Source organism: Psychrobacter sp. UBA2514 (assembly GCF_002341255.1).
GTDB classification, from domain to species: domain Bacteria; phylum Pseudomonadota; class Gammaproteobacteria; order Pseudomonadales; family Moraxellaceae; genus Psychrobacter; species Psychrobacter pacificensis.
Genome location: NZ_DDNS01000006.1, coordinates 1 through 57,671, shown reverse-complemented (window position 1 = coordinate 57,671; position 57,671 = coordinate 1). Strand labels below are relative to the sequence as shown.

Here is a 57,671-nt window from a genome sequence, read left to right as displayed (position 1 = left end):
CGGCATGATACTTTGCTTGGCTCGACGCTTCAAAGTCTCAAAGTTGGTGGGACGTACACTCATAAATCTATCCTGTTGCTTTTATTGATTTTTCAGTGATATGGGTAGCGCTGTTTCTTAGTGCTTGCTATTAAACGATAAACGACAAAGACATTTATCATAGTTAAAAATGACTGCGCCCGCTAGTTTTAAAGCGTAACTAAGCATAGTCTTCATAGTTATCGCAAAGCAATATTTAATATAACTATCTTTAGTATTTAGTTATATGATAAAAAATGTTCAGATGTCAGTTATTCTTAAGAAAATTGGCCTTTAATTTAATTTTATGTCCAAATTAGCGCTGTCTATTCCCAATAGTTTCTTATTAAGTTTATTATTGTATCCAATGAAAACTTTAATTTATTTTTATAACGATATATGTAGTCTTGTTAATTCACCTTAAATTCGCATTTCCTTATGCCTTAACATACAATGGTTTTCCGCTTATCATGACCGATTGGTCATTTAGCTAACGCCAAACCAAAAAAGTATTCAATCAAAACCTAATCGACACAAGGAAATGTGATGAGTAACATTCAGGCCTCATCTTCAGGGTCTAATACGCCGCGACCAAACCCAGCCAATCAAGACAGCGAACTGCAAGGCAGTTATATAGATTTGCATAAGCCAAGCTCAAGCTTCGACAGTCGAGATGCCTATCTTAACCACGAATTGCAAATCATGCAGCCAAAACGCTGGCGTCCCAATTTACCATTTCGTGATTATCGTTTTGAGTATGAAGATACTATCCCAGCGATGGCAGCGACCATCGGTAAAGTGGTCATGGTGGGCGCTATTGCAGCAACCTTTGCAGGACCACTCGGCTTAGGTGATGCGTTTGTTTTAGAAAACGTTCGTTATGAGCTGTTGATTGTCTCGTTCTTTATTATCTTATTTTCTGGATTTCTGCTACCGACAGCCAACCTCGCTGGTACTCATGGGCCACTTATTCCATTGATTCCCATTGTCGTTGCTGCAGGTGGGCATCCAATGGCTTTTGGCCTACTCATTGGGGCTTTTGGCCTGCTGCTTGCTATTAGTAAAGGAGGAAGCTTACTGGCCAATTTAACCAGTAAAGGCGTATGCGGTGGCCTCTTAATTTACTTAGGGTTTATCGGTACGACGTCACAGGTTAAGAACCTTTTTGCTTGGGCAGAAGGGATTGGCATGTCGCACATTGCTTTCTTTATTATTCTAGCGACTATCCTGCTATATGCATTGCTTGAGCATTGGCAAAAACGCTGGCTTGCGGTTCCGCTCAGTTGCGTGTTAGGTGGCGGTCTTGCTTTTACACTAGGCGCACCTTTTGCGTTCAAAACGGCACCAGGTCTACCGCATATGAACCCAATGTATTGGTGGGGTGAGAATACAGGTTGGATGTTAGGGCTACCGACGATTGAAAGCTTCATTGTGGTATTGCCGTTTGCTATCTTGGCAGTTGCTATGTGGTCACCAGATTTCTTGGGTCATCAGGTATTCCAAAAAATCAGCTACCCTAAGCGTACTGAAAAAGTGCTCATGGACATCGATGACACGATGACCAGCGCTTCATTTCGTCAGGTAGTGGGCTCTGTGCTAGGCGGTGCCAACTTTGCGTCATCTTGGGGCACCTACATTGTCCCTGCGGCGATTGCTAGGCGTCCGATTCCTGCTGGTGCGCTATTGACGGCCTTGTTCTGTATTATCGCAGGTGTTTGGGGCTATCCAATGGATTTGGCCATCTGGCAACCCGTGATGTGTGTGGCATTGATCGTTGGGGTTTTCATCCCACTCTTAGAGGCTGGCATGGAGATGACGCGCGAAGGTAAAACCACGCAGTCTGCTGCTATTGTGGTGTTTGCTTCTGCCTTAGTGAACCCAGCCTTTGGTTGGTCACTCACGCTATTGCTTGATAATTTGGGCTTGATTGGCTCAAAAGAGCGCAGTGCTAATTTGACTAAAATGAGCCGATGGATCATACCAGGTATTATGTTTGTGGTACTGACTGGCGTGATGGCTATCGTCGGTATGTTGCCAGGTATTCCAGCATTAATGGCAAACTTCCGTCATTAGACCATTGATAATTAGCATATAACCGAACAAACGAAGCCAGCATAAAGCTGGCTTTTTTGTGCGTGCTATCGAAGCAATAATCAGCTTGCAAAACCACGATTCCTGCCCCATAACTAGCAGTATTACTAAGATTTTTAAGAGCAATACATTCTATGGTTACTGTCTCAGAATCGAGTCCTGTCGATGACAAAAAAGCCCGTCTTAAGCATCTGATCAAGAACTTGCCTAATTTGCCAGGGGTATATAAGATGCTGGGCAAAAACGGCGATATTTTATACGTTGGTAAAGCCAAGTCGCTAAAAAGCCGTGTGAATAGTTACTTTGCCAAAACGATTGATCATCCAAAAACGCGGGCACTGGTGGCACGGATTCATAATATTGAGACCATTATCACGCGTAGTGAGACCGAGGCGTTGTTGCTCGAGCAGAACTTAATTAAAGAGTATCGCCCGCCTTATAACGTCTTGCTACGTGATGATAAGTCGTATCTATACGTGTTTATCTCAGCGGATAAGCCTTATCCACGTTTGGCGTATGGACGCGGTAAAGGCAATCATCAAAAAGGTCGTTTCTTTGGCCCATTTCCCTCTGCCCATGCAGCAAAAGAAACGCTGGTGTTGATGCAAAAAATGTTTCAAATGCGCCAATGTACCAACACCTTTTTTAAGCAGCGCCAGCGCCCTTGTCTGGAGTATCAGATTAAGCGTTGCCGCGCGCCCTGCGTTGGACTGGTATCGCCGGAAGAGTATGCAGAAGATGTGAATAACACCATTCGCTTTTTGAAGGGTGACTCTAGTGATATTCATAGTACGCTGATCGAGAAAATGGAAGGCGCTGCCGAAACGTTAGATTTTGAAAAGGCGGTATTGTACCGTGATCAATTGTCGATGCTACGCGAAGTACAGGCAAGGCAAGCTGTCTATACGGTGCAAGGTGAGGCAGATGTGATTGCCATTGCCAGTCAGGCGGGCATGACTTGCGTCAACGTGCTGACCGTGCGCGGTGGTCGCGTGTTAGGCGGTAAAAACTATTTCCCTGATGTGGACAGTAGCGAGCCGCTAGCAGATAACCTATCAGATTTTATTACCTCGTTTTATTTTCAGGTGACGGACGATCTGCCAGCAGAGATTATATTGAGTCATGAGATTCCTGATCAGGTAGCGGTAAGCGAAGCACTAGCAACGCATTTTGGCAGCAAAGTAGTCATCAAAACCAATGTGCGTGAGCATCGCTCAGAGTGGCTAGATTTGGCAACACTCAATACCAGTAATGCGCTAAAGACTAAGCTTGGTGATTATTTAGAATTGCACGCACGCTTTGGCGCACTAAAAGACGTACTGGCTGAGGTGACTGATCGCACCATTGATCGCATTGAATGTTTTGATATCTCGCATACCATGGGCGAGGCGACCATTGGTAGCTGCGTCGTATTTGATCAAGGCGGTGCGCGCAGGCGTGATTACCGTCAATATGCCATTCATGATATCCAAGGCGGCGATGACTATGCAGCCATGAAGCAAGTGCTGACAAGGCGGTATAAAAAGCAGCCGTTGCCTGATTTGTTGCTTATCGATGGTGGTAAGGGTCAGCTGAGTATGGCGAAAGAAGTGCTGGTTGAATTGGGCATTCTTGGTGATACCTTGCTCATTGGTGTTGCCAAAGGGGAAGGGCGTAAGGCGGGACTTGAAGTCTTGCACTTTTTGGATCATGAGCCATTAGATTTGCCCATGGATAGCAAAGCATTACATTTACTGATGCATATTCGCGATGAGGCGCATCGTTTTGCGATCACCGCGCACCGCAAAAAACGCGATAAGCGCCGCTCCTCATCGGTACTTGAGGTCATTCCAGGTCTGGGTGAAAAGCGCCGCCGCGATTTACTCAATCACTTTGGTGGTATGCAGCAACTGCTTGGCGCGTCACAGCAAGAGTTGGCAGGTGTACAAGGGATTGGCCCTGTACTGGCAAAGACGGTTTATAAAGTATTACACGAGTAGATTTGTAACGCTAAAACGATAGTAAATAAAAAAGGGTCAGCTTTGATAAATATACATATCTGAAGCTGACCTTTTTTTTGAGTCAATCAAATACTATTGGTCAGTCTTTTCTACTTTATAGGTCGTAAATTTGAAGCTCAAATTACTTTTTTCATCGTGCATTTGCTCAGATTCTTCTGCTACTTTGAAGCGATCTGGTAGCTCAGGATAGAACGCATCGCCATCCGTAATATCAGTATCTACGTGGGTCAGCTCAATGCGGTCGGTATACATCAGTGCTTCGCTAAAGACGCGCTCACCGCCAATCACCCAGATCGTCTCCAGATGTAGCCCATGTGCCAAACTTGCGGCATGAGTAAGGGCATCATCTAAATTATGCACCACATGCGCGTATTCATGTCCGACCAGTCCTTGCTGTTCTGCATAGTCCATTTGAGTAGAGATGATAAAGCACACACGCTTTGGTAAAGGCTTGCTACCCATGGATTCAAACGTCTTGCGACCCATAATGACGATGCCCTGAATATCGCTACTAGAGGCCGTATTTTGCGAGTCACGTGTGGTCATTTTTTTGAAGTGCTGCAGGTCTTGTGAGATATGCCACGGCAGCTCGTTGTTTTTACCGATACAGCGATTGCTACTTATGGCGGCGATTTGGGCAACTTCAGTGTGGGCATAGCTCATAATGGGTCCTTTCTATTATATTTTTAAACGTCTGTATTTTAACTCACCGTCTTATTTATTGTCGTGCATGAGACGTATTTTAAACGGCAACTTTGGCTTTGATGGTCGGATGAGACTCATAGTTATTGACGCTAATATCGTCGTATTTAAAGGCAAAAATATCTTTCACCTCTGGGTTTAGGGTCAATGTTGGCGGTGTATATAGCGAACGTGTCAGTTGTAGCTCAGCCTGCTCGCGGTGGTTTTGGTAAATGTGGCAATCACCACCTGTCCAAACAAATTCACCAACTTCTAGGCCGCAAACCTGCGCGACCATATGCGTCAATAACGCATAACTGGCAATGTTAAAGGGCACACCTAGGAAAAGATCAGCCGAACGTTGATACAGCTGGCAAGAGAGCTTACCATCCGCCACAAAAAACTGAAACAGTGTATGACACGGGGGTAGTGCCACTTGCTCTGCCTCTCCTGGATTCCAGCCAGAAACAATCAAGCGGCGCGAGTTGGGGTTGGTCTTGATTTGCTCAACGACCTGTGCGATTTGATCGACACCATCATCGTTGTAGCTGCCGTCCGCGTCTTTACTTGCACCATAGTTACGCCATTGATGACCGTAGACAGGGCCCAGCTCACCTTCAGGACGATTGAAACGTGCGGTTTGCTCCGCTGTCGCCCACTCATTCCAGATACGCACGCCATGGTCCTGCAAATATTGAACATGGGTGCTGCCACTCAAAAACCATAGTAGCTCATAAGCAATGGACTTAAAGTGGACTTTTTTGGTCGTCAATAATGGAAAACCTGCCACTAAGTCAAAACGCAGCTGCGCGCCAAAATGACTCAGCGTACCCGTACCCGTGCGATCGCCTTTTTCAGTACCGTTGTCTAAGACGTGGCGCAGCAAATCAAGATACGCTTGCTCGTTGTTGCTATTCATCATATTTTTTAACTTCAATAATATTTAAAAGGTTTTAACGTTCAGTTAGATAGGCTTTTATGACCAACTAACGATGATTTGTAAATTGGAATATCTAGTTTGTATGTGTCTTTAACAAGCTTACGAATGGTATTTTCGAACCAGTCCGAACAGTTAGGATGTAATATAATTTTCTTAATCATTTCTCTACTATGCTTAGCCGAAAGATGAATGCCAAGCTTGTCATTGCTTTTTGCCACTGTAGCATCATTGTCAATCAATAAAAATCTTGCTTCTTTTTCAAAAGAAAAAGCATGATGCTTGTGAAATAAATAGAAACGAGGATACGTAGTTTTTGGATCTTTCGAATCATTATTATTGTTTCCAAGCCAAGGTCGAATACTTTGATTGTCATAAAGCTCTGGGGCGCTCGCTGGCATATGATATTTAACTTTACCAACATAAGAACACATTGGATCTATTTTTGAGCCATGATAAGCGGCTTTGAAATCATATTGTGTTGTCTGTATTGCTACAGCGTTATCTGAGTTTCCGTAAGAGTTCCACATGGCGTGTGTCTCTGGTTCATTTGCATACCAGCAACTTACGTAAATCCAATCTTTGGCAGTTTTAAGTTCTTCTTTGGTTAAAAACGGATCTTCTTTACCATTAAATAAGTGTAAACCGCCTTCCCATTTGTCACTGAAAAGATTCGCTTTAGGAATAAAGAAGCCTTCTTCCAACATAGAAACTAGCTTAATAAAAGGCATGTATCGTGTTAACACAGCATAATGTTCTATGGGTTCAATCATTGCTTGACACCTTAATAAGCGGCATGCTTACCCCAATCGTAGATGCCACGCTTGTAAGCGTAACCGATTAAAAACAGACCAATAATAATCATCGGCGTGCTCAATATTTGCCCTTTGGTCACCCAACCTAACAAAATAAACCCTTGGTCAACGTCTGGCTGACGGAAGAACTCAATGATAAAGCGGCTCAAGCCATAGCCGAGCATAAAGACACCAGTCACTGCCATGCGCGGACGAGGTTTTGATGAGTACCACCAAAGGAATAAAAATAACAGCAGACCTTCGGCAAAGGCTTCATACAGCTGTGACGGATGACGAGGCAATAAATACTGACCATTGACCTCGGTCATCACCTCTTGTAGCGCAGGATTGGCTTGTAGCTGCTGCATATCAAAGCCAGCCGCTTGGGGAAAGTAGGTGAGCCAGTTATAGCCACCATCAGAGACACGGCCCCATAACTCGCCATTGATATAGTTACCGATGCGACCAAATAACAAGCCTGTCGGGACGCAAGGCACGATAAAATCGAGCACTTGAAACGGAGTCTTTTTATATTTGCGAGCAAAGTACAGCATCCCCAGCATGACACCAATCAGGCCACCATGGAATGACATGCCGCCTTCCCAAACCTTGAAGAGGTAGGCTGGGTTTTGTAGCAACTCGCCAAATTGATAAAACAACACGTAACCGACACGGCCACCTAAGATGACACCCAGTGCGCCAAAGAACACAAGATCTGAGACCATATCTGTTGTCCAGCCCTCACGCTTGGTGCTGCGATACCATGCCAGACCGTAAGCGGCAGCAAACGCCAATAAATACATGAGGCCATACCAGTGGACTTGGACGGGCCCAAGTGCCAAGGCGACAGGATCGTACTGAGGATGAATCATCATAAGAGTGTCATAATATCGATAATAAAGTGCTGACTATAATAGCAAATTTCAAGCGCTGGTCATACACAATTGCTATCAAGGCAAGCACGCGGTATTGATGATTTAGGGCATTGATTTGATGCCCTGTTTTTGGGTAGGTAGTAATGAGATATGATGAATACACTGCCGCAGATATGGGTTATAGGCGTGATGCGAGCGGTTTAGACCGATCATAAAGAGTTTCTTATGATGCACAGCGTAAGATAGAGACACAATTATCAGTGGCAAAGAGCGAGCATGACTATCTAAGTATGAGAAAGAGTCATCAAATGGCGACCAAATCTTGTACCTTGTTGTCGACCATCGTATCGCCTGCACCTTGAGAGATGACCTTGCCACGCGAGAGCACGGTGTAATTGTCAGCAAGCTCTTCGGCAAACTCATAAAACTGCTCAACCAGTACAATCGCCATGTCCCCTTTGTCAGCCAAGTCGCGAAGCACACGGCCGATATCTTTAATAATAGACGGCTGAATACCTTCGGTTGGCTCATCCAAAATAAGGACAGTCGGCTCGGAGGCGAGCGCACGAGCAATGGCAAGCTGCTGCTGCTGACCGCCAGACAAATCACCACCGCGGCGATGTTTCATCTCATCAAGCACTGGGAAAATATCATATAAATGCTTGGGTACTTGCTTGGCTTTAGCGCGTGAAAACTTTGCCATACCAATTAAGATATTTTCTTCTACCGTTAGTGTCGAAAAGATATCACGTCCTTGCGGCACATAAGCCAAACCTGCTCGCACGCGCTGCTCGGGGGAGAGTTTGCTGATGTCTTGGTCATTGAGCAAAATTTGTCCTGATTTGATCGGTAATATCCCCATCAGGCATTTGAGTAAGGTGGTTTTGCCCACGCCATTACGTCCAAGTACCACACTGCACGCGCCTACAGGCGCTGTAAACGAGACATCTCGTAAAATATGACTGCCGCCGTAATATTGATTGATACCATTGACTTGTAACATGACGGTCTCCTAATCTTTCAATGATTTTTAATATTTGCAGGGTTTCGCATTTGCATAGCTTGGCATTTGTATAGCTTGGTATTTGCATAGTTTCGCGGTTTATGGGCTAATGATGTATTGAATCATTGTCCAACTATCGACCCAGATAGGACTCAATCACCGCTTCATTGGCTTGCACTTCCGCCAAGGTACCTTCGGCCAATATCGCCCCTTGTGCCAATACCGTGACTTTTTCACTAATCGCATCAATAAAAGTCATGTCATGCTCGACCACCACTAAGGTATGGTTCTGTTTGAGGCGCAGGCACAGCTCGGCAGTATGCTCAGTTTCGGCGTCCGTCATACCAGCCACAGGCTCATCGAGCAGAATGAGCTTGGGGCTTTGCATCAACAGCATACCGATCTCTAGCCATTGCTTTTGACCATGAGAGAGTAAGCCTGCTGGCTTATTGATTTTGTCCGTCAAGCGGATTTGCTCAAGGGTCGAATTGAGGGTATCGCGCGTATCGGCATCGAGTTTGTTGAATAAGCTTTTGACCACGCGCTTGTCTTTTGGCGCAGCAAGTAGCAAATTATCCATTACCGTAAAATTTTCGAACACGGTGGGTTTTTGAAACTTACGCCCGATACCCGCTTCAGCGATTTCTTCGGTAGATAGGCTGGCAAGATTATGCGTTTGACCAAAAAACACACTGCCTTCGGTAGGGCGGGTTTTACCAGTGATGACATCCATCAGGGTGGTTTTACCCGCACCATTGGGGCCGATGATACAGCGTAGCTCGCCTTCCTCAATATAGAGCGACAGATTGTTGAGTGCGCGAAACGAGTCAAACCAAACGCTCACCTCTTCTAGATATAGCGCAATGCCATGGCTAAAATCGACGCCTGCTGGCTTTGGGTGGCTGCGACCCGTACCACCATGAGTACGCCCATACTCATGGATTGACTGCTCAGATGGTGTTGATTTATCAGTTAGCATTACTGTTTCTCCTTTTTGAAGCGATCGAACAAGCCCATGATGCCATTGGGCAAAAATAAGGTGACTACAACGAACAGCCCGCCCAATATCAATAGCCAAAACTCAGGATAGGCAACCGTAAAATAGGTTTTTACTGCATTCACCACACCTGTTCCCAAAATCGCACCTACCAAGCTGCCTCGACCACCAGTGGCTACCCAAACGGCCATCTCGATTGAGTTCACAGGGTTCATCTCACTTGGATTGATAATACCGACTTGCGGCACATAGAGCGCACCTGCGATACCAGCAATGACGGCGGACAATACCCAAGCGGAGAGCTTGTACCACAGCGTGCGATAGCCTAAATACTGTAAGCGGTTTTCGCTATCGCGAATCGCACCCAATACGCGTCCATAAGGCTGGTTCATTAAATAACGCAGACCCATGTAAGAGAGGAGTAATGCCAAGGCGGTAACAAAACACAGCATAGAACGGGTTGAGGCAGCAGTAATGTCATAACCTAAGAGGGTAGTAAAGCCCGTGAAGCCGTTATTGCCACCAAATCCTGTTTCGTTACGGAAGAATAGCAGGGCGGCGGCATAGACCATGGCCTGAGTGATGATAGAAAAATAAACACCTTTGATTTTTGAGCGGAAAGCAAAAAAACCAAAGATAAAGGCAATCACACCTGGCACCAAAACCACCAATGCCATCGCCCACCAAAAATGCTGCGTGCCGGCCCAATACCATGGCATCTCAGTCCAGCTCAAAAAGCGCATAAAATCAGGCAGGCCATCGCCAGCAGTCTCACGCGTTAAGTACATGCCAAACGCATAACCACCCAGTGCAAAATATAAACCATGCCCCAAGCTCAAAATACCAGCGTAGCCCCAGACCAGATCTAGTGCCAAGGCCACCATTGCCAATGCCATGATTTTGCCAATCAGGGTAATCCAGTAGGCGGATAGGTGAAAGGGTGACGTCTCTGGCATTAAGTGTAGCCAAGGGAGTATCAATAGCACGGCAAAGCACAAACCGATTAAAATGGCGCTACGCCTTGTATCAGACAGTAATTTGGTCAGTATCATAAGAGTCTCCTTATTCGACAAAGCGGCCTTTGAGGGCAAATAAACCTTGTGGCCGCTTCTGAATGAACAGAATCACAAGAACCAACAACACAATCTTGGCCAAAACCGCGCCAATGCCAATCTCAAGCACCGTGCCACTGACACCCAATCCCAAGGCGGCCAAAACCGCGCCCCATACTTGTCCGACCCCGCCAACGACGACGACCAAAAAGGTATCGATAATATACGTCTGACCCAGATCAGGACCCACGTTGCCCACTTGAGCAAGCGCGCAACCAGCCATGCCAGCCAGTCCAGAGCCCAAACCAAATGCCATCATATCGATGCGCGCAGAAGGGATACCAACGGCACGTGCCATTTGACGGTTTTGAGTGACGGCGCGTATAAATAATCCGAAGCGAGTCTTATTGAGCAAGTACACCAGTAGCGCCACGACAATGACGGTAAACACGATGATGGCAATACGGTTGTAAGGCAGTACCAAACTTGATGACACTTGATAGGCACCGCTGAGCCACGCCACATTGCTGACTTCAACGTTTTGCGCGCCAAAAATCATCCGCACCAATTGCATTAAGATTAGACTCACACCAAAGGTTGCCAATAGGGTCTCTAGTTCACGACCATATAGCGGACGAATCACAATGCGCTCAATAATCATACCGATGATGGCACTGACCAAAAATGCAGCGGGAACCGCCGCAAGCAAATACCAGCCAACCATATCTGGCAGATAAGCTTGAAATAAGTTTTGCACCACATAAGTGGTATACGCGCCAATCATAATCAGCTCACCATGCGCCATATTAATCACGCCAAGCAAACCAAAAGTAATCGCAAGGCCAAGTGCCGCGAGCAATAAAATGCTGGCGGTACTCATGCCAGTGAAAATATGACCTGTCCATGTGCTTATCTCAATACGGCGTGCCACGCTATCTCTGGCATCACTGAGCGCCGCCTCAAGCGTCGGATCCAAGTTGTCAGATGCAAGGGCAGATTCAAGATCAACCAATACCTGCGGATTATCGCTATCAGCGAGTAGGTTCACAGCCTCAATCTGAGTGGGTAAATCGCCATTTTTGAAATCAATACGAGCCTGTAACGCCGTTAGTGCTTTTTGAACGTTGGCATTGTCCTCATTTGCGGCAGCGGCTGTGATAATGGCTGGATCGACTTGGTCAATGTTATCTGCCAAAATCTCCACAGCCTGCAAGCGCTGTGCTGGCTTGTCAGATTCGAGCTTTACCTTGGCCTGTCCAAAGATAAGCGCCGAGCGTAAGGTATTGGTCAAGGTGACTTGGGACAAATCGCTTGGCCAATCAGACGTTTCGGTTTTGTCGGGATATGTGAAGAGCTGATCCTCTGCATTGAGCAAATACGTTTGCCCACGGTTGCCTTGATACAGCTCATCATTAGCAATCAACTCGACTAGATTGTCCAAACTCTCAACCGATCCTGGCCAAGCACTTAGCATGGCTTGGCGCTGACTAAAATCGCCCGCCACAAATTGTTGAATAGCATCGCCTGATACTGCCGTCGTAGGCTGTGTCGGGGTAGTCAATGACTGCTCATTATTGGTGCGCAGCGTGTCACTACCATCGGTCATCGACTCTGAGGTCACAGTGGCGATATTTGCCGATTGAGCACCGTCATCTGCATGAACGATGGTGGTGAAGGCCGCTAACAGTAAGGCGATTAATACCAGCAGCCGTCGCGGCACAACCATTGAGATACTAGACGCGTATGTCTTTGCTAATGCTTGCTGATCATTGTTGCTTTTGGATAATATCTGCCCCAACAATGGGCGTAAAGTATGGTGCTGCATGTGCGGCTCCCTGTTTTTACAGACAACAAATCCTTGTCCTCTATTACTTAACGCAGTAAGTCATAGAAGCCGTGATAAGGTTTGGAGGTACTTAAAATTTTGAGAATAAGTGCTGAACTTCAAGATAGCGAGTAGGCGGTGGCTCGTTCATTGATATAGTCTATTGGTCGACTATTCATACTTGCTACCACCATGCGCTTTTCAGCACCTATTTATTGAGGGAGCCATTTATTTCGGGATATACTCGCTCCATGGCTGCGCTCGGATGACCTCTGGCGTTTTAAAAATCGTATCAAACTGACCATCGGCGCGAATTTGACCAATCATGACAGGCTTCCATAAGTGATGGTTTTCTTCATCCATCTTGAGAGTGTAGCCAGAGGGCGCATCGAATGTCTGTCCAGCCATGCTAATACGTACTTTATCAACATCGGTGGTACCAGCATCTTCCACTGCCTGTTTCCACATATTGATACCCACATAAGTGGCTTCCATAGGATCGTTGGTCACAACCTTATCGGCATTCGGTAGGTTTTTGTCCAAGGCGTACTGCTTATAGCGTTTGGTAAAATCGTTATTGACGGGGTTTTTGATCGACATAAAGTAATTCCATGCCGCCAAGTGTCCTTGTAGCAAGCTGGTATCGATACCGCGCAGCTCTTCTTCGCCAACTGAGAATGCCATGACGGGAATATCCGAGGCTTTGATGCCTTGGTTGGCAAGCTCACGATAGAATGGCACGTTTGAGTCGCCATTGATGGTAGAGATCACCGCCGTCTTTTTGCCCGTTGAGAATTTTTTAATATTCGAGACGATGGTTTGATAGTTGCTAAAACCAAATGGCGTGTACTCTTCCATGATGTCTTCATCAGCCACGCCTTTTGATTTCAAAAATGCCTTTAGAATCTGGTTGGTGGTTCGTGGATAGACGTAATCGGTACCCAATAATACAAAGCGCTCTGCACCGCCGCCTTCTTCGCTCATCAAATACTCAACTGCTGGAATGGCCTGCTGGTTGGGCGCCGCGCCAGTATAAAAGATGTTTTCTGATTGCTCTTGTCCTTCATACTGAACGGGATAAAACATCAAGCCGTTGAGCTCTTCAACCACGGGCAAGACAGACTTGCGCGAGACCGAGGTCCAACCACCAAAAATCACGTCGACTTTGTCTTGAGTGAGCAGCTGACGCGCTTTTTCAGCAAACAACGGCCAGTCAGAGGCAGGGTCAACAACGACAGGCTCTAATTGCTTACCAAGCACACCGCCATTGGCATTGATTTCGTCAATGGTCATCAGTGCGGTATCTTTTAGCGAGGTCTCAGAGATGGCCATGGTGCCAGATAGCGAGTGCAAGATGCCTACTTTGATCGTGTCGCCATCAGCGGCAGGAGTGGTCGTTGTCTCTGTTGTGGTTTCAGTCGTTGTCTCTGTCGATGTCGCAGTTTCGGCAGGCTTTTGACAGCCAGCTAGACTCAGGCTACCAACGACGGCAATCGCTAATAATGAAAAACGTGATTTGATTTTGCCGTGTAGGTGAGCGTCAACAAACTGAGGATTGGCTAAAGTGGGTAACGAAAACATGGACATCTCCTAAATAGACACAAAAGATAAAGTATGGCTCCTGAACAGTTATTAAGAGTTCAAGTTCCGTGCCAAGTCAAAAATGCCAATAATCGTATAATATTTGAGCAATAAAAAAATATTTTCTATGATTTTCGTTAATTTAGTGCACGATTGTTAATAGAGCGCACCATAACGGGGAAGGAGATAAAAAATTGGTGCAATGTAAAAACAAAGTCACGCCATAGAGAAGAGCTTATGTAAGTACAGAGGTTGCGAAAAGCGCTTATTGCTAAAAATCTGCAAAACGGCTACGGTAATGCCTATAGAATAGACATTATTTCACATACGTATCTCATGAACAGATTACGCTGACGCCATGATTAATCACACCCCCAAGGAAAGATATATGAACGCATACCTAACACAGTGGTCTGGCCTAACGGCTCATGCTCGCACCTCATCACGGCGCTCGCAACGATCGCGCCTTATGGTTTTGCCACTTGTGCTTGGGGGCAGCACGGTATTAGGCTTACCCGTCGCCCAAGCGGCAACGAGTAGTATCGAGCAAGTGACTGTCTATCAAGGGCTGGCAAGTGTGACACGCTCATTGCCTATCACAGGAAATGGTGAGCAAACCGTGGTATTTTCGTGCCTATCACCTTATATGGATAAAGACAGTCTCAGCGTGCAGGCGGTGGGTAATGTCAATATTGGTGAAATCAGTATTGAAGAGTTAACAGGAGAGCAAGCAATCCAGTGCCAATATCAAGGTGATGCCGAGGTACAAACACAGCAAAATACTTTAGCTAGTATTAATGCGCAATTAGAAGCGGCGCGCTTAGCAAAAGCCTATTTGCAAAATTTGACTGAGGCCACGCAAGTCAATACCGAAGGGACTATCGCTAGCAACGCACGCGATATAGAGGCGCAGGCGACCCGTATTAACCAAAGTATTATTGAGATGGAGCGGCGACAAGCAAGCGCCCAAGATACACTAAATCAGATGATGGCAAGCAGTGTCACGTCAACGGCGAGTAATGTGACCCAAGTGAGTGTACGCACTGCCAGTCGCGCGCCAAGTAGCATTAAATTGCACTATCAAGTACAAGGCGCAGGGTGGGAGCCCACCTATCAGGCGCGTCTCAATACCAATAGCGAGCAGCTAAATATCATCGCTTCTGCGATTATCGCCCAACAAACGGGCGAGAATTGGACCAACGTTCCTGTCACTCTCAGTACAGCCAATCCCAACCAGCGCGCGACAGGACGACTGCCTCATGTACCGCGCCTATCACTTTATGAAGAAAACCAAAAAGTGCATCGTGTAACGCCTATGGAAGAGAGCTTACCTGTTGTATTGGTGTCTGGAAGAGAGGGTGATAGCGACGATTCTAGAGCACCAAATATGGCACCACTGCCGAACTTTACGGTCAGTAGCCAAAATAAAAACGGTATTATTGAATATCGCTTGCCGCAGCGAGTGACGATACCCAGTGGTGGCAGGCGAGTGCGTACTGTCATTGGCGAGCAGTCTGGCAGCAGTAAGCTGTGGGTTCGTAGTACCCCGAGCGTTGAGACGGCCGCCTATTGGTACGCATCAGCGCCGTTCCTGACGCCAGAGTGGGTAGATGGCTCACTACAGCTGTACCGTGATGACAATTATGTTGGACAATCGCGCTATAACTATCAAATGCTAAAAGAGCAGGGGATTGGTTTTGGTCGTGATCCTAGCATGATGGTCAAAGCGCTGACCAATGAAGACAAGCAAGGGGAAAAAGGCGTGCTCAACCGCACACAAACTCTAACAACGACTAAGGCCTATGAATTTACCAATCAGCATAACCGCACTGTGCGCCTAAAAGTGTTGGGGAGCGAGCCTATCAGCCGTGATGACAGTCTCAAAGTCGCCGTCACCCACACGCCGCCTGTCACCGAGCGCAATTGGAATGACAATCAAGGTATGGTAGCGTGGGAGTTCAACGTGCCGAGTAAACAGTCACAGGTGATACGCTCAACCTCCCAAATCAGTTACCCTGCCAATAAGATATTGACTGGTGATCGATAAATGATACTTACTCAGCAAATCAGTTTTAAGCGATGATGTTTATTTTTACCAAAAATCTCGCGCCCCATAAACGTTTATCAAAGGAATATTATGTGTATTGTCGCCATTGCTTGGCAGTTATTTGACGAGCTGCCATTAGTACTCTTGTCCAATCGCGATGAGTTTTTGCAGCGTCCGACGGAGCCTCTGCACCAATGGGCCGATCAGGATATCTATGCAGGGCGTGATAAGCAAAGTGGCGGTACGTGGTTGGGTATCCATCAGCAAGCGTTACAAACGCAAAGTTCGGAATATTATGAACAAAATGGACGCTGGGCCGCCGTATTGAACTTTCGTGATGGCGTGCAGGCAGGTATTAATGAGCGTTCTCGTGGTGAATTGGTCACGCGTTTTTTGACCGGTACGCTCAGTCCGATGGCGTTTGCACGGCAGATTGAATTACAAGCTTATGCGGGTTTCAATCTGATTATTGGTGACGCTAGGCAAGCAGTCATTGTTAATAATCGTGGTCATGCACCTACGCCACTGCATACAGGATTGCATGTGATTTCAAACGGTCAGCCAGAGGATAGCTGGTTTAAGACCGAGCGGTTGCGTGGACGTTTGCGCCAAGAAGTGCTACCGCTAATTGCCGAGGACAGCGCGGCTAGCTACTGGCAAGCAGCTGCATTCAATGTGTTGTCAGATAATACCAAGGCACCGGATGATCAGTTGCCAGATACCGGGATGAGCACTGAGCTTGAGCAGACCCTATCCTCTGTTTATATTGAGCCTGTGAGCTTTGGCAATACTGACACCAGCAAGCCTACTTATGGAACACGGACACAAAGCATTTTAACTTTGAGGCAAGAGAAGGGAAAAGGCTCAGAGATCACCGCTCACATTGTCAGTCGAGAGTATCCGCATTCAGTGGCTAGTGAGTAAAAACTTATTATTCAATGTCAGTGATAACTTCTACTGATTTCACGAGAACCTATACATCATTATTAAAAACATTCACACAAAAAAGCCTGCATCACTGGATACAGGCTTTTTGTAATATGACAAACAATAAAAGTACGTTTTACTGATTAAGACTGGATCAAATGATTGCTTTGCTCAGGCAAGATCAGCTCTTGCTTTAAGGGTAGCTCACGTACCAGCTCTTGTAGGGCGCGACGATACACGCCTCGTTTGAAGTGAATCACTTGTCCGAGTGGATACCAGTAGCTGACCCATTGCCAATGGTCAAATTCAGGTTTCCCTTCATCAAAGCGGATATGTTGGGTATTTGGCTCATCTAAGCGTAGCAAAAACCATTTTTGTTTTTGCCCAATACATAAGGGGTGCTGGCCATGGCGTACGTAACGTTTTGGCAGACGATAGCGCAGCCAGTCTTGAGTGACTGCCAGTAGCTCCACATGACGCGGGTGTAAACCGACCTCTTCCCAGAGCTCGCGATACATTGCATCCATCGGCGTCTCCCCGCGGTCGATACCACCCTGCGGAAATTGCCAAGCGTTGTGACCAATACGTTTTGCCCACAGAACCTGCCCTTGTGTATTTGCCAAGATGATGCCGACATTGGCGCGAAAGCCGTCTGCATCTATCATGACTAAACCTTTTTAATTTGTTTAAAAATAGCCTGTTTTCATCTGATACTGCGATAGCAATCATAATTATTATAAGGTGATGGTTATCAATATCAGCTAAAAACAAGATTCATTACCGTTATTAAACCAAGAAACAAGCAGAATGTGTAACAGTATTTTGCTATAAAATGTTTCACGAGTTTTACCTTTTAAAATCAATTATTTATAAACAGACTTTTGTAGGTTTTTCAAATAAAAATTTGATAAATATCGATGCGAGTAACGATAGCTTCATAGTGCTCAAATCATTTATTGAAGAAGAGAGTAAAACCAAGAAATTGTTTTCTCACGACACCATAGCCAAACAATGGCTTTATAAAATCTTGCTTTGGCTTATGCTACACTAGCCAAGCTGCATATATTTCAAACAATAAAAATAGGCTTATGCCAATTACAGTAAGGAACATTTACAATGTCAGAATCAAAAGCAAGCGTCACATGGCAAGAGAACAAAGCGTTCATGGGCGTGTCACCGTCAGGGCACAATGTACAAATCGATGCGGACAAAGAAAAAGGCTCAAGCCCAATGGAGCTAGTCTTACTAGGGCTGGGTGGTTGTGCCAGCTACGATGTGGTGTCAATCCTCCAAAAGTCGCGTCAAGATGTCACGGATGTACGCTGTGAGCTGACCGCCAAGCGCGCCGAAACTGTACCAGCTGTTTATACCGATATTCATCTGCATTTTGTGGTCACTGGTCAAGACATTAAAGACAAACAGGTCGAAAAGGCCATTCATTTATCCGCAGAAAAATACTGCTCAGCCAGTCGCATGCTGGTCGCAGGTGGGGTCAATATTACCCATGATTTCGAAGTGATTGCAGGCTAAGGACTTATATAATGATCAGTGCATTTTTTGACTTGGTTTCTGATAAAGTTGCGTCTGCCATTTTGGCGATGGTGGTAGCGAGCTTATTGCCTTGGGCTGTATCAATAATTGCAAAAGTATCTGGCGGCTTTAGGGTCATAAATAATGCACATCCTCGCGATTTTTTTCAGCACACAACTGGAATGGCGGCACGTGCCAATGCTGCGCAGCAAAATAGCTATGAAACTCTGCCAGTGTTTTTGGCGGCAGTGCTGGTGGCTATGCTGTTCTTTGTACCACAATCGATTATCAACGTATTGGCTTGGCTATATGTGATCATTCGGATTGGTTATTGCACCGCTTATATCACCAACTTATCGACGTTTCGCTCTATTCTCTGGGTGCTATCCATGGCATGTTGTCTGATGCTGTTTTATCTGGCAATACGAGTGAGTGTATAGCGTTACCCGTCTATATTTACTAAGTAGACCACATATGATCAGGTGATTATTATTGTACGCTTGCTTGTAGTGCATTGATAATCACCGCTTTGTTTTTCTCTCGCTTGATACTTTCCCACACTGTTTGTGCCTCAGCATAGCCTTTGGTGAGCATACCCAGCCACTGTTTATAACGCCCAACCAATACCACATCGTTCTTTGCTGCGCCTTCCAAAAACTTAACTTGATGGGCGATCAAATCTTGCCATAGCAAGGTTGCCGTGTTTTTTCCGCTGTCATCATGATTTTCAGTATGGTTATCGACTTGCGCAACCAAATCAGGTCGTGTGACTGCGCCGCGACCTAACATGAGATGTGACGTGCCTGCCTGAGTCATACAGTCATTTGCTTGCGCTGCGCTCCATATCTCGCCATTGGCAATCACAGGAATATCAAGTGCATTAAAACTTTGGATTTTGTCCCAATAAGCAGGCGGCTTATAACCTTGGGTTTTGGTGCGTGCATGGATGGTCAACCAATCCGCGCCACTTGCAGCAATTGCGCCGCGAATGTCATCCATCCGTGAGGTGTCGGTATAGCCCAAGCGAATCTTGGCAGACACAGGAATATGCGCGGGTACCGCTTTACGTACCGCGCTGATAATCTGATACATGGTTTCGGGTTCATCAAGTAGCACCGAGCCGCCGCGATGGCTATTAACTGTCTTGGCAGGACAGCCAAAGTTGATATCAATCGCAGGCGCGCCAAGCTCGCAAGCATAAGCAGCGTTTTCTGCCATCAGCTGCGCGTCGCTACCCAAAAGCTGCACATGAATGGGCGTGCCAGAAGCCGTTTTGGCATTGTGATGTAACTCTGGTGCGTATTTATAAAACACATGGGCTGGCAAGACATGCTGGGTGATACGAATAAATTCACTGACTGACCAATCATAGGGACGACCTAAGTCTGCTGCAATTTGCGTTAAAATTTGGCGCATTAAAGGATCGGTCAAACCTTCCATGGGGGCGAGGAGGCGGACGGGATTGGCAAATAACTGATGCATGGTATTTTGATGTGCTTGGTGTTGCTGAATATTATTCATACTTGTGATGCACTGTTAAAAGGTCGTTATAATGTGAAGTGGATTGAGGCGTTAGGTTGGCAACCAAAAAAGTGGTTAAGTATTGCCAAAAATCACTTTTTTCCCTGTCTGCAATCCTGATATCAAGTCTTTAATATTATGAATATCTAGATTACTCTGCGCCCGCGTACAAGCGACATAAAGCAAGCGCAGCTCTTCTGGACTTATCTTGACCGCATTGGTCGTCACATCGTAGTAAAAATCATCATCTAGTTGTACTTTGCCCCACTCAAGCCCTTTGGCCTTATGCGCGGTAGAGATGACATAATCCGCATTTTCGATACTGGTGAGACTATTGACCGCTTGGCTTAGTACATTAGTGCCGTGATCATCGACCAGTTTGACCAGTGTTTTAAGATCACTGCCTTCATTGGTTTCAGCGTACTCTTGTACATCGCCCCAATTATAAAAATAAGCGAGCTCGGGTACACCATAAGCCGATTTACCATTTTTTAAGTTTTCAGCTGCCTGGCAGAATTTGAGCATGCGATCAGTATCTGCTTGTAGCGCTACACGGTGCCCGTGCTTTAACCCTGTGAGTAATTGCGACATCGCCGCAGCATTGGTACGGCATAAAATGGCGTCTTTTTTACTGTGTACCATACCTTTATCAGTAGAAGACTGTTTGTTTGGATTGCCTTTTAGCGGCACGTCTTCTTGTAGTGCTTTTAATAGAGTATTTGCCACTTCTGCAATCGGCTCACCAAAGCGAAAAGACTGTGTCAATAATGTCTGCGGTAGCGGCAGCTTTTTCATTGCATTCACAGCGCCGCGCCATTCATAAATCTGCTGGTGCGCGTCGCCCACATAGATAACTTGTCTCGACTGCTGGGTCAAGATACCCATCATCAATGGATCAGCATCTTGCGCCTCATCAAATAAAATAAAGTCCGCAGGGATGCTCGGCTTGGACAATGCCCACAGCTTGAGATAAATATCATGCCCGATGCCCGCAGGATGACGCGCATCGATCGACTGTAGCCAGCGCTGTTCAACGGCAGGGTAGAGCATCTCGCGTAATTGCTCGGCGTCTGAATCATCGAGCCAGCTTGGAAACAGTATGTGCCTTGGCGCAGGGTAGCTGGCATGTGTACTACAAAAATTACTTACTGCGTCACTGACGAATCGAGACAACCGTGCTGGTGTCAGCGTAATGTATTTATTAACCCCATCCATTTGCCGACGCACTTGCACAGGTTGCAAGCCCAAATCATCACCGAGGCGCTTAGGTGAAAAGCGCGGCAAAGACAGCTTGGCGGTAATATCACGAGCAACATGACGATAAGCTAATGAGTGAAAAGTACGGCACTCGACATGTGGTGGAAACTTTGAACGAGCATCATTGGCAATCGCTTTGTTAAAGGCCAGATACAGTCCGCGACCTCGCAAACGCTCACCGATTAGCTTGAGCGTTGTGGTCTTACCAGCGCCTGCGTACGCCACCACTTTAAATGATTTTTGGTCCATCGCCATATTCAGCGCGGCGAGCTGCTCATCAGTGGGATCGCTCATATAAGCTGGCATCGATGCGGACATAATAAAGCTACCTAAATACAAGAAGTGATTAAAAACACAAGGGGCAAAAAAAGCCACTGGATAAACAATGGCTCATAGATGGTGGTACTCAATCGTGACAATAAGCACTAAGCTTACGCGTGGGGCAAGAAGAAAACAAGATAAGTCAGACGGGTAAATGCTTTATTCTTTGATTGTTGATATCAGGTCGGTACTAGGTTCTTCTTTGATCAAGATTTTTGCTAAAAATAACCCAAGCTCAAACAGTAACCACATCGGGATTGCTAGCATCAGCATGGATACCCCGTCAGGCGGCGTGACCACGGCAGCCACAGCAAAACAGCCCACAATGATATAACGACGCTTTTCTTCTAGACTCTGAATGGAGACAATCCCTGCCAATATCAATAGCAAGGTCACAACTGGAATCTCAAAGGTCAAGCCAAACACCATAAATAGCTTTAAAGCAAAACTCAGATAACTGTCGATATCGGTCATCGGTAATACGTTTTGCGGGGCAAACATAATAAAAAACTTTAAGACCCCTTTGAGCACAATAAAATAAGAAAACGCCACACCTGCATAAAACAAAAATATAGAAGACAGCAGCACTGGGATAGCGATTCTCTTTTCTTTTTTATATAAACCTGGCGCAACAAATGACCATATCTGATAAAGAATATAAGGCATCGCCAAAAAGGCAGCAACGAAGACCGTCAAACGTATCGGTGCCATAAAGTTCGAGGTGATATCTGTGGCAATCATGGTCGAATTGGCAGGCAACTGTGCCACCAACGGATCCGATAAAAAGTTATACAGCTCACGTGAGTAACCGACCAACCCCAAAAATATGATCAAGACAGCCACGCATATTTTGATTAGATGGCGGCGTAGCTCAATCAAATGCTCAGTGATAGGCATATCGCCCAATGCGCTTAAAACATCCTCTGATGATTCATTTTGAGTGCTATCAGTTGTTGCTTTACCGTCTTGATTAATGCCATTTAAAGCAGGAATATCTGAATCAGTGAGTTTTTCTTGGCGGCTTTTTTTGCGTTTGAGTAGTTGCATCAGTCAGTCCCCTGCTTATTATCAGAAGTCTGCGTACTTACCGAGCTATTTAGTAAGGTATCGGCTTTATAGTTCGGTAGATAAGGTGGCATTGGGAGGCGACGAGCTTTATCGTAAGCACCCAAACGGAACCACATATTTTCCCACGGTCGGGTATTAAGGATTTGAGTAACGGGCACGGCCATATCGCTATCATCGTTGCTGTTACCGTGCTTTGATAACTGACCCTTCTCTAAAGTATCTTGTGGCTCGTCAGTTGCATAAGAGTAGTCGAATGCTTTTGGTATGGCTGATTGCTGATGATTTTTTGTGTCGTCAGCTTTGCTATTTCTATCATTCGCGACCGTTTCATTTGATGCTTTTAGAGAATGGTTTTGTGAGCTTTCAAAAGCCTTCATATTGCCGCGCATCTCCGCCATCTCACGCCTCATATCGGCTTCGGTTTGACGAATTTTGGCCAGCTCTTTTTGCATTTGTTGGCGTGTCTCAGCCAAGTCTAGCTCGGCCTCTATTTCAGACTGTAATGTGGAGACGGTGCGGCGAATTTTGGCATACCATTGCCCAGCCGTACGCGCTGCCTGTGGCAGTTTTTCTGGGCCCAAGACGATTAGGGCGATTACGCCAAAGAGAAGTAGTTCAGAAAACCCGATATCAAACATAATGGTCCGATGTCACTGTCTAGATGCTATACATTATGCTTGTCATCAACCTTAGTGGTTGCTGGGCGCTCGTCGGTATGGGCCGTGCCATCATGGTCAAGCACCACGCGTTTTTTGGCATGCTCTGTATTTTCATCTTTGACCGCTTCTTTAAAGCCTTTAACCGCACCGCCCAAATCTTTGCCCGCGTTTTTTAGTTTTGCAGTGCCAAATACGACAACGACGACGACCAATAGTATCAGCCAATGCGTAATAGAAAAACTACCCATAATGGTATCCTTGTGACCTGGTTTTGTGACTTAGTTTTCAGTCTTCATATGTCTGCTTTGTGTTGATAAAGCCTGCTTTGAATTGATAAAAAAGTTATGTATCAAAAAAAGCATCACATATAATTCGAGATAAAACAGAGCTATATTATAACCTGCAGTTATTACAAATAGGTGAAATCAACAATAATCAAACAGGGTCGATGCTTTTTTTTGTATCTTAATAACTATCTAGCCGCTTTTTCGTCGATACCTGATAAGCCAAACCGTCTACCTAGCTCATTTAGTACAGCGTCTGACTCTATGTCAAACCATGCCAGTCCGACTAAAGTATGGAACCAGACATCTGCCACTTCATAGATCAGCTCGTGGCGCGCCGCCTCAAAAGCAGCTTTGTCTTTATTTTCATCACAGTGAGCAAAATCTTTGGCAGCAATGATGCTCTCTGTACTCTCTTCACCGACTTTTTCTAATATTTTATTCAAGCCTTTGGCGTATAGGCTGGCGACATAAGAGCTGTCGGCATCGGCTTGTTTGCGCTCTGCCAATACCTGATCGAGCTGTTGTAGCACAGAGCCTTTATCGACTTGCGCTTGAGTGTTATTAGAGTCGATGGTCGCGCTAGCATTTTCGTTTTCAGCATTGGTGCTAGCAGATTTATCAGAATGATAAATATCCGCAGGGTCTTTCAATACTTTATCGACTGTCTGCCATTCAGGTGTTTGGCCTGATAGATCTAAACGCTGATAAAAACAAGACTCACGGCCTGTATGACAAGCAATACCGCCCGCTTGAGTCACGCTTAGCACAATCACGTCTGCGTCACAGTCTAGACGAATATCGTGGACGGTTTGCGTATGACCTGATGATTCGCCTTTGTGCCACAATTTGCCACGCGAACGCGAAAAATAAACCGCGGTCTGCGTTTGTACGGTGAGCTGTAATGCGTCTGCATTCATCCAAGCCATCATCAAAATACGGCCTGACTTGTGATCTTGAGCAATTGCAGGAATCAAACCATCAGCATTAAAAGTTACGGCAGTCAGCCAAGCAGGTAGAGTCATAATGTATGTGTCGTCTTATAGTTAGAGAGTAAAAATATCAATAAGTAATTATACTACTTATGATTGGAGCGAGGAGATTGTCTAAAATGCTCTGAAATATGATGTCATATGAAAGCTGCGCGAGCATTAAAATGAGAAAGGTGATATTGACTCGCTATTTTACAGCCTAAATAAATGAGGATATAGAGCCTCTTTGGTCGTGTTATCGAGCTTAATCACTTTATTGAGATTAAAATCATAATTCCTAAAATGTTGTCTTGCTTTGGCGACCACTTCACCTGTGTGCATACGTGTGATCTTTATCACGATGCTACCGCCATTATCATATATTGGCTCAACACCGACTTCAAACAAAAGCTCTTCGCATACTCGTATACGACTCAAAATAACCAACTGCAATGTATCAATAATTAAGCCCTGGTTATCTGAATTGATTTCTTTAATACCTTTAGCGTGTAGAAACCTTAGTCGCGCTTCGGACAGAAGGGCAGTCAGAGATTCGATGGTCACATGCTGTCCCAAGTCGATTTCGGTATGACGCACGCGCATCACTGTCTCAAAAACAAATAAATAATCCTCAAATACCAACTCTTGCTTTGACACACTATCTCCTAAAGTGGTGGCAAACAATTATGCTACTTATCATGCGATAGGTTGGCAGAATCATAATAATGATGAACAAATAAAAGGCTGTATACACTTAATAAATGAGTGTGCTTTCATGACACTCATATTATGATGTAACTTAAGTATCTACTTAAGCACAGCTTCAGCTGACATTCAATCTATTTGGATGAAAATTGACCATTTTTATGAGGTTTTTAAGAGCTGCGCTGTAGCGCTACTCATGCTGGCTAACGGTCTTTATTGCCAAGTAAAGGTTAGCCAAAACTTTACTTGGCAAAACAAGGCACTATCTGCTAAAATACCGCCTCCCACCTCGAGGCAAATAGAGGTTTAGTGGTTATTTATATAGCGATTATTCGGTATGACTATTTGACGACCAGGTTCTAAAACAGAAAAAGAGGCAAATCATCATGAAAGTTAAGATGAAAACCAGAAGCGGTGCCGCTAAACGCTTCAAAAAAACAGCAAACGGCTTTAAACGTAAACAAGCATTCAAAAGCCATATTTTGACCAAGAAATCACCTAAGCGTATTCGCCAGTTGCGTGGTCTTAAGTTGGTACATAAATCTGACGAAGCAGCCATTCGTCGTATGTGCCCATACATCTAATAGCCTACTGTCATCTATCTTTGATTGAAAACTATCTGATGAAATGATAGTTGACTTTGCAATCTGACAATGATGTTTGTTATTTGACAGCATCATCACTCGCTTAACAGTGATTACAAAATCTTGGAGTAAATTATGGCCCGTGTAAAACGTGGTGTACAGGCAAATCGCCGTCACAAAAAAATCTTAAAACGCGCAAAAGGCTACTACGGTGCCCGTTCACGTGTTTACCGCGTAGCGGTACAGGCAGTGACCAAAGCTGGTCAATATGCTTATCGTGACCGTCGCAACAAAAAACGTACTTTCCGTCGTCTTTGGATTGCACGTATCAATGCTGGTGCACGCTTAAACGGCTTAAGCTATAGCCGCTTTATCAATGGCTTGAAAAAAGCAAACATCGCAATCGATCGTCGCGTTCTAGCAGACATCGCTATGCATGATGCAGCGACTTTCACAGCATTGGTCGAAAAAGCAAAAGCGGAACTAGCATAAATATTAACTACTCTTTAGAGATTAAGTAGATATAAAATTTATCTAAGTAAGCGTCTAAACGAATAGAACTAATATTGATTAATAGTACGATATTAATAAAAGCTACCGCTGGTCGGTGGCTTTTTTTATTTTAAATTATGGTGTATTTACTTAGTCTGAGTGGATACCAGCACCTGCTCTTTATCTGTCTAAATATTCAAGCCTTTTAGACCACTTATCTTTATGAAGATAACGGGATAAATGGTTTGCAATATTTGGTCAAACCCCTACAATTAATAGTCCGTTCAAATCAGGAATAATGCGTCTTATGACTAACCCTGCTGCTACCAACGACTTGTCGGCGCTACCGACCTTGTCTTCAGAGCTAAACGAGCTCAATGAAGCTCAGCTTACCGACTTTGCGAGTGCTGCTGAAGCTTTGATTCTACAAGTAACTGATGCGCGTACCTTGCAAGACTTGCGTGTGCAATTGACTGGCAAAAAAAGCCCATTGACGGGCTGGTCAAAGCAGATGGGCAAACTCGATGCTGATGATAAAAAAACCTACGGTGGCTGGTTGCACGAGGTGCGTAGCCGCATTCAGCAAGCGCTGAGCGATCAACAGCAGCAGTTAGAAGTCGCCGCGCTCAACGCCAAGCTAGAAGCAGAGAGCATTGATATTACGTTGCCAGCTCGCGGTGGTCAAAAAGGTCATCTGCATCCAGTAACGATGATTACTCAGCGTATGCAGCAGTACTTTATTCAAGCGGGCTTCAATGTTGCCACCGGCCCTGAAGTTGAGAGCGATTACTATAACTTTGAAGCGTTGAATATCCCGTCGCACCATCCTGCGCGCGCGATGCATGATACATTCTATTTCGATGCGCATTATCTACTGCGTACGCATACCAGTCCTGTCCAGATTCGTACCATGGAAAAGAACGAGCCACCGATTCGCATCATTTGCCCAGGCCGTGTTTATCGTAACGACTCAGACCAAACCCACTCACCGATGTTCCATCAGTTAGAAGGCCTTATGGTCACAGAGTCGAGCACTTTTGCTGAGCTAAAAGGTCTGATTAGTGAGTTTCTAGAAGCATTTTTTGCCAAAGAGCTGACCGTACGTTTCCGTCCTTCATTTTTCCCATTCACTGAGCCGTCTGCAGAAGTAGATATCTTAGATGATAACGGCAAATGGCTTGAAGTGATGGGCTGCGGTATGGTACATCCACAAGTATTGACCAATTGCGGTATTGATAGCGACAAATACACAGGCTTTGCATTTGGGATGGGTATCGAGCGCTTTGCGATGTTGTATTACGGTATTGATGACTTACGTTTGTTTTTCCAAAATGACGTGCGCTTCTTAAAGCAATTTGGCTAACGTGCTTTTGTTGATATAAAAGTGCTCCTTGTTAATACAATAAGTTAATTTGCCAAGCTTTACTCCAACATCTTTATTATAAAATTCTGATCCGAGATATTTATGAAAATTAGCGAACAGTGGCTACGTCAATGGGTAAATCCCCAAAATACCAGCGAACAGTTGGCTGAACAGCTGACGATGGCAGGGCTTGAGATTGATGACCGTTACGCAGTTGCCCGTGCATTTAGCGGTGTGGTCATCGGTGAAGTCATCAGCGTTGAGCAGCATCCAGATGCAGACAAACTGCGTGTCACGCAGGTAAATATTGGCGACGCTGAGCCGCTACAAATTGTCTGCGGTGCACCTAATGTGACCGTCGGTATGAAAGCACCGGTTGCTACCGTTGGTGCGATACTACCAAGCGATGAGGCAAAAGGTTTTAAGATTAAGAAAAGCAAATTACGCGGTGTTGCCTCAAACGGCATGCTATGCGGCGCCTCTGAAATTGACTTGGTCGATGATATCGATGGCTTGCTTGAATTGCCTGAAGATGCACCAGTTGGTACCGATATCCGTGAGTATTTAGGTCTAGATAATCAGATATTAGATATCTCTATCACCCCAAACCGTGGTGATTGCTTTAGCGTTCGCGGTATCGCTCGCGAGATTTCAGTCATCAATGATTTGTCTGTACAAACGCCTGCGATTCCTGACAACATAGTCGCTTCTGATAATGGCGCAACGCCCGCTGTAACTGTTGATGCGGTAGAGGCGTGCCCTCGCTATCTGTTGCAATCGATTAGCAATATTGATCGTAGCATCGATACTCCAAAATGGATGCAAGATGCATTGGTACAGTCAGGACTACGTTCACACAACTTCTTGGTCGATGTGACCAATTATGTGTTGATGGAATTGGGGCAACCGCTACACGCTTTTGATGCCGATACCATCGAAGGTGATATCGTTGTGCGTTTGGCACAGCCTGATGAAACCATTACTTTGCTCAACGAGCAAACGGTTACGCTAACCGGTGATGAGCTTGTGATTGCTGATGACAAAGGTGCCTTGGCACTGGCTGGCATTATGGGTGGTCAGCGTAGCAGTGTCACCGATAGTACGACCAATATCGTGGTAGAAAGCGCTTTCTTTAATCAACTGGCTATCGCTGCGCGCGCACGCCGTTTCGGATTGCATACGGATGCATCACAGCGTTTTGAGCGTGGGGTCGATTTTGAATTGCCGAAACTTGCCTTGGCACGAGCTTGTGACTTGATCACAAGCATCACGGGCGGCGAAGCAGGACAAATAGTCACGGCCGAAAACCTTGAGCATCTGCCAGCACGCGAACCGATTACATTGCCAATCGCGAAAGTACGTGATGTTATTGGTATTGATATCGAGCCATCAGAGATGGTGCGTATCTTAACTCAACTAGGTTTTGAGGTAGAGCAGCAAAACGACGCATTGATTTGTAAGCCGCCGTCTTACCGTTTTGATATGAGTATCCGCGAGGATCTCATCGAAGAAATTGCCCGTATCTATGGCTATGACAATATTCCAAGCGTATTGCCATATTTGCAAGTCAGCATGGATTATGACGATACTGCAGATTTGACTCATGGGATGAAGCTAGCACTGGTCGATAACGGTTATATGGAAGCCATCAGCTTTAGCTTTAGTGATGCAAAATTAGAAGCATTGCTTGATGATGAAGCGCTAGGAGAGGTGTTGGCACTGGCAAACCCTATCTCTAGTGATTTGGCGGTCATGCGTCGTACCTTGCTGTCAAGTTTACTGCCTTGCGTGCAATATAACTTGAATCGTCAGCAGCCACGCGTACGTTTCTTTGAGACGGGTCTTAGCTTTGTTGGACAAAGTATCAGTGATTTGGTGCAAACCCCAAGCATTGCATTGGTCGCAGTGGGTGATGTATGGAGTGAGCAGGCTTATCAAAACCGCGTCTTAGATTTTTATGATCTCAAACATGATATTGAACAGTTATTACCAGCGCAGATCGATAGCGCCCGTATTCGCTATGAGCGTAGTGCGCTGAGCTTCCTGCATCCAGGACAAAGCGCTGAGTTATATATCGATGATATCTATGTTGGTTGGTTGGGTCAGCTACATCCAAATACTGCTAAGCAGTTGGATCTGCCAACGACATGGGTTGCCCAATTGTCACTGGCACCGCTATTGACGATTGCTCGTGAGCAGCATTCGATTACGACGCCTAGCAAGTTCCCACAAGTGCGCCGTGATATTGCTATTTTAGTAGACAGTGATATCAGTTTGCAGACTTTAGAGTCAACGGTACGAGCTGCGGCAGGTGATTTGTTGACTGATCTGTGGCTATTTGATGTGTATCAAGGCGATAAAGTACCGACTGGTCAGCGCTCATTGGCGTTTGCACTTGTATGGCAAGATGCTACACAAACCCTATCAGATGAAGCTGTAAAAACTGCCACTGATAAGGTTGTACAGGCATTAACGGATCAACACGCAGTCCAGTTACGTGACAGCTAATATTTAGTCTTTAAAAGACCCAATGCCCTATAGCCTCTTCAGTTATGAGGCTATGGAGCATTGCTATTCGTAAAAACTATTATTTATAACCCTTTTACTTGTAAAACAAGTTAAGTCATTATTAATAAAGGATTTTAATGTATAGTTTATTAAAAACTACTCAAAAAACCTTTATAATAATTAGACTTAACCCTCATACCGCTAAACCATGATATTCGACATCACGACATAGCATAGGAGTCGTACTGTGAGCACCTTAACCAAATCTGACATAATTGAGCACTTAATGAGTCATCTAAATCTGACACGCCAAGAAGGTCGCTGTCTGGTGGAGAACTTTTTTGATGAGCTGTCAGATAGTTTGATTGATGGCAAAGAGGTCAAGCTTTCAGGCTTTGGCAACTTTGAGCTTAAAGACAAAAACAGCCGTCCAGGCCGTAACCCTAAAACAGGAGAGCCTGTCGCCGTATCCGCGCGCCGCGTGGTGACTTTCAAGACAGGACAAAAGTTTCGTCAGAAAGTTGATGAGCGTTTATTTGATACTTAGTGTGTTATTGAGTATGACAGCTTGCTTGTTTTCGCTATAGCCTTGTATAGCCAATAAATACCAAGTATGGTTATAGGTAACTAGCTGTCATAAATTGCAGGCATAAAAAAAGAGAGCATAGGCTCTCTTTTTTTTATTACCGTTTATTTATTGTATGAACAATAAATTACTGAGCTGGCTCTTCAACAACAACTTCGTCAGAAGCGTCAACAGCAGCAGTATCAGTTTCGCTAGCTACGTCAACGCTAGTAGTAGTGCCGTCTACAGGAACTTCAGCGTCCATTTCGTCAGTAGCAGTTGCCACTTGAGCGTCAGCGATGTCAGCTTCAGCGTCAGCAACAGCAGCGTCAGCATCAGCAGGGATAGCTTCACCGTCAGCAGCGCCTTCAGCTAGCTCTTCTTGTGCGTCTTGCACTTCTTCTTGCGCGTCAGATAGATCTTCAGCAGCGTTTTCTTTGTTGCTGTCACAGGCAGTTAGGCCCATAGTTGCAGTCATGATACCAGCTAGAGCAAGTAATTTAAGTTTCATAAGGTTTTCTCCGGAAAAATGAAATGAGCAGTAGCAGCAACAAAGGACGAATTCCGAGGTTTCTCAGAATTCAATTAGTCTTAGTTACAGCTACTCAGCTTCCACGCATTCTATATGTTTTATATGAAAATGGAAATAGGGTTGTACAATTAAGTAACAATAATATTTAAAATAATATTTTACTTCATCTGTTCGATAGTATTTTTAATACAACAAACCTGATTAATCGACGTATAATCAATGACATTAGACTGTTACGGCACAATATGCAGTCCTACTTTTGGTTGTAATTTAACGTATGTATGGTGTTTAGTTAAGTAAAATTAGAGCCGATTGTCTCGTCTAATGAGGCACAAGTACGCCATTAATATGGGACAAGTAAATATGGGACAAATAAGCCATGATAATTAGCGCTATTTATATTAAGAAAAATTGCTTGTGAGTGAGCAAACCAAAAATCAAATCAACGTATTGAGCGGCATACTGTACAACATGAATAATGAACAATACGAGTGATTATATCTCGTATATTTGAGGAATAAACTATGAAATGGCAAGGCAGACGAGGCAGTTCTAATGTTCGCTCTAGTACGGGCGGCGGCAAAATGATAGGTGGTGGTATTGGCGGTATTATCATCGCAGGCATTTTATGGTTGGTATTTGGGGTAAATCCTATGACTGCGCTGCAAACAGGTCAGGTAATCGCTGGTGGTGGTAGTAATGGAACTTCCAGCGAACCTGCGATAAGTGACGATCGAGATACCCAGTTTGTCAAAGTTGTGCTGGCGGATACTGAAGAGGTCTGGCATCAGATATTTAACGAAGCGGGTAGTACTTATAAAGAGCCCTCGCTAATTCTGTTCAATGGTCAAGTAAATTCGGCTTGCGGTAGTGCCAGCGCGGCGACAGGGCCTTTTTATTGCCCAGGCGATCAAACGGTCTATTTAGACACATCATTTTTTGTGGAGATGCGTCAAAATCTGGGTATCGCAGGGGATCAGCAAGGCTCTGGGACTCAAGAAAACCAAGGTAAAGCGGGGGATTTTGCGCAGGCTTATGTTATCGCACATGAGGTGGGTCATCATGTTCAGACGTTACTGGGTATTAGCCAGCAGGTCAATGAAGCCCGTCGGCAAGTGACCCAAGCACAATCGAACAAGCTATCAGTATTACAAGAGCTGCAGGCAGATTGCTTTGCTGGCGTTTGGGCGCAGCGTAATCAGGAGCGCGTACAGTTTTTAGAAGCGGGTGATATTGATGAGGCTATTAATGCGGCTGGTCAAATCGGCGATGATCGATTTGCACAGGCGAGTGGTAGAGCGGTTGCGCCTGATAACTTTACGCATGGTACTAGCCAGCAGCGTGTTGAGTGGTTCACGCGGGGCTTAGAGAGCGGTAATGTACAATCTTGCGATACCTTTAGTGGTGCGCTTTAAAAGTAAGATTATTTTTTGCAACTCTGCCTATGGGTTATCAGTACAACAATAACCACGCAAAAATTTGACATAAAAAAGCCTGCAATCAATTGCAGGCTTTTTTATTATCTTCTATCTAATATGACTCAACGCATTATTAAGAAATATCAGTGTAGAAGTTTTTAGTTGTTATCAAGAATGTAACCACCAGCGCCACCGATAGCTGCACCAGCCAATGCACCACGAGCGATGTCTTTGCTGTCGCCTTTACTTCTGATAAGTGCGCCAGCTGCGGCACCTGCTGTTGCGCCTTTAGCGGTATTGCTCATACCACCATATGAATTACAACCAGTCATGATGAGTGCTGAGCTCGTAATTGCTGTCATTGCGATCGTCTTAGCAAATTGCATATTATCACCTATTTATTCGTCAAGTTTGAAATATAATACCTTTAAAAAAACAATGTCCATGATATTTTCAAATGTATTCCTACTGTCTACCATAATAGTGGGTTAGTAGATAGTTAGTCGTAGTAAAAACGCTAAACTTTGCAAACGACATGTAATTGATGTTTCCAGACTGTATCATAAAACGGGTACTTGCTTATATGAGGTACTTAACGCAAAAATAGGTAGGCGAGTATTTTGGCAATCGGAAATAAAAAAGACCACCGAACGGCAGTCTTTATATCAAGCAAACAATGGCATGCCTTGGAAAAATATGCGTAAATTAGTTCTGTGATTTGCGTTTCATTTGCTCAAAGAACTCGTCATTGGTTTTCGCTTCTTTGAGACGCTCCAACAAGAATTCAGTAGCTTGGACGCCATCCATCGGCTGCAGCAGTTTACGTAAAATCCAGACTTTACGTAGTTTATCTTCGTCCAACAAGCGCTCTTCGCGGCGTGTGCCTGATTTTTTGATATTGATTGCAGGGAAGACACGTTTTTCGGCCAAGTCGCGCTCAAGGGTGATTTCTTGGTTGCCCGTTCCTTTGAATTCCTCAAAGATCACGCTGTCCATCTTACTACCAGTATCAATTAACGCACTGGCAATAATCGTCAAACTGCCACCTTCTTCGACATTACGCGCAGCGCCAAAGAAACGCTTTGGACGCTCAAGCGCATTGGCATCCAAACCACCGGTCAATACTTTGCCTGATGATGGTATGACCGTGTTATAGGCACGTGCCAGACGAGTGATCGAGTCTAATAAAATCACCACATCTTGCTTATGCTCGACCAGACGTTTGGCTTTTTCGATGACCATCTCAGCCACTTGTACGTGACGCTGAGGTGGCTCATCAAAGGTAGAGGCAACGACTTCACCGCGCACGGTACGCTCCATCTCGGTGACTTCCTCTGGACGCTCATCAATCAACAGGACGATTAAGTAGCATTCAGGATTATTGCGAGTGATGGACTGAGCAATAGATTGCAATAACATCGTTTTACCCGCTTTTGGCGGTGCGACAATAATAGAGCGCTGACCTTTACCAATTGGTGCAATCAAATCAATGATACGCCCTGTCAGATCTTCGGTAGTACCATTACCAAGCTCAAGCTTTAGCTGCTCAGTAGGGAATAGCGGTGTTAGGTTCTCAAAAATCAGCTTATGACGTGAGCGATCTGGCGTATCAAAGTTGATTTCACCAACTTTTAGTAACGCAAAATAACGCTCAGAATCTTTTGGTGGGCGAATCGTACCAGCGATACTGTCGCCCGTTTTTAAGCTGAAGCGGCGAATTTGACTAGGGCTGACATAGATGTCATCAGGACCTGCTAGATAAGAGCCTTCTGATGAGCGTAAAAAGCCAAAACCATCAGGAAGAACCTCAAGCACACCGTCACCATAGATGGCTTCACCGTTGCGGGCATGGGTTTTTAAGATAGCAAAGATAATGTCTTGTTTACGGCTACGCGCCATGTTATCAAGACCCATTTCCTTGGCAATAGCCAACAGCTCAGAGATTGATTTTTTCTTTAATTCAGTTAGATTCATAGATAGGTCATTAGCAATTGATCAGATGAGAGATGCCATTAGCAGCACAAGTCACGACAGTGAGTAAAACGACAGTAATATGATGATAGAAGGTATTTGTACAGCGCAATGGCTTATGTAGTGTTGGTATTGCATGTCTGCTTATAGACGCATTGCTATCGCTGGATGCAAGGTCATAAGAATTAGGAATAAAAAAGGCTACATAAGAGTCTGCGTCAAAAACTCAATATCAGTCATTGCGTTTAGTCATTTCGTTTAGCAATGGTGTTTATAATGACGATTGTGTTTTTGTTGATAAACACGAGGAGAATAGCGACAAGATACTAGGAAAACAGATGGTTTTCTCTTGTCAGCAGACTATACGGTCTTCACAATAGCGTTGTCAATAAATTTTGCCAAAAAATTCGTATAATCAAGTTTTTTGCACAAAAAACAAGCAAAAAGCCATTATCGTTATCAGATAATGGCTTTCTTTATCGCTTTAGCTCATTGATTCAAAAAACTTTGAAATGATAACATTCAACTTATAAATGCTTGTCCAATACTTTGGCCAATTCAGCTTTTGGCTGTAGACCCATCACTGAATCTACTTTTTCGCCGTCTTTGAAGACAAATAAAGTTGGGATGTTGCGGATACCAAAACGGCTCGCTGCTTGTGGGTTGTTATCCACGTCAACTTTAACGATCTTAACTTTACCTTGGTACTCAGTCGCTAAATCTTCTAAAATAGGCGCAATCGCTTTACAAGGACCACACCAAGTTGCCCAAAAATCTACCAATACAGGAAGATCTGATTCTAGAACGTCTTGGTCAAAGTTTGTGTCGGTAGTATTAACAATAAGGTCTGACATAATTTTATCTCTCTTGTTTTATTTATTCTGTCACCACACACCAGCTGTCATATTGATCTAATAATAAGTGGGTCAGTGGTCAAAGAATCGTTTAGAAGTGGTGAAAATGTGCCATTATATTAACATGTTTGCTCAGTCTTGACAGATTCAGGCTGGTTAAATTGTTCAACAATTACGATTAGCACAATAAATCAAAACAGAATGACACAGGTTGGGTTTTCTCTGTTACGTGTGATCATTGCTTTGCTAAAACATACTTTTTGAGCACTTTTAGGCGTCTGTTTTTACATTGAATCATCCCACTTTTACTCTCAATAAATAGGGCGCTACTGTGTCAAAATAACAGCCGCCAAAGCCCCATATTACGTTCAATTTATATAAGTAGTTAAGTTTATGCCTTTTACTGATGAAGAAGTCGACGCTCTCAACGCGCAAGAAAATGCCTATCCACTTGAGTTTTTCAAACAATTTGCGCAAAAGATTACGGTGTACGAAGATGATGATATTTGGGTAGTGGATAAACCGGCAGGGCTGTTAAGTGTCGATGGCAAGACTCTCAAGGTAAGCCTGCTTGCTCGGCTTGAGCGTGCCAATCCAGCGGTAAAACTGATTCATCGACTGGATATGGACACGTCAGGTCTGATTATTTTCGCAAAAAATGCCGCCGCCCAAACCAATATCAGTAAACAGTTTATTGAACGCTTACCGCAGAAAAAATACCAAGCACGAGTTTTTGGGCAATGGGAGCAGGTGGGCGCAGCGGGTGAGATATCGGTGCCAGTACGCTATGAGCCGACGACCAAGCCGCGTCATATCGTTGATCATGACTGGTTAAAGCATGCTTTAACACTGTATGAAGTCATAGCGCACGAAATGTGTGATGGTCAACCAGTTACCCGAGTGATGCTAAAACCAGTGACAGGTCGCAGCCATCAACTACGCGTGCACATGGTGCATGCAGGTCATGTGATGATTGGCGACCCGATTTATGCCGAGGGCGCGGCACTCAAGATTGCGCCAAGGCTAAATCTACATGCGCAGCAATTGCGCTTAAAGCATCCAGTATTGGGTGCTTGGATGGACTGGGAAAGTCCATGCCCATTTTGATGCATTAGCTGCCTGAATATGAAGTCGAAGCGCGCGATTAATAGAAGCACTAAGGCTATCGCTGATCATGTAAACACAAGGATGAGAATATGCTTGATATCGCTACTACCAAACAGGCGATTAAAAGTCGCCTCGCACGTAGACAGTCGCAAAGGGGTAAGCCTGCCGATTATGAAGTGCTGATTATTGGTGCGGGCATTGCGGGTATCGGTATGGCCTGCCGCTTACAGCAACTAGCGCATAAAAATCTATTTGGTCATAAAGGTGCAAAAAAACAAAGGCGGAACAGATCAGTTAACAACAAAAGAGGCTCGCAGCGCTTTGTCATATTAGAAAAGAGGGCTGATTTGGGCGGCACGTGGGATTTATTTACCTATCCTGGTATCCGCTCTGATTCTGATGCCTTAACCTTTGGCTATAATTTTAGACCGTGGCTAGATTATAGAATGCTGGCAGCAGGTGGCGATATCAAGCGTTATATCGCTGATACGGCGCGCGAGTTTGGTATTACGGAGCATATTCGTTACGAGCATGAAGTTCAGCAAATATCATGGTCGAGTATGGATAAGTTATGGACAGCAACCATAAAAAACCATACCAGCGGAGAAGTGTTCGTTAAGACGGCAAAGTTCGTGGTCGGTGCTACGGGCTACTACGACTATAAGCAAGGCTATCGTCCTTATTTTGCGGGAGAAGAAGATTTCCGCGGTCGTATTGTCCATCCGCAGCATTGGGGTAATTTAGATTATAATGACAAAAAAGTGGTCATTATTGGCAGCGGTGCCACTGCAATGACGCTATTGCCGGCACTGGTAGATGAAAGCAGCGAGCAGTGTGCGCGTCATGTCACGATGCTACAGCGGACACCCACTTATGTGGCAAGCGTACCGGGCGATGATCATGCTATCGACTGGCTATCAGGCAAGTTTTCACCTTTATCAAAAGAGCAGGCTTATACGGTACTGCGAGCGCGCAACGTGTTGCGGCAGCAAGGGCTGTATAAATTAGCCACTCACGCGCCCAAGCTGATGAAAGCTGTGCTAAAAAGCGGCGTGACAAAAGAGTTAAAAGGTAGCGGCATTGATGTCGAGCACTTTATGCCCGATTACAATCCGTGGGATCAACGCGTATGCGCTGTGCCAGACAGTGACTTATTTAAGTCTTTGCACGGTAAACGTGCAGCAGTGGTCACCGATCAGATCGACCACTTCACTGAAACCGGTATTATGCTGCAATCAGGCGAGCATCTTGAGGCTAATATCATCGTCACAGCAACCGGATTGAAGCTGCAAATGCTAGGCGGAGCAGCGGTATATATCGACGGGCAGGCCATTGATATCGGTACGCGCATGACGTATAAGGCAGTCATGATCGAAGGCGTGCCTAACATGGCGGCCTTATTTGGCTATACCAATGCCTCATGGACGCTAAAGATTGATCTGGCGTGTCGATATGTGGTGCGGCTGTTGAGTTATATGCACAAAAACCGCTACCAAGTCGCGCTGCCACAGGCACAGGCGGCGAATGCTACCGCCTACGCCCAAGCAGATACGGTGATGGGCTCGCTATCGTCTGGATATGTCAGGCGTGCCCAAGACAGACTGCCGAAGCAAGGCGATCGCTACCCGTGGTACGTGACCAACAACTATCTTAGCGACCGTGTGATGCTCAAATACCGCAAAATAAAAGACGACTGGTTGCGGTTCAGTCGTTAGGTTTTAATTGATCGATAGTCGCTATTGATGCTGATTATCGATAAAGTCAGCAACTTGTTTGCTTAATATCTGCCACAAGGTCTCTTGGGCGCTTTTGCTGCCCCAAGCATTGTGCGGGCTAAATATGACGCGTGGATGGTCGCTGAGACTGAGTAATGGGTCATCGTTCGCGATGGGCTCTTGTGCAAATACATCACTGGCATAACCGATGATTTGCTCATTGTTAATCGCATCAGTCAATGCTTGGCTATCAACGACGCCGCCACGAGCGACATTGACGATGAGCGGTTGTTTGCTCATTTTTGCCAAGGTATCTTTATTAATGAGGTGTTCGGTTTGTTCAGTCAATGGACAATGCAAACTGAGGACATCTGCACGAGCTAATACCTCATCAAATGCCGTATAATCGTCGTTGCGCGGCGTGCGTCCTTGATGCTCCGCCCATAGAACTGTCATACCAAATGCACGCGCGATTTCGGTTACGCGCTTGCCAATGGTGCCAATACCAATGATGCCTAGCGTCTTGTCTTCCAAATCTATCAGCGGAATATCCAGCAGACAAAAATTCCCGTTTGCTAGCCATGTGCCATCAGCGACTTTTTGATGGTAATGAATACCGGCACGCATCGCAGTCAGCATGAGCATAAAGGTATGCTCAGGCACGCTTTTTACCGCATATCCCGCCACATTATAAAGTGCTACGCCATGTTTATCGCAAGCCTCATGATCGACGTTATTCATGCCAGTGGCGGTCAGTTGAATCAATTTTAGCTTGGGTAGGCCAGCGATCACCTCTGCGCCAATTTGCACTTTATTGGTGATGATGATATCGGCATCTTTACAGCGCTCAATAATGAGGTCCGTGTCTTTTGGCGTATCGTTATAAGTGACGTAATCGCTTATGCCTGCTGGTGCAGGTAAGTCAATACCATCAGAAAAAGTGCCTTTATCCAAAAAAACGGCTTGCATCATGATTCCTTATTTATTGTTGTCCTATAGATAGAAATAGTTGTCAAATGAATCGTTATGGGCTTAATGTAGCACGTTGGAGTTTTTAGTCAAAAACGAATCCATTAAATATTGGCTAAGTGGTGATAAGCGTTTAAAAACAAAGTAATTTATATCATGAGCGGATTTACTGAGCATGATTGGGCCCAAAGACCTTATAAAGTCATGGGTATCATAAGCCGCCTCTTGAAAATTGAACTTAACGCACTCATCTAGCCGCTAACGTTATATAATGGTAAGGCTTGGCTATTGGTTTCACTAAGATTATGACACTGCGTTTGCATCTATTGATGATTTGCCTCATTTTTAACCTGACTGCTATCGCAAGCCACCATTGCTATCTAATTTTTAATTATCTGAGTACAAAAGACATCGCCTTATGACTATCTCTATTGCTTCATTGCACAGTACTGAATTCGCCGTTGGCCAACGTTATTTATCTGATACGGAGTCTGAGCTTGGCTTAGGTGTGGTGATCGACGTCGATGATCGATGTGTGCATATTTTATTTCCACAAAGTGAAGAGACGCGCGTCTACGCAAAAAACTCTGCGCCACTATCGCGTGTGGTGTTTAAGGTTGGCGATACGATCTATGACCAAGATGGCAAAAGCTATACAGTCAATGCTGTCGATGAAGTCATGGGTGTGCTCAAATATGGCGTCGATGAACACGAGGGCGGCCCTGCTTCTAAAGGAATAATGGAGACGCGCCTTGCTGCCAATATCACGCTAGCCAAGCCACTTGAGCGCTTGCTCGCTGGTCGTATCGAGCGCGGCGATTGGTACGAGCTGCGCCAAGATATCTTACGTATGCAATCAGCGTTGGCAGGCCATCCACTCAAAGGGTTGATGGGTGCGCGTGTTGATATCATCGAGCATCAGCTCTATATCGCACACGAAGTCGGTAAGCGTATCGCGCCGCGTGTCCTGCTCGCTGATGAAGTGGGCCTTGGTAAAACCATCGAAGCGGGCATGATTATCCATCAGCAGCTACTAACGGGTAAAGCTGAGCGTGTTTTAATTTTGGTGCCAGACAGCTTGCAATATCAATGGATGATTGAGCTGCGTCGTCGTTTTAATCTGAATTTTGCATTGTTTGATTTGGTGCGCACTGCTGCGATCAAAGAACATGATCCTGAGCAAAATGTCTTTGCCACTGAGCAGTGCATCATCGCCGGTATGGACTTGTTGATTGACCATCCTGATTTGTATGATCAAGCGATGGAGGCAGGATTTGATCTATTGGTCGTGGACGAAGCGCATCATCTGCATTGGGATGAGGCGCAAGGCGGCAATGATAAATATGATCTGGTGGCAGACTTTGCAGAAGAGACGCCAGGCGTGATGTTATTGACGGCAACGCCAGAGCAGCTTGGCGCGCAAAGTCATTTTGCCCGTTTGCGTCTGCTTGATCCAGATCGCTTCGATGATCTAGATGAGTTCATTGATGGTCAAGAAGCGTTTGCGGAGACGGCAGCAGTCGCTGGTGTATTAATAGAAGACAAACCGCTCAATAACGGTCAAATCACCGCATTGAGCAATTTATTAGACATCAGGATGGATGAGCTGTCTACGATTAATGAAGACGACAAACTGCGTACCTATGCGCTCAACGAGCTATTAGATCGTCACGGTACTGGTCGTATTTTGTTCCGCAACACGCGCGAGAGTGTCAAAGGGTTCTATGGTCGTAGCAGTCAGCCGCATCCACTGCCGCTCCCTGACGCGTGGAAAGACAGCTATCAAACCAATGGCAAATTGCGTGAGCAGCTATGGGGCGAAGAGAATCAACCAGATGGGGGCTGGCTAGAAGATGACCCACGCGTCTCTTGGTTGGTTGATATCTTACGCGGTGAGCTTAAGCAACAAAAAGTGCTATTAATCGCTCGCAGTGGCGCGACAGTAGAGAGCTTAGAGGCTGTATTGCGTCTGCATGCCGGCATCAAAACCGCTATATTTACTGAGCAGATGACCCTGCTTGAGCGTGACCAAGCAGCAGCATTTTTCGCGGATAGTGAAGGCGCACAAATATTATTGTGCTCAGAGATTGGCTCTGAAGGTCGTAACTTCCAGTTTGCAAGCCAGCTGATACTCTGGGATTTACCAGCCAATCCAGATACTTTGGAGCAGCGTATTGGACGTCTAGATCGTATCGGTCAGACACAGCAGATCATGCTGCATGTGCCTTACGTACAGGGCACGGCGCAAGAGCGTCTGTATCATTGGTATAACGATGCGCTGAATATGTTTAACCAAATATCACCAACGGCACAAAGCGTGCAAGAGCAGTATATCCAAGAGCTCAAGCCTGTACTTGAAGGCGCGGATACTGCGGATAACAATGCTATCTTACAAGACATCATTGATGAGGCGCTACAGACGCGTTTGGGCCTAGAGGCGCAGCTACAAGCGGGCCGTGATCGTCTGCTAGAGTACAACTCGTGTCGTCCGCGTGTTGCTGGACGTATTGCGGATGCCATGCGTGACTTTGATGGCAATAATTTGTTGCCGCATTTCATTGAGCGCTTCTTTGCCTCTGCCAATATCGACCATAATATCCAGCGTGATGGCTCGTGGGTCATCGCACCGATTGATAGCACTGAGATCAGCGACTATATCGATGGCTTGCCGCTTGGTGATGAAGATGGTATGACGTTGACTTTTGAGCGTGAGCAAGCGCTTCAGCGTGAAGATATCGATTTTATCACGCACGAGCATCCATTGATGCGCGCTATCTATGAGCTGGCCAGTACCAGCACCTTTGGTAATACCACAGTGGCTATGCTAAAAAGCGCCGCTGTGCCGCAGGGGATGGTACTGCTAGAAGTAAACTTCCGTGTCGAAGCCATCGCACCAAAAGTGCTCAATCTGCCAGCGACCTTGACCACGCAGAATATCCGTGTCTTTATCAGTGAGCAGGGCAGTGACTTGTCCGCTCGAATCAGTGCTGATATGATCATGCCGCATGTCGAACGCTTGGATAAAAACCGTGCTCGTCAAGTGATCAAAGTGCGCGGCGATGTGATCGAGCAGCGGTATTACGAGGCTGAAGACATCGCACGTGAGCAAATCGCGGAGATTGGTGAACAAGCAAGTGCGCGCTTTAGTCAGCAGTGGTCGCGTGAAATCAAACGTCTCAAGCATTTGCAAACCATCAATCCAAATGTACGCCCCGAAGAGATTGAGCGCCTAGAGCAGCTCAAAGCCCAAGGAGAGCAAGCGCTTGGTAACTTATCGCTAGTGCCGGACTCTATTCGCGTACTGGTAGCAGTGAAGCCATAAACTTTTAGATGATTGTCAAAAACGAGATGTTGTTAGACATCTCGTTTTTTTATGAATTAGATTGTTTGAATCAATGAATTAAGTGCGACTTGTTTCGTACAAATAGTTAAGCAATACTTATGAGTAAGCTGACAGTAACTAGTCAAAGCCAACAATATTGGGTAAGATATTTACCTTTTCTATCGAAAATGAACAGATAGTCATGGTCTGATGAGCGATGGCTATGTGTTTGTTCTAAAGTCTCTCTTGTGTATTTCCGCAAGCGATCTCATATTATTTTAAATTCAAGCGCTGCAGCTATATGGCATCGAGATTGTTAGATGCTTACTTTTGGATGCTGAGCGTGTTTGATAAAAATAAGGAAACATATTGTCATGTCCGATAATTCACAACTGATTGATGAGCTGCTGGCTACAATCGCGCTTATTGAGGTTACCCCCGATGTCTTTGAGGGTAAGAGCCATGATTATGTGGGCAGTCGTATATTTGGCGGGCAAGTACTGGCCCAAGCGATCATGGCAGCAGCGCATACATTAGATCAAGACAAGCCTTGTCACTCGTTGCATGGGTATTTTTTGCGTGGTGGTGATATCAATCAACCAGTGATCTATCAAGTGCGCCGTCTACGTGATGGTCGCAGTTTATCTGCGCGTGAAGTGACGGCTATTCAGTACAAAGAAGTACGCGGTAAGCCACCGATTGAGCAAGTGATATTTTCGATGATTGCGTCGTTTTCTCCCATGGAGGATGGCCTTGCGTATCAAGAAGATATGCCTGTCTATCCGCCGCCAGAAGATTTATTGACCGAGCAAGATTTAAAAGAAGAGTACGTGGGCAAAGTACCAGATGCGCTCAAAGCACGGTTTATGCGCCGCCGTCATGTCGAGATAAAGCCTGTCAAACCGCGCAATCCGATCAATCCAGAACCAATGAAACCTAAGCAAGCCAACTGGCTGCGTATTCGCGAGCTGGGCAACCAGCCGGTGGCGATTCAGCAAGCGCTTTTGGCGTTTTCGTCTGATTTTTACTTGGTGGGCACAGGGCTGATGTCACATGGCGTGAGCTTTATGACCAGCGGGCTGCAAGCGGCTAGTATTGACCACTCTATGCATTTTCACCGTGAATTTGATTTGAATGACTGGCTACTCTATGACATGTGGAGTGATACCACGTCCAATGCAAAAGGGCTGAACCATGGGCAGTTTTGGCAAGATGGCAAACTGGTCGCCACCGTGCAACAAGAAGGCCTGATGCGCTTGCGTGTACCAAAGTCTTAACCCTAGCCTTAGCGTTGTTATTAGCTTTCATTATAAAAAAGCGACTCATTATCAATAATGAGTCGCTTTTTTTATGTCAGTTTTTTACACTAATTTTTATTCTAAGATTTTAATCATCGCACGAGGCAATCCTAGACTGTCTTGTGCTGTTTGTGCGGTGAGCCATTTAAAATCAATCTCAGCTGCTGTTAGTTTCTCGTTGAGTTCTATCGTTTGCGCAGCATCGACAGTGAGTTTGCGCGGTGTTAAATACCAATGAAAATGCGTCAATGAGTGCTTGATAGGGGCGTCATATAATAAGGTATTGCTAACTGATTCGGTTACCAGTTCATTCTTTATTAGCCATTCGTTGATAATTTGCTCAGCCGTGGTGAACTCTGTCTCATAGACTTTTTCATTACTGCGCACGCCACTTGTCAATCTTGATGACTTATCGTCGCTCGTGACTGATTTATTAGCAGTAGTTTTGCCAGTTATCTTGCTATTTGCTTTACCATCAATTTTTTCTACGAACTGTAATGGCAAGCTCCATAATCCGCCCCAAATGCCGTTATCAGGGCGTTGTAGCCACAATATTTCACCGTTTTCATTTTCTATCAGCAATGCATCGCTAAACTTACTCGGTTTGGGCTGTTTTTTCGCTTTGACAGGATAATCAGTCTCGCGCCCCTCAGCATGTGCCAAGCAATCTTCTTGTAGCGGGCATAATAGACAAGCAGGTTTGCTACGCGTACATAACGTTGCGCCCATATCCATCATGGCTTGTGCGAACAGTCCTGAGTGATCCGCAGGTGTTAAACGCTCTGCTAACGCCCATAGCGTCTTGGTGGTGGCAGACTTGGTGATATCGCCCTCAATAGCCGCCCAGCGCGTCAATACCCGTTTGACATTGCCATCACAGATGACGCCATAATGATGCAATCCCATCGCCATAATCGCCCCAGCGGTCGATGGCCCAACGCCCGAAATCGCCTCCCAGCCTGCGAGCGTCTGCGGGAACTCGCCCGTTTCATCAATCACTGCAACCAGCTGCTTTGCGCCTTTATGTAAATTACGGGCGCGCGCATAGTAGCCAAGCCCCGCCCAATGCTCAGCGACCACATCCCAGTCGGCAGCGGCTAAGTCTTGCACGGTCGGAAACGATGCCGTAAAGCGCGCAAAGTAGGGCAGTACGGTGATTACCTGCGTTTGCTGAAGCATCACTTCGGATAACCAAACGATATAAGGATTGGGCGTATCGGTTTGATGCTGTTGCCACGGTAAATCATGGCGACCATTTTCGGCAAACCAATCGAGTAGGCGCGGGGCAAAGGAGTTTAGAGATGACTCAGGTTGAGAGAATAAAGTAGGCAAGAATAATCCTTGTCAATTAATAAAAAATATTAGACCATAAAAGGTTAACTAATTTATGGGGTGGGCTGACTCGCTATGCAATGGTTTGTTGTTTTTAAGGAAAAGCATTAGTTAGTTATTACGTGTTCTTCACTTTCAGTTTAATAATAAGTAAAACCAATGTTTTCATTAATAGTTTAGGAGATAGTATCTTGTCAGCACAAACCTTTTTCGTTTGGGATATCCATCAAATTACTTGTACACCAAGTAAAGACAGCTCATGGGAACAAGCAACGCACGACTTTGAAGCTTTGCGCCAGCAGCTAGTGGATACTATCAGCTCAAATATCATTGAGCTAGCAGATCGTCTCGTGGACGAAGCCAGAACCTCGGATTATTCAGAAGTCTTTTATGAAGCCTACGTAAATACAAATTTAGAGATGAAAACTCATTCTAAAACCGCTTGCGTAGCCATACCCACACCTGAAGCACTGCACGGTGAAGCGTTAGATGTTATCACCCCTCTATGTGAAGAGTTAGGGCTAGTGTTTTATGACACTCGGGGTATGGTTGCCTATCCAGATGGTACGATCTATCCGCCTAACATCGCAAGAGGTATGGCACTGCTAAAAGAAAAGCGGGCGCTGGCAAAACAGTCTGCTGATATTTATAAGCCAGAGGCACAGGTTCCTAGAGATAGAGAGGACTTTGAAAAAATACTGCACCCATTCATGCATGATTGTTTAGAACGTTATGGTTATCAGTGTAGTCAAGTAACAAGCGCTAACGTTAATGACTCTCTTGAAGTCGATGGTTGTACCAAGGCCATGCCTTATGGTCATGTGCGTCTAACCGGAGGAGCGGAAGGTAAGAACGGCTATTTTAGATTAAAAATTCATGCGTATTTTGTATCACCAGCGTTTGAAGAGATTTACGATAAAGTAACGCTGCCAACTGAGCTTACTCGGCAATCTCCTTATTTAAAGCTAGATTACATTAATGTATGCGATAAAAACTTTGCAGATAAGCAAAAACAGATTACTGAATTTATTAATACTGAGTTTGCCAGTAAACTGGATGAAGTAGATAAAATAGACAGCTACAATCAGCTTTTTTTGTTACTGCATGATAAGATTGCAAGAGGGCACAGCCATGGTGAAAGAGTGGATAAACAACTTATTCTAGCCAAACTTGCAGGTCGAGAGGACTATGATGATTTGATCATACAGTATCGTGAACTTATTGATAACTCACCAAACGACTATGTTAAGAATAGAATGAATGAGCGCTGGGATAGACTTTTAGAGATTTTATCTACCGTAGAGCCATTGGAGTAGCTGATTATGACTGAATACGCTTTGTTTTATGTTTGGGATGCAAGTTTGGGTGATGGCGATGAGTATCTGCCTATCTCTTACGATAGTGCAGGTGTATTACTACCGCAGCTTATAGAGATAGAAGTCAGCGCTCATAGCGAAAACATATTCGAGTTTGCCACTGAGCTACAACAACTGGCTCAGGAAGGTGATTTATCATTTGAGCTTTCATTAGCATTCGGGGCAACGGTCGCTCATGTACAGCTACAGAATACATTTGCTGTCTCTCTGCCGCTGCCAGATAATAACATGCAAGAAGCTGCTAGAGTAATTGCACCATTGGCAAAGAAACATGGGTTGGTGTTTTATTATTTGCTAGGGTTAGTTTCTTTGCCTGACGGGAAAATTTTCACTTCTACATGATTGGTCTTACGTTTATTAAATCTACTTCCGATTCTTCCGCGTTTTTAGACGACGTAAGCGTTTTTCTTCCTCGCGGGCTTTTTTCTTTTCTTCAGCAGCGATGCGTTGTTCGGCGACGACGATTTCTTCTGCCTCAATCATAGCTGGGGTCTCAAGCGTGATACGCCCGATCTTTGCGCTACGTAGCTCGTTAATGAGAATCTCAGACATACGGTAGGTATCGACTTGATTGCCTGCGCGTACACAGCCGCGATTGCGTCCTGCCACTTCAAAGAACTCCCAATCGGTCTTGGGTAACTCGTCAATTTTATAGCGGGTTTTTAGCGACTCAGGATAGGCGTGCATCAAGTACTCAGCGGTATAGCTTGCGACATCAGCAAAATCAAAAGCAGTATCACGGATACCGCCTGTCGCTGCTAGACGATAGCCAGAGTTTTCATTTTCAACTTTCGGCCATAGCATACCGGGCGTGTCATAGAGCATGATGTCATCGTCGAGCTTAATCAGCTGCTGCGACTTGGTTACCGCTGGCTCGTCACCTGTCTTTGCCACGGCGCGACCTGCTAGCGTATTGATCAGCGTTGATTTGCCCACATTTGGAATACCCATAATCATCGCTTTGATTTGACGACCAGTCCCGACTTTATTGGGTACGAGGTGTTTGCAGATGGCAATGATGCGTTTTACGTCATTGGCTTTTTCAGTATCGCACGCAATGGCTTTGACTTGGCTTTGCTGCTCAAGATGATCCATCCAGATTTGGGTCAATTCAGGATCGGCAAGGTCAGCTTTATTCAGGATTTTAATCACAGGTTTTTCGCCGCGTAGGGCTGCGACCATTGGGTTTTCGCTGCTATAGGGGATACGTGCATCGATGACCTCGATGACCACATCCATCTGCGGCATGATTTCTTTGATTTCGTTGCGGGCTTTGTTCATATGCCCAGGGAACCACTGAATACTTGCTCTCTTATCCATCTGCTTTTATAACCTTGTTATTCATAAATGTCGCGCAAAAGACATGGCGCTATGTTGGCATTGTCTGTTGTCATGGGATCCAGTTTACTACAAACCCGATGTATCCATGGGACAATTTCACCTGACCTACTTACCTGACCAGATGCGCCGTTACGATTGAGGGGGATCTCCTATCTCTTCGTTGGCTGGCGGCAACGGCGCAAGATACCCAATCAATAGTATTAAACTGCCGGCACCAATGAACGAGATCACGCGCCAAATTGCCTCGGTCTGTGATAAGTCAACTAAGACCAGTTTAATCACAACGATGCCTAACAACCCAATACCCATAAACCACAGCGCGCGCTGCCAGTAGCGGCTGGCGACAATAGTCGCGACCAAAGCCAAGAGCGTCCACAAGATGGTCAGTCCTGTCTGTACTTGTTCGCTACTCCAAGCGCCGCCCTGAGCGCCGTCCCAAAGCGGTGTACCGATAAAGGCATGTAGGCTGCGTACCAAAATACTTGAGAGCCACCAAAAGGCAATCAAAGCCAATATGATCAGCGTATGGCGATAACGCTCGGTAAAGACCGTATTGGGCGCACGCACTTGTTGAAGCAGTCGTAATAATAGCAAGGAAGCAGCTATTACCAACCCCATACTGACATCAATGATGCTCAGCACTGGCAAATATGGCAGCTGCCAGACCGCGCCGTCGCTATAATAATTACTGAAAACGACCCAAAACAAAGCAATAGGCAGCAATGCTTTGCCAGTGCCTATCAGCGCATGTGGCAGGTTGAGCCAAGCAGGAGCGCGCGCGATCAGCGTCTGTTTGCGCTCAGATGCGTACGTACTGATTTGCTTGTAAGTTAGATAGAGAGGGATGACATATAGTAGCGCGACCAGTAGCATCGGCGGCGCGATATGCTCAGCATTTGACCGTAGCGCTAAGGTATAAAACAGCACAGACAACGCGGTGATCAGTAGACTGGTTGGATCCACATACCGCTGTTCGCCTGCTTGATACCAGCGTTTGAGCCATAGTAGTGCAACGCCTAATACCATAAGCGCGCTGATAATAAAGTATCGCCATTCAATGTTATCCCACCGATGGGAAAATATAATGATAATGGGTGTGAGAGTGACCATAAACGTATACAGAGCGAGCAATATCGCACGGTTGATACGGCGTGCCTGTGCCCACGGCGTTTTGCTATCGATAAGCCAAAAGCCAAGACTGTGTATGATGACGGTCAATATAAACAGCGTCGTTACTGACACTGCTAACCACAACTCAAAGGCGATATACGTCGCCCAAATACTCCAACAGGTAGCCAGTAGTGAAAAAGCATATATCAACCAGCGACGTTGCCAATGGGCAATTTTGGTTTGATTCCATTTGCTGATTGCATCAAACAGTGAAAAATGCCGTAGTAAATACGCACTGACCAGCGGCAACCATGCCACCAGTAGCCACACTAACATAAGGGAGGTGTCACCTGCAGATAACCGAGACGGAATATCGAGCAACCATAACCAAGCCACACTCAGCACATGCAGACCCAGCCCAAAATAGACGGACCAAGTCCGCTTTGAGCGCTCGCCCAGCCAGACCAACGCTAAGGCTTGTATCGACCAGCCACAGGTCATCCAATTAGCGTCCAACGCCAACGCCACCATAATCGCCAAAAACCCAGCACCCAACGCCAGCATACTCTCGGTCACCAGTAGATAACGCGGGCTTTGTTTGACAAAGACATATCCTGTGCCTAAGTACAGCAATGCCAAAATACCAGCAGTAATCGTCAATCCATGCGACACGCCATCAAGCAAGGCGGCCAGCACCCCAAAGGCCAGTACGGGTGCTGAAAATAGTAAGCTGGTATCTATGGGGAAAATTGCTTGCGATGATGAGTTGGCTAAAGATAGCCTGTCGGGCGCTTGATCATTAGTAGTACTGGCAGTGTTGTAGTCAATAACATGCTGCGCATAGCGAATGACCACAAACAAGTACAGCAGCACATGCAGCGCAGTGATCATTACCAGCGACCAGCGCTGCGTCTTAATAATGGCGGGCAAGTCTTCGGTCAAGCCCCAATAGTAGGCCAGTCCAAACGTGACAGTTACCCCAAGCAGATTTAGGACTTTCCATGGGCGATAGTGGGCGATGACAGCGATGGTGATATTGAGAAGCAGATAATAACCAAAAAGCGCCGTCAAACTTCCCGTACTCTCACTGGTCAAAATCGGCGCAAAAAAACCACCAGATAACGCTAACAACGCGAGCGGAAAAGCGTTTTGACGTACGGCGAGGGCGATAGTGATGGCAGATAATATTCCAAGCCCAATAAAGCTCGGTACACTTGGCATGATTTCATAGACACTATAAGCAAAAAAGGTGCTCAAATATGTAATCGCTAAGCCTGCGCCCTGTAGCGTAATACCATACGAAAAGCGTTTTGCGGTGAGTTTGAATCCCAGTGCTGCCAATGCCAAACCTGCAGCACCGATGGTGACAAGCTTTGTGGTAATTGAGATCTCGATATATTCGCTAAGCAAGCGCAGCAGCAGTACCACACCCACCAGCAGTACCAATACGCCAACTCGTACGACGAGATTGCCACCAAAAAACCAGTTTTTGATTGAGTGCATGAGCGAGGTGACGATAGGGAGTGAGCGCTCATCTGGTTCAATGGGGGTATTTTTGTCGTTGTTTTTTGCTGCTATTGGGTCAAGAGGGGCTACGGATTTCTGATCAGAAGCGTCTGATTTTATATCATTGGTTGGTGTCGAGTCAGTAGTAGGTAGTGGCGGTGGCGACGATATAGGAATTCGACGGTTTGAGTCAACGATGAGGTCTTTGGTAGCGTTATCCCTAGTGCCAGCAATCGTATCCGTTTCAGTAACGGCATCAGTGTCTTTAGAAAAATTCTTGCGTGTATGGGCACCGTCATCAACCAACTGCGTGGCAGAGGATGTTACGCTACGTTTTGCTTGCTGCTCAAGTTCAGCCTGTAGTTTTGTTACATCGCGGCGCAAATACGTGATTTCTCGCTTTATTTTGGTGTATAAAGCGACTACTACAATCAATAAAACTGTAAAAGCCAGCCAACCTAACTGGGTCATCCATAGGTATAACATTTTGTTGCTCAATCCAGCTGATAGTAATGTGATAATGACGCGATTTGCTAAGAAGTACAAGACCGCTCTGATTACTTACCCAAAAGGTCATTGGTAAAACAAAACCCAAAATAAAAGGGCAGCTTAATAGTTAAGCTGCCCTTCTTTATGAGTTTTATATCAGAAGTTTTTTATGCCAATCTATGCCAAATTGGCTTTCATAAACTCAAGCATATTTTCCCAACTTTGCTTAGCAGCGGCTTCGTTATAGCCAAGGTCCACTTCATTTTTTTCAGCACGCTCATCGGCATGTGGATTGGTAAAGCCATGCTTAGCATTGTCATAGACATCGATAGTGTAATCTACGTCAGCTGCGTCTAGCTCTGATTTTAGGCCTTCGATGGCATCCATTGATACCATTGAGTCATCACGGCCATGCGCGACCAGTACTTTTGCAGTGAAGTTTTTGTCTGCTGGTTGTTTTGGCGTTGGGTTACCATGGAAGGTAGCGACCGCTTTTAGTGGCATGCCTTCGCGAGCCATGTCTAGGACGACTTTACCGCCGAAGCAGTAACCGATTGCCGCGAGCTTGTCACCGTCAACTGATAACTGATCGCTAAAGTCGTTCAAAATCAAGCGGCAGCGTGCCATCAGCATGTCTTGATCAGCAAGCACTTGCTCCATCCACATGTTGGCCTGAGCCGCATCGGTAGTGAGTTTTCCTTCGCCATAGACGTCCATTGCGACCGCTGCATAACCAGCTTCTGCCAAACGCTCTACTACTGATTTTGGATGATCGACCACGCCCCACCATTCTGGTGCGACCAAGATACCTGCTGCTGGATTATCATCAGAAGCGTTTTCTGGTAGTGCCACATAGCTGATAAGTTCAACGCCATTTTCGGTAGTACTGATTAACTCGAAAGTCTTAACTGACATAGGATTGTCCTTTTTTATATTATGAGTTTTGATTATTCGTCGTGTTGATTATTTGTCATTGTGATGGTTCGTTTTCTAACTCGTACTACCTTAACGCCCATATCTAGCAAAAACAGCTATAATAGTGTAACGCTCTTTATCAAAATGCTACTGCGACCCTATGACTATAAATTTCTTAAACAAAAATGATGAACAATCAGATTTGCATTCAGGCGTCAATCCAGCTGGTAAGCTTACGCAGTCGGTAAGTTTGTTTCCTAACACTGACTCTAGATCTGAGCCACTGCGTCCGCAGTTTTGGTCGCGGTTTGCCTTAAACGAGCTAAACCATAGCGAATGGGAAGCGTTGTGTGATGGCTGCGGCAGCTGCTGCTTGATCAAATACATCGATAATGATGATGACGAAGAGCTGGTCGAGTATACCGATGTGACGTGTCAGCTGATGGACTGCGCGACAGGCTATTGCCAACATTATGCGACACGCCAAGAGCATGTACCAGATTGTATTCAGCTGACCATGGACAACTTGCCCAACATGATGTGGCTGCCATCGCATTGCGCCTATAAGCGTTTGTATAAAGGGCAGGGGTTACCAAGCTGGCATCTGTTATTGACTGAGGATGCGGTAGTCACCCAGCACGAGATGCGTGCGGCCAATGTGGGTGTCGCTGGCCGCTGTGTGTCGGAGATTGGTATGTCTGATGAAGAAATGGAAACGCGCGTGGTTAATTGGGTGAATCCATAACTGCTATAGGGTAGATTATCGCGCTAATGAGATGCCTGTGCAGTCGATTTGGCTTTTGCTTCAGCGCTAGCTTGAGAGTCAGCCAATGGTGGTGTCGGAATATCTTGACGAATTTGCCGAGAGAACTGACGGCTATTGGCAATAGAGTGTAGGTTATTGAAGCCCATAGATTTTGGATTGATATGGGTGCGCTCATACCACGTATCCATCGACCAAGGCTGGTTTTGTTTTTCAGGCACAGCATCCAGCATGCCAACATCATATAGATAGTTTGGTAGCCAACCAGAGACCCAAATTCGATAATCCCACGGCAGGCGATCACCACTAACGATACGCGCCATATAAAAGATAATATTAGTACAGTTACTCGTCAACGTGTTGTACCAAGCAGGCTTGGTATTCAGCTCATCCATTGCCGTTAGGTAAGATTCAAACAACGATCTCACCTCATGTTGCTGCAAATTGCTGATAGGAAACAGATAGACTTGCTCACCGCGCGCGTTGCTACGCGTATAGATAATATCGCGCTCTTCGGCGGCAATCAGACTCAGCTCATACCGTCTAAAAAAACCAGCCAGTGCCGAAAATGCCTCGCCTTGCTCTTTACGAATCTCAAATGAGAAGGCAAGTGGTCTATCGTCTTCAAAGCGAAAACTGACCAAAGTATGAGCAATCAGTGGCCCCATCCAATAAGAGTTGGTTACATCAACGCCAGAGAGTTTAGATAAATCAATCGTGCGCGTCTCCCAATGCTCTGTGGCGTCCTTGTCTGTGCGCCAATCAAAATTACGGACATTGGTTAAGGTAATCAAATCAGGGTTGGTTGCATCGCGCTCATAAGCCACTTGCTGCTCGACCTCAGCCATCCAGTCGCGATTTTTCTGGGGTTCGATAGAAAAAAACCAGCCTAGACCTATGAGCCAAGTTGCTCCATATAAGCCAATGAGGTATCTAGTCGCTGTGTTTTTATGAATTGATTTTTTATTAGACAATGAGACACTGAGCAGTATCTTTGTGACTGTATGCCAATAACGCATACTTAGCAGCGCAGCTAATATACCCACGATGATGAGTGTTGCAAGCCAAGTGAGTACAGAGCTTATCCCGTACTGATACCAAATCGCTAATAGCAACCATATTGCTGATAGCAATATTGTGATAGCAATCAAAAAAATAACAAGACGATGTCGCCATGTCGGTCTTGGTGGTTTGTTATCTGCTGATCTGTTGTCCAAATCGCGACTGACAGAATGGCTATCTGCAAGCTGGCTGCGTGAACGCGACGATAATAAGCGGTAAAAAACGGAGCGTAGCGACATAAGGTTTGTTTTGATAAATAATGGCTTTGACCATAGCAAAGTTTATAACACACTGACAATACAATTTGAGTGAATTTGTCGTTGAATGTCGGTGAGGCTTGCGATAAAGTGAAGCTAAATTGTGCTGGTATGTCTGTTGTTTGCTACACAGATAATGATAAGCTCGCTGTTTTATTTGGCGCTTTTGTCCCCATCTAGGCTCTACTTATTTTATGAACGGTTATTCTAATTGCCATTAACTAAAGAGGTTAAATCACACCACCATGTCTGACGACACTCCCAGCCCGAGTAGTTGGTCGATGCGCGGCTTAAAACGCTGGCTATCGACCGCCCCCGAAACCCGTGATGAATTGATTCGTCTGGTACAAGACTCGCGCCAGTTTTTAGAGCCCGATACGGTCGATATGTTAGAAGGCGTGCTCGATCTGCCGGCGACACAAGTGCGCGAAATCATGACACCAAGGCCACAAGTGATTGGTCTGCACGAAAGCACCAGTCTCCCTGAAGTGATGGACATCATTCTTGATACGACGCACTCGCGCTATCCTGTTTTTGATAGTCAAGATGATGATGCCGTTATTGGCATCCTATTGGCAAAAGATTTGATTCCTATTCTGGTGCACATGGTACGCAATCAAGAAGACAAAATCGATAGCAAACGTCTAAAAGACTTGGTGCGCCAGCCATTATATATCAGTGAAACAGCTCGTTCAGATACTCTGCTGCGCTCATTGCAGCGCACGCAAGTGCATATGGCGATCGTCGTTGATGAGTTTGGCAACTTTGGTGGTGTCGTTACCATGGAAGACTTGTTAGAGGAAATCGTTGGTGACATCGTTGATGAGCATGATGACTTTGATGAAGACAGCGATATTAATAATATCGTCCCTGATCCTGAAAAGCCAAACACATGGCGTGTCCAAGCATCCACGGTGATTGAAGACTGTAATGAGGAGCTTGGCAGTCGTTTTGATGATACCGATGTCGACACGATGGGCGGTCTGGTCATGCAAGCGCTCGGTTTCGTTGGTGATTTAGAGGGTGAGAGCGTGGTGATAGATGATTGGCAAATCACCATCACTGATGTGGAAGGGCGCTTTATCCAAAATCTAGAGCTGACCAAAACCAATGGGGACCAGCAGATATTGATAGGCAGCCATTAACCTTCTTATCATGACATGACGCAGCAACGGAGTATGAACTTAGTACTCAATCAAATTTATGAGTAAATTGAAAAACACGATGAACCATCGTGTTTTTTGCTTTCTGCCTTTTGCATTTTGGTATGAGACTTTCGCGACGCAAATTTACCCACTGATGGGTTTTGACTGGTATCATGGGTGGATTTTATTTATGGTCCTGCATAAAGCATTATGCAGTCAGTTTTTGCTTGGGTTTTGTCTCAGTGCTGAGCTGTAAAATTTTGAAAATATGGTTTTGGATAACTGCTATGCGTCTGTCTACTGTTGATTTACAAAAACGCCTGAACCCTGAACAGCCAAAAGGCTTACATCTGGGACTGACGGTAATAATAGCTTTGCTGGCAGGAGGCGCTTTTATACTTGCACTGGCACCTTATGGTATTTGGCCAGTTGCATTAGTATCACCTGCCATTTTATATGCGTTGTTGATGCCGGATATGACAGGTCGCCGCGCCTTTCTAATTGGTCAGGCATACGGTACGGGGCTTTGGTGTGTGGGTGCGTTTTGGCTGTACACATCTATCCATGTCTATGGTTCGACGCCCGTATGGCTTGCGCTGATTATGATTGCGCTGATGGGTCTCGGCATGGGGTTGTTCCATGGCTTTTTGGCGCTGATTTTTAATCGAGTGGTTGGCAAACAGCCATTATCTTTTGCTGCGCTTTGGGTACTCCAAGAGTGGATGAAAACGTGGCTATTCACCGGCTTCCCTTGGCTATTCGTCGGTTATGCATTTACTGAGCAATATTGGTTGTCATCCTTGGCGCCTGTTGCGGGTGTTTTCGCGGTTTCTTTTGTGGCGGTATTATTGGGAGCCAGCGTCGTTGAGCTACTACGTCGCCGCGCAGGCTATATGATTCCGTCGATAGCTTTGCTGGTTGTTAGCTGCTCGCTATGGTTGATCAATCCGCAGTGGACCAAACCAAAAGGCACGCCTGATCTATCAGTGTCTTTGATTCAAGGCAATATCCCGCAAGATCTAAAATGGCTTACTGAGTATCAAATAGAAACCCTAAAAATCTACGCAACCTTGACTCGCGATGAGTGGGGGCGTGACATTGTGCTGTGGCCTGAGTCATCGATTCCGATGTTTCAGACAGAAGCGGTTGGTTTTATCAATGAAATGGTCAAAATGGCCAAAGAGACGGACACGGCATGGGTGACGGGCATCCCTTATAAGGACGAAGCCGCGTTTGATGCCAGTAAAGATAAATATGCGCCGTTTTATAATAGTGTGGTGGCGCTAGGGGCTCAGGCAGATGGCTTGTATAAAAAACAGCGTCTGGTACCCTTTGGTGAATACATTCCATTTGAAGGGGTGCTTGATATCCTGCCAAATCTGGCAGGTAGCCAAGATATCATGAGCTATAGCCGCGGTAGTGATCATCAGTCACCGCTACGAGTGCGCGGTCATAATTTGGGCGCGGCTATCTGCTATGAAGTGGCGTATCCAGATACCACACGCAAAAACGCGATTGGTACAGACTTTTTATTGACCATCTCAAACGATGCGTGGTTCGGTACGTCGGCAGGCCCGCTACAGCATCTACAGATGGTACAGATGCGCGCGCTCGAAAATGGTCGCTGGTTTATGCGTGCGACCAACACGGGGGTGACAGCTATCATCGACCATAAAGGTCGCATCGTAGCGCGTGCTCCGCAGTTTGAGCGCACCGTACTACGCGGTAATATACAGGCGCGCGTTGGTAATACGCCGTTTATGCGATTTGGTCAATATCCTATTTTATTTATCATGGCACTGTTATTGGTATTGAGCTATTTGGGCAAACGCTCAAAAACGTCAGTGCGCTTGGGTAAGTCATAGGCATATTGATTAAAGGTTGCAAGACCATGCTCGTCGGTTAGGTAAGTAGGTGTCGATAATACCAAAAGCTGATATAAAATTGTCGATAATAATCCCTTTAAATACTTAAGGGTTTTCACAAAACGGTATAAATTACGATATAATAGGTCAATATTTCAAATATTTTGTGCAAGGTGGATAAGGTATGTCAGAAGGTATCGTCAATAACAATCCAAAAAAAGAGCTGTTATATGCTTTAGGCGGCATTGCCTTGTTTTTAGGCATTGTCTTACTTATTGGTATTTCTGCGTTTTTGCGTCCAGCAGGCGAGCACATCACGGCGACGCCAACGGAAGCATCAGAAGCGGCTGATGAGGCAGAAGTCGTGGCGACTGAAGACACGGCTATTGAAGCAGATACGGATGTTGCAACCGCAGAAGCCGCGGCGCCCGATGCACCCGCAGATGCCACTGTGACGCCAGCACCTGATGCGGCGGATAGTGCAGTTGTGACCGCAGAAGCAGGTACAGCGACCGCTTCTGGTACAGTAAGCCAAGCGGCAGTTGCCGATGCTGATTTAACTGCTGAGCAAGCGGATGGTGACTTAGATGCTGGGGATGCTGGCACCGCCGCTGATGACACAGCAGTAGCGCAGTAATTTTTGACGGGGCTGTCCTAGATAACTAGTT

Annotated in this window: 50 protein-coding genes (1 of these 50 running past the window's edge); 22 read left to right on the top strand and 28 right to left on the bottom strand. The window is 45.5% G+C overall.

Features of this window, described 5'->3' with window-relative positions; genetic code table 11:
* Nucleotides 1–63, bottom strand: the beginning of a protein-coding gene (locus B3V51_RS01730) for a DUF4442 domain-containing protein (RefSeq protein ID WP_286707858.1). The gene continues 498 nt to the left of window position 1, outside the view; 63 of the gene's 561 nt are visible here — the first part of the coding sequence; its start codon is at nucleotides 61–63; its stop codon lies beyond the left edge, outside the window.
* Between the two features lie 501 nt (nucleotides 64–564).
* Between B3V51_RS01730 and B3V51_RS01725 the strand changes: the two genes are divergently transcribed.
* Both B3V51_RS01725 and uvrC read left to right on the top strand, forming a co-directional pair.
* On the top strand, nucleotides 565–2,091 hold the full coding sequence (locus B3V51_RS01725; RefSeq protein WP_075106447.1) for a DUF3360 family protein: 1,527 nt from the start codon (nucleotides 565–567) through the stop codon (nucleotides 2,089–2,091).
* 152 nt (nucleotides 2,092–2,243) lie between these two features.
* Entirely contained in the window at nucleotides 2,244–4,088 is a 1,845-nt protein-coding gene (uvrC, locus tag B3V51_RS01720; RefSeq protein ID WP_286707857.1) for an excinuclease ABC subunit UvrC, read from the top strand.
* Nucleotides 4,089–4,181: 93 nt separating this feature from the next.
* Here uvrC and B3V51_RS01715 read toward each other — a convergent pair whose 3' ends face one another.
* The 9 genes from B3V51_RS01715 to urtA all read right to left on the bottom strand — a co-directional run bounded on the left by B3V51_RS01715 (nucleotide 4,182) and on the right by urtA (nucleotide 13,854).
* The gene (locus B3V51_RS01715) at nucleotides 4,182–4,772 is read right to left on the bottom strand and encodes a dihydrofolate reductase (RefSeq protein ID WP_093070169.1); all 591 of its coding nucleotides are present in this window, start codon (nucleotides 4,770–4,772) and stop codon (nucleotides 4,182–4,184) included.
* Nucleotides 4,773–4,851: 79 nt separating this feature from the next.
* The gene (locus tag B3V51_RS01710) at nucleotides 4,852–5,712 is read right to left on the bottom strand and encodes a thymidylate synthase (RefSeq protein WP_286707856.1); all 861 of its coding nucleotides are present in this window, start codon (nucleotides 5,710–5,712) and stop codon (nucleotides 4,852–4,854) included.
* Between the two features lie 38 nt (nucleotides 5,713–5,750).
* A complete protein-coding gene (locus B3V51_RS01705) occupies nucleotides 5,751–6,500 on the bottom strand; it encodes a DUF2971 domain-containing protein (RefSeq protein ID WP_071002816.1) in 750 nt (249 codons plus the stop codon).
* A gap of 11 nt (nucleotides 6,501–6,511) precedes the next feature.
* Nucleotides 6,512–7,396: a prolipoprotein diacylglyceryl transferase gene (gene lgt / locus B3V51_RS01700; RefSeq protein WP_071002817.1), complete on the bottom strand. Its 885-nt coding sequence runs from the start codon at nucleotides 7,394–7,396 to the stop codon at nucleotides 6,512–6,514.
* Between the two features lie 304 nt (nucleotides 7,397–7,700).
* Entirely contained in the window at nucleotides 7,701–8,399 is a 699-nt protein-coding gene (gene urtE, locus B3V51_RS01695) for an urea ABC transporter ATP-binding subunit UrtE (RefSeq protein WP_071002818.1), read from the bottom strand.
* A gap of 133 nt (nucleotides 8,400–8,532) precedes the next feature.
* Entirely contained in the window at nucleotides 8,533–9,342 is an 810-nt protein-coding gene (gene urtD, locus B3V51_RS01690) for an urea ABC transporter ATP-binding protein UrtD (protein WP_071003742.1), read from the bottom strand.
* Nucleotides 9,343–9,377: 35 nt separating this feature from the next.
* Nucleotides 9,378–10,448: an urea ABC transporter permease subunit UrtC gene (urtC, locus tag B3V51_RS01685; RefSeq protein ID WP_071002819.1), complete on the bottom strand. Its 1,071-nt coding sequence runs from the start codon at nucleotides 10,446–10,448 to the stop codon at nucleotides 9,378–9,380.
* Nucleotides 10,449–10,458: 10 nt separating this feature from the next.
* The gene (gene urtB, locus B3V51_RS01680) at nucleotides 10,459–12,054 is read right to left on the bottom strand and encodes an urea ABC transporter permease subunit UrtB (protein WP_156771011.1); all 1,596 of its coding nucleotides are present in this window, start codon (nucleotides 12,052–12,054) and stop codon (nucleotides 10,459–10,461) included.
* A 447-nt stretch (nucleotides 12,055–12,501) separates the two neighbouring features.
* Nucleotides 12,502–13,854 (bottom strand): urea ABC transporter substrate-binding protein, encoded by a 1,353-nt coding sequence (gene urtA / locus B3V51_RS01675; RefSeq protein ID WP_286707855.1) that lies wholly within the window; start codon nucleotides 13,852–13,854, stop codon nucleotides 12,502–12,504.
* Between the two features lie 388 nt (nucleotides 13,855–14,242).
* Here urtA and B3V51_RS01670 point away from each other — a divergent pair, with 388 nt between their 5' ends.
* Nucleotides 14,243–15,901: a DUF4139 domain-containing protein gene (locus B3V51_RS01670; RefSeq protein WP_286707854.1), complete on the top strand. Its 1,659-nt coding sequence runs from the start codon at nucleotides 14,243–14,245 to the stop codon at nucleotides 15,899–15,901.
* A gap of 90 nt (nucleotides 15,902–15,991) precedes the next feature.
* Entirely contained in the window at nucleotides 15,992–16,825 is an 834-nt protein-coding gene (locus B3V51_RS01665) for an NRDE family protein (RefSeq protein WP_212564094.1), read from the top strand.
* Between the two features lie 146 nt (nucleotides 16,826–16,971).
* On the opposite strand, the gene B3V51_RS01660 is transcribed toward B3V51_RS01665, so the two are convergent.
* Nucleotides 16,972–17,493 (bottom strand): RNA pyrophosphohydrolase, encoded by a 522-nt coding sequence (locus B3V51_RS01660; RefSeq protein WP_212564095.1) that lies wholly within the window; start codon nucleotides 17,491–17,493, stop codon nucleotides 16,972–16,974.
* Nucleotides 17,494–17,944: 451 nt separating this feature from the next.
* On the opposite strand from B3V51_RS01660, the gene B3V51_RS01655 reads away from it, so the two are divergent.
* Together B3V51_RS01655 and B3V51_RS01650 are read left to right on the top strand one after the other, a co-directional pair.
* Nucleotides 17,945–18,358, top strand: coding sequence for an OsmC family protein (locus tag B3V51_RS01655; protein WP_058023529.1), 414 nt, complete (start codon nucleotides 17,945–17,947; stop codon nucleotides 18,356–18,358).
* An 11-nt stretch (nucleotides 18,359–18,369) separates the two neighbouring features.
* Nucleotides 18,370–18,798 (top strand): MAPEG family protein, encoded by a 429-nt coding sequence (locus B3V51_RS01650; protein ID WP_379542902.1) that lies wholly within the window; start codon nucleotides 18,370–18,372, stop codon nucleotides 18,796–18,798.
* Between the two features lie 49 nt (nucleotides 18,799–18,847).
* Here the strand turns inward: B3V51_RS01650 and B3V51_RS01645 are convergent, their stop codons facing one another.
* The 7 genes from B3V51_RS01645 to B3V51_RS01615 form a co-directional block, all read right to left on the bottom strand.
* Nucleotides 18,848–19,879, bottom strand: a complete 1,032-nt coding sequence (locus B3V51_RS01645) for a tRNA dihydrouridine synthase (protein WP_212564096.1) — start codon at nucleotides 19,877–19,879, stop codon at nucleotides 18,848–18,850.
* Between the two features lie 75 nt (nucleotides 19,880–19,954).
* Nucleotides 19,955–21,454: a UvrD-helicase domain-containing protein gene (locus tag B3V51_RS01640; RefSeq protein ID WP_212564097.1), complete on the bottom strand. Its 1,500-nt coding sequence runs from the start codon at nucleotides 21,452–21,454 to the stop codon at nucleotides 19,955–19,957.
* A 162-nt stretch (nucleotides 21,455–21,616) separates the two neighbouring features.
* Complete coding sequence (gene tatC / locus B3V51_RS01635; RefSeq protein ID WP_223334056.1) at nucleotides 21,617–22,504, bottom strand: twin-arginine translocase subunit TatC; 888 nt, start codon at nucleotides 22,502–22,504, stop codon at nucleotides 21,617–21,619.
* Nucleotides 22,504–23,163 (bottom strand): Sec-independent protein translocase protein TatB, encoded by a 660-nt coding sequence (gene tatB / locus B3V51_RS01630; protein WP_286707853.1) that lies wholly within the window; start codon nucleotides 23,161–23,163, stop codon nucleotides 22,504–22,506. The genes tatC and tatB overlap by 1 nt, the downstream gene beginning before the upstream one ends.
* A gap of 26 nt (nucleotides 23,164–23,189) precedes the next feature.
* Nucleotides 23,190–23,432: a Sec-independent protein translocase subunit TatA gene (gene tatA / locus B3V51_RS01625; RefSeq protein ID WP_075106429.1), complete on the bottom strand. Its 243-nt coding sequence runs from the start codon at nucleotides 23,430–23,432 to the stop codon at nucleotides 23,190–23,192.
* Nucleotides 23,433–23,656: 224 nt separating this feature from the next.
* Entirely contained in the window at nucleotides 23,657–24,493 is an 837-nt protein-coding gene (gene hisIE, locus B3V51_RS01620) for a bifunctional phosphoribosyl-AMP cyclohydrolase/phosphoribosyl-ATP diphosphatase HisIE (protein WP_093071234.1), read from the bottom strand.
* Between the two features lie 159 nt (nucleotides 24,494–24,652).
* Nucleotides 24,653–25,096 carry a thioesterase family protein gene (locus B3V51_RS01615; RefSeq protein ID WP_093071233.1) on the bottom strand — a complete coding sequence of 148 codons (444 nt, stop codon included), beginning with the start codon at nucleotides 25,094–25,096 and terminating at the stop codon, nucleotides 24,653–24,655.
* Between the two features lie 434 nt (nucleotides 25,097–25,530).
* Here B3V51_RS01615 and rpmI point away from each other — a divergent pair, with 434 nt between their 5' ends.
* From rpmI to B3V51_RS01590, 5 genes are all read left to right on the top strand, one after another.
* Entirely contained in the window at nucleotides 25,531–25,728 is a 198-nt protein-coding gene (rpmI, locus tag B3V51_RS01610) for a 50S ribosomal protein L35 (protein WP_058023536.1), read from the top strand.
* Nucleotides 25,729–25,863: 135 nt separating this feature from the next.
* Nucleotides 25,864–26,220, top strand: a complete 357-nt coding sequence (rplT, locus tag B3V51_RS01605; RefSeq protein WP_071002829.1) for a 50S ribosomal protein L20 — start codon at nucleotides 25,864–25,866, stop codon at nucleotides 26,218–26,220.
* 307 nt (nucleotides 26,221–26,527) lie between these two features.
* Nucleotides 26,528–27,583: a phenylalanine--tRNA ligase subunit alpha gene (gene pheS / locus B3V51_RS01600; RefSeq protein WP_058023537.1), complete on the top strand. Its 1,056-nt coding sequence runs from the start codon at nucleotides 26,528–26,530 to the stop codon at nucleotides 27,581–27,583.
* 102 nt (nucleotides 27,584–27,685) lie between these two features.
* Nucleotides 27,686–30,091, top strand: a complete 2,406-nt coding sequence (gene pheT / locus B3V51_RS01595) for a phenylalanine--tRNA ligase subunit beta (protein WP_286707852.1) — start codon at nucleotides 27,686–27,688, stop codon at nucleotides 30,089–30,091.
* 247 nt (nucleotides 30,092–30,338) lie between these two features.
* Nucleotides 30,339–30,638 carry an integration host factor subunit alpha gene (locus B3V51_RS01590; protein ID WP_186474946.1) on the top strand — a complete coding sequence of 100 codons (300 nt, stop codon included), beginning with the start codon at nucleotides 30,339–30,341 and terminating at the stop codon, nucleotides 30,636–30,638.
* Nucleotides 30,639–30,804: 166 nt separating this feature from the next.
* Here B3V51_RS01590 and B3V51_RS01585 read toward each other — a convergent pair whose 3' ends face one another.
* Nucleotides 30,805–31,167, bottom strand: a complete 363-nt coding sequence (locus B3V51_RS01585) for a hypothetical protein (protein WP_071002831.1) — start codon at nucleotides 31,165–31,167, stop codon at nucleotides 30,805–30,807.
* 545 nt (nucleotides 31,168–31,712) lie between these two features.
* Here B3V51_RS01585 and B3V51_RS01580 point away from each other — a divergent pair.
* Nucleotides 31,713–32,603: a KPN_02809 family neutral zinc metallopeptidase gene (locus B3V51_RS01580; protein WP_286707851.1), complete on the top strand. Its 891-nt coding sequence runs from the start codon at nucleotides 31,713–31,715 to the stop codon at nucleotides 32,601–32,603.
* A 161-nt stretch (nucleotides 32,604–32,764) separates the two neighbouring features.
* On the opposite strand, the gene B3V51_RS01575 is transcribed toward B3V51_RS01580, so the two are convergent.
* From B3V51_RS01575 to trxA, 3 genes are all read right to left on the bottom strand, one after another.
* On the bottom strand, nucleotides 32,765–32,992 hold the full coding sequence (locus tag B3V51_RS01575; protein WP_093071229.1) for a glycine zipper 2TM domain-containing protein: 228 nt from the start codon (nucleotides 32,990–32,992) through the stop codon (nucleotides 32,765–32,767).
* A 319-nt stretch (nucleotides 32,993–33,311) separates the two neighbouring features.
* A complete protein-coding gene (gene rho, locus B3V51_RS01570) occupies nucleotides 33,312–34,580 on the bottom strand; it encodes a transcription termination factor Rho (protein WP_093071228.1) in 1,269 nt (422 codons plus the stop codon).
* 524 nt (nucleotides 34,581–35,104) lie between these two features.
* Complete coding sequence (trxA, locus tag B3V51_RS01565; RefSeq protein WP_058023544.1) at nucleotides 35,105–35,431, bottom strand: thioredoxin; 327 nt, start codon at nucleotides 35,429–35,431, stop codon at nucleotides 35,105–35,107.
* A 393-nt stretch (nucleotides 35,432–35,824) separates the two neighbouring features.
* Here trxA and B3V51_RS01560 point away from each other — a divergent pair, with 393 nt between their 5' ends.
* Nucleotides 35,825–36,538 (top strand): RluA family pseudouridine synthase, encoded by a 714-nt coding sequence (locus B3V51_RS01560; protein ID WP_286707850.1) that lies wholly within the window; start codon nucleotides 35,825–35,827, stop codon nucleotides 36,536–36,538.
* Nucleotides 36,539–36,627: 89 nt separating this feature from the next.
* The gene (locus tag B3V51_RS01555; protein WP_286707849.1) at nucleotides 36,628–38,253 is read left to right on the top strand and encodes a flavin-containing monooxygenase; all 1,626 of its coding nucleotides are present in this window, start codon (nucleotides 36,628–36,630) and stop codon (nucleotides 38,251–38,253) included.
* A gap of 21 nt (nucleotides 38,254–38,274) precedes the next feature.
* On the opposite strand, the gene B3V51_RS01550 is transcribed toward B3V51_RS01555, so the two are convergent.
* A complete protein-coding gene (locus B3V51_RS01550) occupies nucleotides 38,275–39,222 on the bottom strand; it encodes a D-2-hydroxyacid dehydrogenase (RefSeq protein WP_186475408.1) in 948 nt (315 codons plus the stop codon).
* A gap of 418 nt (nucleotides 39,223–39,640) precedes the next feature.
* On the opposite strand from B3V51_RS01550, the gene rapA reads away from it, so the two are divergent.
* On the top strand, nucleotides 39,641–42,544 hold the full coding sequence (gene rapA / locus B3V51_RS01545) for an RNA polymerase-associated protein RapA (RefSeq protein ID WP_286707848.1): 2,904 nt from the start codon (nucleotides 39,641–39,643) through the stop codon (nucleotides 42,542–42,544).
* Nucleotides 42,545–42,918: 374 nt separating this feature from the next.
* The gene (locus tag B3V51_RS01540) at nucleotides 42,919–43,821 is read left to right on the top strand and encodes an acyl-CoA thioesterase (RefSeq protein WP_058023548.1); all 903 of its coding nucleotides are present in this window, start codon (nucleotides 42,919–42,921) and stop codon (nucleotides 43,819–43,821) included.
* Between the two features lie 96 nt (nucleotides 43,822–43,917).
* Here B3V51_RS01540 and mutY read toward each other — a convergent pair whose 3' ends face one another.
* A complete protein-coding gene (gene mutY, locus B3V51_RS01535; RefSeq protein WP_286707847.1) occupies nucleotides 43,918–45,174 on the bottom strand; it encodes an A/G-specific adenine glycosylase in 1,257 nt (418 codons plus the stop codon).
* A 191-nt stretch (nucleotides 45,175–45,365) separates the two neighbouring features.
* Between mutY and B3V51_RS01530 the strand changes: the two genes are divergently transcribed.
* Both B3V51_RS01530 and B3V51_RS01525 read left to right on the top strand, forming a co-directional pair.
* On the top strand, nucleotides 45,366–46,490 hold the full coding sequence (locus tag B3V51_RS01530) for a hypothetical protein (protein WP_071002839.1): 1,125 nt from the start codon (nucleotides 45,366–45,368) through the stop codon (nucleotides 46,488–46,490).
* A 6-nt stretch (nucleotides 46,491–46,496) separates the two neighbouring features.
* A complete protein-coding gene (locus B3V51_RS01525) occupies nucleotides 46,497–46,892 on the top strand; it encodes a hypothetical protein (RefSeq protein ID WP_186474942.1) in 396 nt (131 codons plus the stop codon).
* A 21-nt stretch (nucleotides 46,893–46,913) separates the two neighbouring features.
* Here B3V51_RS01525 and ylqF read toward each other — a convergent pair whose 3' ends face one another.
* From ylqF to B3V51_RS01510, 3 genes are all read right to left on the bottom strand, one after another.
* Entirely contained in the window at nucleotides 46,914–47,870 is a 957-nt protein-coding gene (gene ylqF, locus B3V51_RS01520) for a ribosome biogenesis GTPase YlqF (RefSeq protein ID WP_071002841.1), read from the bottom strand.
* 150 nt (nucleotides 47,871–48,020) lie between these two features.
* Nucleotides 48,021–50,978 carry a DUF2339 domain-containing protein gene (locus B3V51_RS01515; protein WP_186474941.1) on the bottom strand — a complete coding sequence of 986 codons (2,958 nt, stop codon included), beginning with the start codon at nucleotides 50,976–50,978 and terminating at the stop codon, nucleotides 48,021–48,023.
* Nucleotides 50,979–51,173: 195 nt separating this feature from the next.
* The gene (locus tag B3V51_RS01510; RefSeq protein ID WP_071002843.1) at nucleotides 51,174–51,911 is read right to left on the bottom strand and encodes a dienelactone hydrolase family protein; all 738 of its coding nucleotides are present in this window, start codon (nucleotides 51,909–51,911) and stop codon (nucleotides 51,174–51,176) included.
* Nucleotides 51,912–52,071: 160 nt separating this feature from the next.
* Between B3V51_RS01510 and B3V51_RS01505 the strand changes: the two genes are divergently transcribed.
* Complete coding sequence (locus tag B3V51_RS01505; protein WP_186474940.1) at nucleotides 52,072–52,656, top strand: YcgN family cysteine cluster protein; 585 nt, start codon at nucleotides 52,072–52,074, stop codon at nucleotides 52,654–52,656.
* Between the two features lie 23 nt (nucleotides 52,657–52,679).
* Here the strand turns inward: B3V51_RS01505 and B3V51_RS01500 are convergent, their stop codons facing one another.
* On the bottom strand, nucleotides 52,680–53,975 hold the full coding sequence (locus B3V51_RS01500) for a DUF4105 domain-containing protein (RefSeq protein ID WP_186474939.1): 1,296 nt from the start codon (nucleotides 53,973–53,975) through the stop codon (nucleotides 52,680–52,682).
* A gap of 263 nt (nucleotides 53,976–54,238) precedes the next feature.
* Between B3V51_RS01500 and B3V51_RS01495 the strand changes: the two genes are divergently transcribed.
* The 3 genes from B3V51_RS01495 to B3V51_RS01485 all read left to right on the top strand — a co-directional run bounded on the left by B3V51_RS01495 (nucleotide 54,239) and on the right by B3V51_RS01485 (nucleotide 57,640).
* Entirely contained in the window at nucleotides 54,239–55,138 is a 900-nt protein-coding gene (locus tag B3V51_RS01495; RefSeq protein WP_186474938.1) for a CBS domain-containing protein, read from the top strand.
* Between the two features lie 287 nt (nucleotides 55,139–55,425).
* Nucleotides 55,426–57,003 carry an apolipoprotein N-acyltransferase gene (gene lnt / locus B3V51_RS01490; RefSeq protein ID WP_186474937.1) on the top strand — a complete coding sequence of 526 codons (1,578 nt, stop codon included), beginning with the start codon at nucleotides 55,426–55,428 and terminating at the stop codon, nucleotides 57,001–57,003.
* A gap of 184 nt (nucleotides 57,004–57,187) precedes the next feature.
* Nucleotides 57,188–57,640: a hypothetical protein gene (locus B3V51_RS01485; RefSeq protein ID WP_186474936.1), complete on the top strand. Its 453-nt coding sequence runs from the start codon at nucleotides 57,188–57,190 to the stop codon at nucleotides 57,638–57,640.
* Nucleotides 57,641–57,671: the final 31 nt, after the last annotated feature.

What these genes read in the sequence shown, in the direction of transcription:
- B3V51_RS01710 (WP_286707856.1), bottom strand. Translation starts at nt 5,712, where the DNA reads ATGATGAATAGCAACAACGAGCAAGCGTATCTTGATTTGCTGCGCCAC.
- pheT (WP_286707852.1), top strand. Translation starts at nt 27,686, where the DNA reads ATGAAAATTAGCGAACAGTGGCTACGTCAATGGGTAAATCCCCAAAAT.
- B3V51_RS01575 (WP_093071229.1), bottom strand. Translation starts at nt 32,992, where the DNA reads ATGCAATTTGCTAAGACGATCGCAATGACAGCAATTACGAGCTCAGCA.
- rho (WP_093071228.1), bottom strand. Translation starts at nt 34,580, where the DNA reads ATGAATCTAACTGAATTAAAGAAAAAATCAATCTCTGAGCTGTTGGCT.
- B3V51_RS01540 (WP_058023548.1), top strand. Translation starts at nt 42,919, where the DNA reads ATGTCCGATAATTCACAACTGATTGATGAGCTGCTGGCTACAATCGCG.
- uvrC (WP_286707857.1), top strand. Translation starts at nt 2,244, where the DNA reads ATGGTTACTGTCTCAGAATCGAGTCCTGTCGATGACAAAAAAGCCCGT.
- urtA (WP_286707855.1), bottom strand. Translation starts at nt 13,854, where the DNA reads ATGTTTTCGTTACCCACTTTAGCCAATCCTCAGTTTGTTGACGCTCAC.
- B3V51_RS01515 (WP_186474941.1), bottom strand. Translation starts at nt 50,978, where the DNA reads ATGACCCAGTTAGGTTGGCTGGCTTTTACAGTTTTATTGATTGTAGTA.
- urtC (WP_071002819.1), bottom strand. Translation starts at nt 10,448, where the DNA reads ATGATACTGACCAAATTACTGTCTGATACAAGGCGTAGCGCCATTTTA.
- B3V51_RS01725 (WP_075106447.1), top strand. Translation starts at nt 565, where the DNA reads ATGAGTAACATTCAGGCCTCATCTTCAGGGTCTAATACGCCGCGACCA.
- B3V51_RS01560 (WP_286707850.1), top strand. Translation starts at nt 35,825, where the DNA reads ATGCCTTTTACTGATGAAGAAGTCGACGCTCTCAACGCGCAAGAAAAT.
- B3V51_RS01495 (WP_186474938.1), top strand. Translation starts at nt 54,239, where the DNA reads ATGTCTGACGACACTCCCAGCCCGAGTAGTTGGTCGATGCGCGGCTTA.
- rapA (WP_286707848.1), top strand. Translation starts at nt 39,641, where the DNA reads ATGACTATCTCTATTGCTTCATTGCACAGTACTGAATTCGCCGTTGGC.
- urtB (WP_156771011.1), bottom strand. Translation starts at nt 12,054, where the DNA reads ATGACCGATGGTAGTGACACGCTGCGCACCAATAATGAGCAGTCATTG.
- lgt (WP_071002817.1), bottom strand. Translation starts at nt 7,396, where the DNA reads ATGATGATTCATCCTCAGTACGATCCTGTCGCCTTGGCACTTGGGCCC.
- B3V51_RS01485 (WP_186474936.1), top strand. Translation starts at nt 57,188, where the DNA reads ATGTCAGAAGGTATCGTCAATAACAATCCAAAAAAAGAGCTGTTATAT.
- B3V51_RS01555 (WP_286707849.1), top strand. Translation starts at nt 36,628, where the DNA reads ATGCTTGATATCGCTACTACCAAACAGGCGATTAAAAGTCGCCTCGCA.
- B3V51_RS01550 (WP_186475408.1), bottom strand. Translation starts at nt 39,222, where the DNA reads ATGCAAGCCGTTTTTTTGGATAAAGGCACTTTTTCTGATGGTATTGAC.
- ylqF (WP_071002841.1), bottom strand. Translation starts at nt 47,870, where the DNA reads ATGGATAAGAGAGCAAGTATTCAGTGGTTCCCTGGGCATATGAACAAA.
- B3V51_RS01505 (WP_186474940.1), top strand. Translation starts at nt 52,072, where the DNA reads ATGACTATAAATTTCTTAAACAAAAATGATGAACAATCAGATTTGCAT.
- B3V51_RS01705 (WP_071002816.1), bottom strand. Translation starts at nt 6,500, where the DNA reads ATGATTGAACCCATAGAACATTATGCTGTGTTAACACGATACATGCCT.
- tatC (WP_223334056.1), bottom strand. Translation starts at nt 22,504, where the DNA reads ATGCAACTACTCAAACGCAAAAAAAGCCGCCAAGAAAAACTCACTGAT.
- pheS (WP_058023537.1), top strand. Translation starts at nt 26,528, where the DNA reads ATGACTAACCCTGCTGCTACCAACGACTTGTCGGCGCTACCGACCTTG.
- rpmI (WP_058023536.1), top strand. Translation starts at nt 25,531, where the DNA reads ATGAAAGTTAAGATGAAAACCAGAAGCGGTGCCGCTAAACGCTTCAAA.
- B3V51_RS01640 (WP_212564097.1), bottom strand. Translation starts at nt 21,454, where the DNA reads ATGTCCGCATCGATGCCAGCTTATATGAGCGATCCCACTGATGAGCAG.
- B3V51_RS01650 (WP_379542902.1), top strand. Translation starts at nt 18,370, where the DNA reads ATGATCAGTGCATTTTTTGACTTGGTTTCTGATAAAGTTGCGTCTGCC.
- B3V51_RS01670 (WP_286707854.1), top strand. Translation starts at nt 14,243, where the DNA reads ATGAACGCATACCTAACACAGTGGTCTGGCCTAACGGCTCATGCTCGC.
- rplT (WP_071002829.1), top strand. Translation starts at nt 25,864, where the DNA reads ATGGCCCGTGTAAAACGTGGTGTACAGGCAAATCGCCGTCACAAAAAA.
- B3V51_RS01655 (WP_058023529.1), top strand. Translation starts at nt 17,945, where the DNA reads ATGTCAGAATCAAAAGCAAGCGTCACATGGCAAGAGAACAAAGCGTTC.
- B3V51_RS01715 (WP_093070169.1), bottom strand. Translation starts at nt 4,772, where the DNA reads ATGAGCTATGCCCACACTGAAGTTGCCCAAATCGCCGCCATAAGTAGC.
- B3V51_RS01510 (WP_071002843.1), bottom strand. Translation starts at nt 51,911, where the DNA reads ATGTCAGTTAAGACTTTCGAGTTAATCAGTACTACCGAAAATGGCGTT.
- B3V51_RS01525 (WP_186474942.1), top strand. Translation starts at nt 46,497, where the DNA reads ATGACTGAATACGCTTTGTTTTATGTTTGGGATGCAAGTTTGGGTGAT.
- B3V51_RS01500 (WP_186474939.1), bottom strand. Translation starts at nt 53,975, where the DNA reads ATGTCGCTACGCTCCGTTTTTTACCGCTTATTATCGTCGCGTTCACGC.
- hisIE (WP_093071234.1), bottom strand. Translation starts at nt 24,493, where the DNA reads ATGACTCTACCTGCTTGGCTGACTGCCGTAACTTTTAATGCTGATGGT.
- trxA (WP_058023544.1), bottom strand. Translation starts at nt 35,431, where the DNA reads ATGTCAGACCTTATTGTTAATACTACCGACACAAACTTTGACCAAGAC.
- urtE (WP_071002818.1), bottom strand. Translation starts at nt 8,399, where the DNA reads ATGTTACAAGTCAATGGTATCAATCAATATTACGGCGGCAGTCATATT.
- B3V51_RS01645 (WP_212564096.1), bottom strand. Translation starts at nt 19,879, where the DNA reads ATGAATAATATTCAGCAACACCAAGCACATCAAAATACCATGCATCAG.
- B3V51_RS01580 (WP_286707851.1), top strand. Translation starts at nt 31,713, where the DNA reads ATGAAATGGCAAGGCAGACGAGGCAGTTCTAATGTTCGCTCTAGTACG.
- B3V51_RS01585 (WP_071002831.1), bottom strand. Translation starts at nt 31,167, where the DNA reads ATGAAACTTAAATTACTTGCTCTAGCTGGTATCATGACTGCAACTATG.
- B3V51_RS01665 (WP_212564094.1), top strand. Translation starts at nt 15,992, where the DNA reads ATGTGTATTGTCGCCATTGCTTGGCAGTTATTTGACGAGCTGCCATTA.
- B3V51_RS01660 (WP_212564095.1), bottom strand. Translation starts at nt 17,493, where the DNA reads ATGATAGATGCAGACGGCTTTCGCGCCAATGTCGGCATCATCTTGGCA.
- tatB (WP_286707853.1), bottom strand. Translation starts at nt 23,163, where the DNA reads ATGTTTGATATCGGGTTTTCTGAACTACTTCTCTTTGGCGTAATCGCC.
- lnt (WP_186474937.1), top strand. Translation starts at nt 55,426, where the DNA reads ATGCGTCTGTCTACTGTTGATTTACAAAAACGCCTGAACCCTGAACAG.
- tatA (WP_075106429.1), bottom strand. Translation starts at nt 23,432, where the DNA reads ATGGGTAGTTTTTCTATTACGCATTGGCTGATACTATTGGTCGTCGTC.